The 55,921-nt window shown below is 44.6% G+C and carries 63 protein-coding genes (2 of these 63 cut by a window edge); 23 read left to right on the top strand and 40 right to left on the bottom strand.

The window, feature by feature from the left end; genetic code table 11:
* Together rnpA and rpmH are read right to left on the bottom strand one after the other, a co-directional pair.
* On the bottom strand, positions 1-102 hold the start of the coding sequence (gene rnpA / locus KIH41_RS13440; RefSeq protein ID WP_214162708.1) for a ribonuclease P protein component. 270 nt of this gene lie to the left of the window's left edge; 102 of the gene's 372 nt are visible here — the first part of the coding sequence; it begins with the start codon at positions 100-102; its stop codon lies beyond the left edge, outside the window.
* A 45-nt stretch (positions 103-147) separates the two neighbouring features.
* Positions 148-306, bottom strand: coding sequence for a 50S ribosomal protein L34 (gene rpmH / locus KIH41_RS13435; RefSeq protein WP_143959674.1), 159 nt, complete (start codon positions 304-306; stop codon positions 148-150).
* A 138-nt stretch (positions 307-444) separates the two neighbouring features.
* Here rpmH and KIH41_RS13430 point away from each other — a divergent pair, with 138 nt between their 5' ends.
* The gene (locus KIH41_RS13430) at positions 445-2,115 is read left to right on the top strand and encodes a M61 family metallopeptidase (RefSeq protein ID WP_214162707.1); all 1,671 of its coding nucleotides are present in this window, start codon (positions 445-447) and stop codon (positions 2,113-2,115) included.
* An 84-nt stretch (positions 2,116-2,199) separates the two neighbouring features.
* Positions 2,200-2,643, top strand: coding sequence for a DoxX family protein (locus KIH41_RS13425; protein ID WP_213944639.1), 444 nt, complete (start codon positions 2,200-2,202; stop codon positions 2,641-2,643).
* 121 nt (positions 2,644-2,764) lie between these two features.
* On the opposite strand, the gene KIH41_RS13420 is transcribed toward KIH41_RS13425, so the two are convergent.
* The 10 genes from KIH41_RS13420 to KIH41_RS13370 all read right to left on the bottom strand — a co-directional run bounded on the left by KIH41_RS13420 (position 2,765) and on the right by KIH41_RS13370 (position 12,545).
* Positions 2,765-3,469 carry a LolA-like protein gene (locus KIH41_RS13420; RefSeq protein WP_214162706.1) on the bottom strand — a complete coding sequence of 235 codons (705 nt, stop codon included), beginning with the start codon at positions 3,467-3,469 and terminating at the stop codon, positions 2,765-2,767.
* Positions 3,470-3,552: 83 nt separating this feature from the next.
* The gene (locus KIH41_RS13415) at positions 3,553-5,601 is read right to left on the bottom strand and encodes a M16 family metallopeptidase (RefSeq protein WP_214162705.1); all 2,049 of its coding nucleotides are present in this window, start codon (positions 5,599-5,601) and stop codon (positions 3,553-3,555) included.
* Positions 5,602-5,676: 75 nt separating this feature from the next.
* A complete protein-coding gene (locus tag KIH41_RS13410) occupies positions 5,677-7,002 on the bottom strand; it encodes a M16 family metallopeptidase (RefSeq protein WP_214162704.1) in 1,326 nt (441 codons plus the stop codon).
* Between the two features lie 306 nt (positions 7,003-7,308).
* Positions 7,309-8,187, bottom strand: a complete 879-nt coding sequence (locus KIH41_RS13405; protein ID WP_214162703.1) for a retropepsin-like aspartic protease — start codon at positions 8,185-8,187, stop codon at positions 7,309-7,311.
* Positions 8,171-8,314, bottom strand: a complete 144-nt coding sequence (locus tag KIH41_RS13400; RefSeq protein WP_214162702.1) for a hypothetical protein — start codon at positions 8,312-8,314, stop codon at positions 8,171-8,173. Before KIH41_RS13400 ends, KIH41_RS13405 begins: the two co-directional genes overlap by 17 nt.
* Before the next feature lie 1,054 nt (positions 8,315-9,368).
* Positions 9,369-9,896, bottom strand: a complete 528-nt coding sequence (locus KIH41_RS13390) for a CPBP family intramembrane glutamic endopeptidase (protein WP_214162700.1) — start codon at positions 9,894-9,896, stop codon at positions 9,369-9,371.
* 118 nt (positions 9,897-10,014) lie between these two features.
* Positions 10,015-10,374: a hypothetical protein gene (locus tag KIH41_RS13385; RefSeq protein WP_214162699.1), complete on the bottom strand. Its 360-nt coding sequence runs from the start codon at positions 10,372-10,374 to the stop codon at positions 10,015-10,017.
* Between the two features lie 17 nt (positions 10,375-10,391).
* Entirely contained in the window at positions 10,392-10,964 is a 573-nt protein-coding gene (locus tag KIH41_RS13380) for a hypothetical protein (RefSeq protein WP_214162698.1), read from the bottom strand.
* Between the two features lie 542 nt (positions 10,965-11,506).
* Complete coding sequence (locus KIH41_RS13375; RefSeq protein WP_214162697.1) at positions 11,507-11,707, bottom strand: hypothetical protein; 201 nt, start codon at positions 11,705-11,707, stop codon at positions 11,507-11,509.
* A gap of 145 nt (positions 11,708-11,852) precedes the next feature.
* The gene (locus KIH41_RS13370; RefSeq protein WP_214162696.1) at positions 11,853-12,545 is read right to left on the bottom strand and encodes a CPBP family glutamic-type intramembrane protease; all 693 of its coding nucleotides are present in this window, start codon (positions 12,543-12,545) and stop codon (positions 11,853-11,855) included.
* Positions 12,546-13,306: 761 nt separating this feature from the next.
* On the opposite strand from KIH41_RS13370, the gene KIH41_RS13365 reads away from it, so the two are divergent.
* The 4 genes from KIH41_RS13365 to KIH41_RS13350 all read left to right on the top strand — a co-directional run bounded on the left by KIH41_RS13365 (position 13,307) and on the right by KIH41_RS13350 (position 16,881).
* Positions 13,307-14,440, top strand: a complete 1,134-nt coding sequence (locus KIH41_RS13365; protein ID WP_214162695.1) for a DEAD/DEAH box helicase — start codon at positions 13,307-13,309, stop codon at positions 14,438-14,440.
* Positions 14,441-14,639: 199 nt separating this feature from the next.
* Complete coding sequence (locus KIH41_RS13360) at positions 14,640-16,271, top strand: hypothetical protein (protein ID WP_214162694.1); 1,632 nt, start codon at positions 14,640-14,642, stop codon at positions 16,269-16,271.
* A 177-nt stretch (positions 16,272-16,448) separates the two neighbouring features.
* Positions 16,449-16,607, top strand: coding sequence for a DUF4160 domain-containing protein (locus tag KIH41_RS13355; RefSeq protein ID WP_214162693.1), 159 nt, complete (start codon positions 16,449-16,451; stop codon positions 16,605-16,607).
* A 7-nt stretch (positions 16,608-16,614) separates the two neighbouring features.
* Positions 16,615-16,881, top strand: coding sequence for a DUF2442 domain-containing protein (locus KIH41_RS13350; RefSeq protein ID WP_214162692.1), 267 nt, complete (start codon positions 16,615-16,617; stop codon positions 16,879-16,881).
* 110 nt (positions 16,882-16,991) lie between these two features.
* Here KIH41_RS13350 and KIH41_RS13345 read toward each other — a convergent pair whose 3' ends face one another.
* From KIH41_RS13345 to KIH41_RS13275, 15 genes are all read right to left on the bottom strand, one after another.
* Complete coding sequence (locus KIH41_RS13345; protein WP_214162691.1) at positions 16,992-17,144, bottom strand: hypothetical protein; 153 nt, start codon at positions 17,142-17,144, stop codon at positions 16,992-16,994.
* 720 nt (positions 17,145-17,864) lie between these two features.
* The gene (locus KIH41_RS13340; protein WP_214162690.1) at positions 17,865-18,104 is read right to left on the bottom strand and encodes a hypothetical protein; all 240 of its coding nucleotides are present in this window, start codon (positions 18,102-18,104) and stop codon (positions 17,865-17,867) included.
* On the bottom strand, positions 18,091-18,243 hold the full coding sequence (locus tag KIH41_RS13335) for a hypothetical protein (protein ID WP_214162689.1): 153 nt from the start codon (positions 18,241-18,243) through the stop codon (positions 18,091-18,093). The genes KIH41_RS13340 and KIH41_RS13335 overlap by 14 nt, the downstream gene beginning before the upstream one ends.
* A gap of 209 nt (positions 18,244-18,452) precedes the next feature.
* On the bottom strand, positions 18,453-18,644 hold the full coding sequence (locus tag KIH41_RS13330; protein ID WP_214162688.1) for a hypothetical protein: 192 nt from the start codon (positions 18,642-18,644) through the stop codon (positions 18,453-18,455).
* Positions 18,645-19,187: 543 nt separating this feature from the next.
* On the bottom strand, positions 19,188-20,183 hold the full coding sequence (locus KIH41_RS13325; protein WP_214162687.1) for an adenosine kinase: 996 nt from the start codon (positions 20,181-20,183) through the stop codon (positions 19,188-19,190).
* Positions 20,184-20,484: 301 nt separating this feature from the next.
* Positions 20,485-21,651 carry a hypothetical protein gene (locus KIH41_RS13320; protein WP_214162686.1) on the bottom strand — a complete coding sequence of 389 codons (1,167 nt, stop codon included), beginning with the start codon at positions 21,649-21,651 and terminating at the stop codon, positions 20,485-20,487.
* Positions 21,652-21,684: 33 nt separating this feature from the next.
* On the bottom strand, positions 21,685-22,017 hold the full coding sequence (locus KIH41_RS13315) for a type II toxin-antitoxin system RelE family toxin (protein WP_213944619.1): 333 nt from the start codon (positions 22,015-22,017) through the stop codon (positions 21,685-21,687).
* Positions 22,014-22,229 carry a hypothetical protein gene (locus tag KIH41_RS13310; RefSeq protein WP_213944618.1) on the bottom strand — a complete coding sequence of 72 codons (216 nt, stop codon included), beginning with the start codon at positions 22,227-22,229 and terminating at the stop codon, positions 22,014-22,016. Before KIH41_RS13310 ends, KIH41_RS13315 begins: the two co-directional genes overlap by 4 nt.
* A gap of 191 nt (positions 22,230-22,420) precedes the next feature.
* Positions 22,421-23,737 (bottom strand): 30S ribosomal protein S12 methylthiotransferase RimO, encoded by a 1,317-nt coding sequence (gene rimO, locus KIH41_RS13305; RefSeq protein WP_214162715.1) that lies wholly within the window; start codon positions 23,735-23,737, stop codon positions 22,421-22,423.
* A gap of 543 nt (positions 23,738-24,280) precedes the next feature.
* Entirely contained in the window at positions 24,281-25,237 is a 957-nt protein-coding gene (gene ftsY / locus KIH41_RS13300) for a signal recognition particle-docking protein FtsY (RefSeq protein WP_213944617.1), read from the bottom strand.
* Positions 25,238-25,376: 139 nt separating this feature from the next.
* Positions 25,377-25,529, bottom strand: coding sequence for a DUF4295 domain-containing protein (locus KIH41_RS13295; RefSeq protein ID WP_009185442.1), 153 nt, complete (start codon positions 25,527-25,529; stop codon positions 25,377-25,379).
* 45 nt (positions 25,530-25,574) lie between these two features.
* The gene (gene rpmG, locus KIH41_RS13290; protein WP_035075268.1) at positions 25,575-25,757 is read right to left on the bottom strand and encodes a 50S ribosomal protein L33; all 183 of its coding nucleotides are present in this window, start codon (positions 25,755-25,757) and stop codon (positions 25,575-25,577) included.
* Between the two features lie 30 nt (positions 25,758-25,787).
* The gene (gene rpmB / locus KIH41_RS13285) at positions 25,788-26,030 is read right to left on the bottom strand and encodes a 50S ribosomal protein L28 (protein ID WP_143959649.1); all 243 of its coding nucleotides are present in this window, start codon (positions 26,028-26,030) and stop codon (positions 25,788-25,790) included.
* Between the two features lie 244 nt (positions 26,031-26,274).
* Positions 26,275-26,436 carry a DUF5522 domain-containing protein gene (locus KIH41_RS18220; RefSeq protein ID WP_213944658.1) on the bottom strand — a complete coding sequence of 54 codons (162 nt, stop codon included), beginning with the start codon at positions 26,434-26,436 and terminating at the stop codon, positions 26,275-26,277.
* Between the two features lie 121 nt (positions 26,437-26,557).
* Positions 26,558-26,758, bottom strand: coding sequence for a hypothetical protein (locus KIH41_RS13275; RefSeq protein WP_214162685.1), 201 nt, complete (start codon positions 26,756-26,758; stop codon positions 26,558-26,560).
* A gap of 13 nt (positions 26,759-26,771) precedes the next feature.
* Between KIH41_RS13275 and rocD the strand changes: the two genes are divergently transcribed.
* The 3 genes from rocD (at position 26,772) to KIH41_RS13260 (ending at position 28,802) form a co-directional block, all read left to right on the top strand.
* Positions 26,772-28,052, top strand: a complete 1,281-nt coding sequence (gene rocD, locus KIH41_RS13270; protein ID WP_214162684.1) for an ornithine--oxo-acid transaminase — start codon at positions 26,772-26,774, stop codon at positions 28,050-28,052.
* 215 nt (positions 28,053-28,267) lie between these two features.
* Positions 28,268-28,480 (top strand): hypothetical protein, encoded by a 213-nt coding sequence (locus KIH41_RS13265; protein ID WP_214162683.1) that lies wholly within the window; start codon positions 28,268-28,270, stop codon positions 28,478-28,480.
* A complete protein-coding gene (locus tag KIH41_RS13260; protein WP_214162682.1) occupies positions 28,470-28,802 on the top strand; it encodes a type II toxin-antitoxin system RelE/ParE family toxin in 333 nt (110 codons plus the stop codon). Before KIH41_RS13265 ends, KIH41_RS13260 begins: the two co-directional genes overlap by 11 nt.
* 11 nt (positions 28,803-28,813) lie before the next feature.
* Here the strand turns inward: KIH41_RS13260 and KIH41_RS13255 are convergent, their stop codons facing one another.
* The 4 genes from KIH41_RS13255 to KIH41_RS13240 all read right to left on the bottom strand — a co-directional run bounded on the left by KIH41_RS13255 (position 28,814) and on the right by KIH41_RS13240 (position 31,359).
* On the bottom strand, positions 28,814-29,002 hold the full coding sequence (locus tag KIH41_RS13255; protein ID WP_214162681.1) for a PLDc N-terminal domain-containing protein: 189 nt from the start codon (positions 29,000-29,002) through the stop codon (positions 28,814-28,816).
* A gap of 68 nt (positions 29,003-29,070) precedes the next feature.
* Positions 29,071-29,466, bottom strand: coding sequence for a hypothetical protein (locus tag KIH41_RS13250; RefSeq protein WP_214162680.1), 396 nt, complete (start codon positions 29,464-29,466; stop codon positions 29,071-29,073).
* A 235-nt stretch (positions 29,467-29,701) separates the two neighbouring features.
* Positions 29,702-30,805, bottom strand: coding sequence for a trans-sulfuration enzyme family protein (locus tag KIH41_RS13245; protein WP_214162679.1), 1,104 nt, complete (start codon positions 30,803-30,805; stop codon positions 29,702-29,704).
* A 56-nt stretch (positions 30,806-30,861) separates the two neighbouring features.
* Positions 30,862-31,359 (bottom strand): DUF4293 domain-containing protein, encoded by a 498-nt coding sequence (locus tag KIH41_RS13240; RefSeq protein WP_214162678.1) that lies wholly within the window; start codon positions 31,357-31,359, stop codon positions 30,862-30,864.
* Positions 31,360-31,939: 580 nt separating this feature from the next.
* Between KIH41_RS13240 and KIH41_RS13235 the strand changes: the two genes are divergently transcribed.
* From KIH41_RS13235 to hemE, 7 genes are all read left to right on the top strand, one after another.
* Positions 31,940-32,626, top strand: a complete 687-nt coding sequence (locus tag KIH41_RS13235) for a hypothetical protein (RefSeq protein ID WP_213944609.1) — start codon at positions 31,940-31,942, stop codon at positions 32,624-32,626.
* A gap of 624 nt (positions 32,627-33,250) precedes the next feature.
* On the top strand, positions 33,251-34,006 hold the full coding sequence (gene truA, locus KIH41_RS13230) for a tRNA pseudouridine(38-40) synthase TruA (protein WP_214162677.1): 756 nt from the start codon (positions 33,251-33,253) through the stop codon (positions 34,004-34,006).
* 70 nt (positions 34,007-34,076) lie between these two features.
* Entirely contained in the window at positions 34,077-35,849 is a 1,773-nt protein-coding gene (locus tag KIH41_RS13225; RefSeq protein WP_213944607.1) for an ABC transporter ATP-binding protein, read from the top strand.
* Between the two features lie 280 nt (positions 35,850-36,129).
* On the top strand, positions 36,130-36,711 hold the full coding sequence (locus tag KIH41_RS13220) for a hypothetical protein (RefSeq protein ID WP_214162676.1): 582 nt from the start codon (positions 36,130-36,132) through the stop codon (positions 36,709-36,711).
* A gap of 2 nt (positions 36,712-36,713) precedes the next feature.
* The gene (locus tag KIH41_RS13215; protein ID WP_214162675.1) at positions 36,714-37,211 is read left to right on the top strand and encodes a hypothetical protein; all 498 of its coding nucleotides are present in this window, start codon (positions 36,714-36,716) and stop codon (positions 37,209-37,211) included.
* Positions 37,212-37,303: 92 nt separating this feature from the next.
* The gene (locus KIH41_RS13210; protein WP_214162674.1) at positions 37,304-37,840 is read left to right on the top strand and encodes a hypothetical protein; all 537 of its coding nucleotides are present in this window, start codon (positions 37,304-37,306) and stop codon (positions 37,838-37,840) included.
* A gap of 189 nt (positions 37,841-38,029) precedes the next feature.
* Complete coding sequence (gene hemE / locus KIH41_RS13205; RefSeq protein ID WP_214162673.1) at positions 38,030-39,061, top strand: uroporphyrinogen decarboxylase; 1,032 nt, start codon at positions 38,030-38,032, stop codon at positions 39,059-39,061.
* 95 nt (positions 39,062-39,156) lie between these two features.
* On the opposite strand, the gene KIH41_RS13200 is transcribed toward hemE, so the two are convergent.
* Positions 39,157-39,993, bottom strand: a complete 837-nt coding sequence (locus KIH41_RS13200; protein ID WP_246539117.1) for an MOSC domain-containing protein — start codon at positions 39,991-39,993, stop codon at positions 39,157-39,159.
* A gap of 221 nt (positions 39,994-40,214) precedes the next feature.
* Between KIH41_RS13200 and dnaK the strand changes: the two genes are divergently transcribed.
* Positions 40,215-42,152, top strand: coding sequence for a molecular chaperone DnaK (gene dnaK / locus KIH41_RS13195; protein ID WP_214162672.1), 1,938 nt, complete (start codon positions 40,215-40,217; stop codon positions 42,150-42,152).
* 460 nt (positions 42,153-42,612) lie between these two features.
* Here dnaK and hemB read toward each other — a convergent pair whose 3' ends face one another.
* From hemB to KIH41_RS13155, 8 genes are all read right to left on the bottom strand, one after another.
* On the bottom strand, positions 42,613-43,584 hold the full coding sequence (hemB, locus tag KIH41_RS13190; RefSeq protein ID WP_214162713.1) for a porphobilinogen synthase: 972 nt from the start codon (positions 43,582-43,584) through the stop codon (positions 42,613-42,615).
* A gap of 434 nt (positions 43,585-44,018) precedes the next feature.
* Positions 44,019-44,720 (bottom strand): hypothetical protein, encoded by a 702-nt coding sequence (locus KIH41_RS13185; RefSeq protein WP_213944601.1) that lies wholly within the window; start codon positions 44,718-44,720, stop codon positions 44,019-44,021.
* A gap of 1 nt (position 44,721) precedes the next feature.
* Positions 44,722-45,420, bottom strand: a complete 699-nt coding sequence (locus KIH41_RS13180; protein WP_214162671.1) for an ABC transporter ATP-binding protein — start codon at positions 45,418-45,420, stop codon at positions 44,722-44,724.
* 167 nt (positions 45,421-45,587) lie between these two features.
* On the bottom strand, positions 45,588-45,779 hold the full coding sequence (locus KIH41_RS13175) for a hypothetical protein (protein WP_143959623.1): 192 nt from the start codon (positions 45,777-45,779) through the stop codon (positions 45,588-45,590).
* 81 nt (positions 45,780-45,860) lie between these two features.
* Positions 45,861-47,078 carry a porin gene (locus KIH41_RS13170; RefSeq protein ID WP_214162670.1) on the bottom strand — a complete coding sequence of 406 codons (1,218 nt, stop codon included), beginning with the start codon at positions 47,076-47,078 and terminating at the stop codon, positions 45,861-45,863.
* Positions 47,079-47,290: 212 nt separating this feature from the next.
* Positions 47,291-48,829, bottom strand: a complete 1,539-nt coding sequence (locus KIH41_RS13165) for a YifB family Mg chelatase-like AAA ATPase (RefSeq protein ID WP_213944597.1) — start codon at positions 48,827-48,829, stop codon at positions 47,291-47,293.
* 102 nt (positions 48,830-48,931) lie between these two features.
* Positions 48,932-49,297 carry a hypothetical protein gene (locus KIH41_RS13160; RefSeq protein WP_214162669.1) on the bottom strand — a complete coding sequence of 122 codons (366 nt, stop codon included), beginning with the start codon at positions 49,295-49,297 and terminating at the stop codon, positions 48,932-48,934.
* 103 nt (positions 49,298-49,400) lie between these two features.
* Positions 49,401-51,077 (bottom strand): hypothetical protein, encoded by a 1,677-nt coding sequence (locus tag KIH41_RS13155; RefSeq protein ID WP_214162668.1) that lies wholly within the window; start codon positions 51,075-51,077, stop codon positions 49,401-49,403.
* A gap of 192 nt (positions 51,078-51,269) precedes the next feature.
* On the opposite strand from KIH41_RS13155, the gene KIH41_RS13150 reads away from it, so the two are divergent.
* The 6 genes from KIH41_RS13150 to hemC all read left to right on the top strand — a co-directional run.
* Positions 51,270-51,515, top strand: a complete 246-nt coding sequence (locus KIH41_RS13150; RefSeq protein ID WP_213944594.1) for a type B 50S ribosomal protein L31 — start codon at positions 51,270-51,272, stop codon at positions 51,513-51,515.
* Positions 51,516-51,586: 71 nt separating this feature from the next.
* Positions 51,587-52,786 carry a GlmU family protein gene (locus KIH41_RS13145; protein WP_214162667.1) on the top strand — a complete coding sequence of 400 codons (1,200 nt, stop codon included), beginning with the start codon at positions 51,587-51,589 and terminating at the stop codon, positions 52,784-52,786.
* A gap of 16 nt (positions 52,787-52,802) precedes the next feature.
* Positions 52,803-53,945 carry a DNA polymerase III subunit gene (locus KIH41_RS13140; protein WP_214162666.1) on the top strand — a complete coding sequence of 381 codons (1,143 nt, stop codon included), beginning with the start codon at positions 52,803-52,805 and terminating at the stop codon, positions 53,943-53,945.
* Entirely contained in the window at positions 53,942-54,388 is a 447-nt protein-coding gene (locus tag KIH41_RS13135; protein WP_213944591.1) for an ATP-dependent zinc protease family protein, read from the top strand. Before KIH41_RS13140 ends, KIH41_RS13135 begins: the two co-directional genes overlap by 4 nt.
* Complete coding sequence (gene rimK, locus KIH41_RS13130; RefSeq protein WP_213944590.1) at positions 54,385-55,293, top strand: 30S ribosomal protein S6--L-glutamate ligase; 909 nt, start codon at positions 54,385-54,387, stop codon at positions 55,291-55,293. Before KIH41_RS13135 ends, rimK begins: the two co-directional genes overlap by 4 nt.
* Positions 55,293-55,921 carry the 5' portion of a hydroxymethylbilane synthase gene (hemC, locus tag KIH41_RS13125; protein ID WP_214162665.1) on the top strand. 307 nt of this gene lie beyond the right edge of the window, so the window shows 629 of its 936 coding nt (coding positions 1-629); the start codon lies at positions 55,293-55,295; its stop codon lies off the right edge, out of view. The genes rimK and hemC overlap by 1 nt, the downstream gene beginning before the upstream one ends.

Here is a 55,921-nt window from a genome sequence, read left to right as displayed (position 1 = left end):
CACCTTAAATGGATATAAAAAAAAAGAGGAACCTTTATCAAAAAGTTCCTTTATTGACTTTTTAGAATGGAGTCTCTCATTCTTAGAAAGTTTATAATTCATAGTACATCAGTTACCGTATCAGCTACGAGTACATGCATCAATGAATTACTTCTTCAATGTCTTTTCAGAAGATACGGTTAACTTATGTCTTCCTTTAGCTCTTCTAGATCTCAATACTCTTCTACCGTTAGCAGTAGACATTCTTTCTCTGAAACCGTGCTTGTTTCTTCTTTTTCTGCGGGAAGGCTGAAACGTTCTTTTCATGATATAAAGCTTTTAATATATTTCTTTCCTATAATTTCCTCAGGGGCTTCCCCCTAAAAAGGACTGCAAAGATAGATAGGATTTTTTGATTTACAAATCAGTGGCTTACTTTTGTTTATCACCTAAGCACAAAACCAAATGCAATATTATATAAAAAGAAACAATATCCTTTCCCAGTATTTACAAATTCTTCTGAAACTGGACTGTCTACAGGGAGAAAAGGTTTCGCTTCAATTGCCAGCTTGGCGACCAGGACGCTATGAACTCGCCCATTATGCCCAAAAAATCAAGGGCTTCAAAGTTTCCCAGGAGGGAAAAATCACGCCATCCCTAAAGGAAACCAAAGACCTCTTTACCTTCACAGCAGCCTCAACCGGGATTTGCGAAATCGAATATGAATTCCACGCCAATCAAATGGATGCTGGCGGCAGCTGGTCTGATGACGAGCAGCTTTATTTGAATTTTATCAACTTTGTCTTTGAGGCAAAAGGCCGGGAAAATGAACCCATAAAGGTAACTTTGGACCTCCCCGGAGACTTCAAGACAGCCACCGCACTGCCCAAAATTGATAAACACACCTTTGAGGCTACTGATTTCCAGCATTTGGTGGACAGCCCCTTATTTGCCTCGACTACCTTGAAACATGATAGTTATAATGTTGATGGCAAAACTTTCCATTTATGGTTTCAGGGAGAGGTTCATTTCGATGTGGAAAAACTAAAATCAGACTTCAAAGCCTTCACCACGGCCCAAATGAATGGCTTTGGTGATTTCCCTGCCCGTGAATATCATTTCCTTATCCAATTGCTTCCGTATAAACATTATCATGGTGTGGAGCACCAGTATAGCACCGTGATCACCATAGGTCCGGCTGAGGAGCTTGGCGACAAAAAGCTTTACGATGAACTCATGGGGGTGAGCTCCCATGAGCTTTACCATTTTTGGAATGTCTGTAGAATCAGGCCTAAGGAGATCCTACCCTATGACTTCTCCAAAGAGGCTTACATCAAAACCGGTGTAGTGGCTGAGGGCGTGACCACCTACATGGGCGATTATTACCTGCTACAGTCAGGCTACTTTAGTTTGGAAAACTACCTGGAGATATTGCAGAAACAGCTCGACAGGGAATTTGAAAGCTTTGGCTGGCAGTCCATGTCGATTACGGATTCAAGCTTTGACCTCTGGCTGGACGGGTACAAGGCAGGCATTCCTGACCGCAAGGTCTCTATTTACAATCGGGGCGCCTTGATTTCACTCACCCTAGACTTAATGCTTCTGGACCAACAAAGCTCCCTTCAAGAGGTGATGAATAACATGTGGCAAAAATATGGCGATTTGAAAAAGGGTTACCTTTTGGAGGATTATCAACAGATCATTGCCGGCCACCTTGGGGAAAAAGAAACTGAGCAATTCTTCTCCAAATATATCAAGGGCACCCAGGATATCAGAGAAGTATTGTTTGCCCAGTTAGGAACCTTGGGATTGGAGGTCAAAGCCGTCCCTAGAGCCAACCGACTCGAAGCGGCTTTTGGTATCATTACTAATGAAGAGGGGATAATAACCAAAATCCACCCCCACGGCCCCAATACAGATCATGTAATGCAAATGGACCGGATAGTGGAAATCAACGGACAGCCCTTCACGAGCGATATTTCCTTGGAAGCTGATCGTCTTGATCTTAAAATTAACCGCTATGGCCGCATCCTTAACATCCGCATCCATGCTTCCGCCGAGCCCCTTTATCTTTCTCACAGGATTGACATTTCAGCTGAAAACCCAAAAAGAACCGCATGGGTCAGACAAAGCTAAACCACTGATGAACAGCTCATAACCATGGTTTTGTTGGTAAATTTTCGTATATTAAGTGGTAGGAATTATAAAAACAAGAACGCCATGGGATACGCAAGCAGAATTGAGCATTGGGCGGACACACATCATCCGGTATGGATAGATTATCTCCGCGTGGTTTTGGGGCTGTTCATCTTCTTCAAAGGAGTCATGTTTATCGGCAATACCGAAAGACTCATGGATATGATGACAGGTATTGATATAGGGTTTTTCAACATGGCTTTGGCCCACTATGTGGCTTTTGCCCATTTGGTGGGAGGCTTGCTGATAGCGATGGGGTTACTTACACGGTTTGCGATAGTGTTTCAGCTACCGATCCTCTTTTTCGCAGTGTTCTTTGTCAACATCCAGCAGGGGTTCCTATCGGTATCCAACAACTTGGAGTTTGAACTTTCCCTGATCACTTTCATCCTGTTGATCGTGTACCTTATCTATGGGTCAGGCAAGTTTAGCGTGGATGAGTTTATGAGGAAGCATCCGCATTATTGATGTACTAGGTACTAAGTACTATGTACTATGTGAAAAACCGCGGAGGCGCAGAGGGCACAGAGAAATTAATTAAATCTCTGCGTCTTCTACGCCTCTTTGCGGTTAATTTATTTTTCTGTCCTTATTCAAAATCATCTTCCGACAACTCTGTGTTGAACTCAATGGATTCAACGTTGGCGGTGATGGCTTCTGGGACCATGGGGGATTTTACGCGCATTTCAACGGGGTACATGATGCCGTCGATCTCATCGTAGGTCAGGTATTCCGTATTACCGGAAGTTGGGTTTTCGTTTCTCAACTTCAGACCGCTCTCCACACTGTAGAAGTTGGTTTGGGATACGCCATTCTGGTTTTTCACTACGATTTTGTAAGCCTCCTCATCGTTTACCGTTTCCTTGCCTTCATAAGACAATTCGTACCCATTGGTGCCATACCTGAGTTCAGGGAAAGCGCTCATGTTCATTTTGGCCTCCTGGTATTGCTCATCGGTAAGTTCTTGGGTTTGCCCCATCATGAGCACCTTGGCCTTGCCGTCTTTGAGGGTGATGTTACTGGCTTCGTTGCCCATCACCAAGACGCGCTGGTTCATGCGCTCATTTTCCTCATCATGGATGAAGTACATATTCATCACCATTCCCTGAAATTCCGTTACCATTTCGATTTTGGCATTTCGGATTTCCTCCAGCTTGGCTTTTCCGCCTATAGCTTCCAGGTAGTTTTCGATCACCTCTTCAGCAGTTGGATCATTGTCCTGCTGCCCGGCGAAAGCAAGGTTGCTGGCCAAAAAAGCCAGCATCACAAGCATGTTTGTTGTTAGTTTTTTCATGTTTTCTTTTTTGGACGGAAGACGGGAGACGGGAGACGGAAAGTTCTCGCGTTCGGTCTTCCGTCTCCGGTCTTCCGTCTTCTTTAATTAAAATCCGCTTCTGAAATTTCAGTATTTATTTCCAAAGATTCTACAACTGTTTTCAACGGTACCGGAATCTGTGGGGATTTCATGGTGGAAACGGTCGGGAAAAACACGCCTTCATATTCCTCATACTCCTCATAAGTGGTGTCTCCGGCCATTGGATTTTCATTTCTAAGCTTCAAACCATCCTCCACAGAGTAGTAGTTTACAATTTCAGAGCCAGTTGGGTTTCTGATGATCACTTTATAGGCATCCTTGCCTTCGACGTCAGCCACTCCGTCCACTTCCATGGTGTAGCCCATTTCTTCATAGTGAAGCTCTGGGAAGATAAACATGCTCATCTTTACCGCTTCAAACTGCTCGTCGTTTAGCTCCTGGCTTTGGCCCATGGCCGTCACCTTGGCTTTGCCGTCTTTGATCACCGTACGGGAAGCCACGTTACCCATCATTTCCACGCTTTGGGCAAACTGACGGTTTGGCTCATCATGGATAGAGGTCAGGTTCAATTTCATGCCCTGCACTTCTGCTGAGCTTGTAATTTTGGCAGTTTCCACTTTCTCCACATTCTCACGACCACCGATCGCCTCAATATATTTCTCGAAAATCTCCTCAACGGTAATATCTTCATTAGCCATTTCTACTTCTCTAGCCGGATCGCCCATGTTGTTGTACATCTTGATCTCGCCAAACTGGCTCAACCCGTCTTTGATGCCAGAACCATTACCCACTACCGTGATATATAATCCTTCAGGGTTCAAATATTTTTTGGCAGCCTGATTCACATCCTCAACCGTGATGTCATTCAATCTTTGCAAATAAGTGGCATAGAAGTCGGCAGGCAAGCCATAGCGCTCTGTATTGATGGCGAAATTGGCAATCGTAGAAGGGCTCTCCAGCGAACGACCGAAGCTTCCGCTCAAGTTGGCCTTGGCAGACTCAAGCTCTTCTTCGGTCACGCCCTTGTCCACGATATTGCGGATTTCGTAAAGCATCTCGTATACTGCACTGTCAGTAACTTCTGACCTTACGGAAGCCCTAGCAGAAAACCTGGTAATTAATTTATCGGATCCTATTGAGGAGTAAGCCCCATAGGTATAGCCTTTGTCTTCACGAAGGTTCATAAACAACCTTGAAGAAGCACCCCCGCCCAGGATATAATCCAAAACCTGTGTACTCAAATAGTCATCATTAGTGATATGCATTTTAACTGGGTGCGTGATATTGATGACAGACTGTACGGATGCAGAACGGTCCACTAAGGCTACATTTATTCCTTCAGGCTTGGAAGGATTTTCGTAATCAAAGGAAGGCACCTCTTTTTTCTCCCATTTGCTGAAGTATTGCTTCACCAGTTTTTCGGCTTCAGCCTTGTCGATATCACCTACGATAGCCAAGTAAGCAATATTTGGCCTAAAGAAGGTTTCATGATAGGCCTTGATATCGGCTAACTGGATATTCTTTGTACTTTCTTCAGTTTGGACCTGTCCATAAGGGTGGTTTTTACCGAAATTAACTGCGCCAACTAGTCTGCCAGAGATAGCATCGGGATCGTCCTTGTTGGTAGCCAGGCCGGTCAAAGCCTGCTTTTTCTGCTTTTCCAGCTCTTCGGCTGGGAACACCGGATTGTATAGCACGTCGGTCATCAACTCCAACACCTTCTCCTGGTGCTGCTTAAGCGAAGAACCAAAAATCGAGGTAGAGGAAGCTCTCAAGCTAGCGCCGATAAAGTCCACCTCTTCGTCCAGCTGATCCTTGGTCCTGTTTTTTGTACCGGCAGTCATCATTTCTCCAACAAAACCAGTTAAACCAGCCTTGTCTCCCTCAAATATGGGATCCCTGTCCAAAACTAGCGAAAATGCAACCCTAGGCAGCTTCCTGTTTTCTACTACAAATACCTTCAAGCCATTGGCTAGGGTAAAGGTTTCAGCCTCGCCAATCTTAATCTCCGGCGCAGGACCCGGTTCCGGATATTTACTCCTGTCCACCTGAGCAAATCCTGCCTGAACTACAAGCAGGCTAAAAACGAAATATATAAAGATTTTTTTCATAACTGTATCTTCTGTCGCTCCCTTAGCCAGCAGCAAAATGACCTGCATTTGGATTTGGAAAGCATGTGTTGTTGATTATTCTCCTTGTTGGGCAGATTTAGGAAGGTAATGAAGTACCACTCGGCCATCCAAGGTCAGGTAGTTATTGGCAACCCGCTGGATATCATCCCTGGTCACGGCTCTATACTTATCCAACTCCCGGTTGATATAATCCGTGTCGCCATAGAAAACCTTAGCTTCAGCCAAGTTCTGAGCGATTCCTGCCATGGAGGAATTCTTGCTTACCAAATTGTTTTCAATGATGTTCTGCAGTTTCTGAAAATCCCTTTCGGAGATACCTTCTGCTTTTACCTGCGTGAGTATATTATCTATCTCACGTTCCAAGTCATCGGCTGCTACACCCATGTTGGTGATGCCATACATGATGAAGATACCGCCATCCTCAAGATCCAAAGGCATTGCCGCCACAGCCAAAGCCTTTTGCTGCTTATCCACCAACTCCTTTGTCATCAGGGAGGATTTGCCACCTGTCAAGTAAGTAGATAACATATCCAAGGCATAAGAATCGTTATTGGTTTTCTTAGGCAAATTGTAGGCCTGGATCACCGCTGGGATTTGGATGTTGTCATAGATCACATCCCTGGTCTCAGTAGTTTTTCTTGGCTCGTTCACATTCGGCCTTCTCACTTCTCCGCCTTTTGGCACTTCAGAGAAATACATCCTCACCCACTCCTCAGCTTGATCGTATTCGATGTCACCGGCGATGGTCAAGGTTGCATTGTTGGGAACATAGAAGTCTTTGTAAAACTGCAGGAACTCATCCAAGGAGGCTGCATTCAAATGGTCCAATGAACCTATTGGTGCCCATTGGTAAGGGTGCTCGGAATAAGCCCTAGCCAAGGTTTCCAGAAGGATGGTACCGTATGGCCGATTATCATAACTTTGTCTTTTTTCCTCTTTGACCACTTCCCTTTGGGTCTCTACCCCTACCTCATCGATTTTTGCATGCAACATCCTTTCACTTTCCATGTACAAGGCCAACTCAAGTTTATTCGAGGGCAAGGTTTGGTAATAATAGGTAATGTCACTTGATGTAAAAGCATTGAATGTTCCTCCTGAGGACTGGATTTTGTTCATGTACTCACCACGGCCCATGTTTTCGGAACCTTCAAAAAGCAGGTGCTCGAAGAAGTGGGCAAAACCGGTCCGCTCCGGATCCTCGTTTTTGGAACCTACATGGTAAAGCACCGATGCAGTTACAATAGGCGTACTGTTGTCCTGATGCATGATGACATGCAGGCCATTGTCCAAGGTAAATTCCTTGAACTCGATCTTGTTCTGTGCCATCGTGGAAACGCATAGCAATCCACTGAGTAGCGTCAAAAGCGTGAACTTTCTCATAAAATATAAATTGATTTGAAATTTGCTCTTTGAGACGGTATGTAAAACATTAATCTATTCATACGAAATTTTTGTTCCCCATGTGCAGGAACCGTTAAAAATTGGGCGGAAAAGTAAGGCAATTCCCCCATATGGACAAATTTTGAAATGGTTTTGACTTAAAAAAATTAAGCCATTAGTTCGACATGTGCCATAACTGGACACTCCATGTGCCAATGCGTACATTTTCGGACAGGAGATTTTAATGGGAATAAGAGAATCCCTCCTTGGGTTATTATTAAGTTGGTGAGCCAATCCCGATTCCATTCATTTACGGAGATAAATATTCGACGAAAATGGATCAAATACAAAACTGTGGAAATGGTGGATGAACCCTACTCCCAAAAATTCCATGGGCAATAGGGGCTCCGGAGCATAACGGATTGGCACATGCTCAAAGGGTTGCCCAAACAAGAATAACTCATCGGCCATGTAATGATAGATGAGCTGATTCTCTTCTCCAAAAACTGACTTCTGCCTATTCGTCTCCTTTTCCAGCTTAAGCTTCTTGCTTACCGGCTCTTGATTCACGAAAAGAAAGCCACTGAAGCCGGTATCAAAAAACAGGGAATCCGATTCAAACAGATCCGTGCTTATGGTCAAATATGGATATCCCGAAGATTTTCGCTTTTTGAAAGGTATTTGAATCGAATTAACTTCCGGCTCAATAGGGCCATCATAAAGATGGAACTGTTTCCTTTTTAGGTCAAAGTCCCAAGCCAACAGGTTAATTAAATTTAACCCGAGGATGCCATCAAGATTGGAATCTACAAAAGTGGCATTTTCCATGTCTATCACCACTGCCTCCACATTGTTGACAGTCCATTTTCCAACCTGTAGTTTGGGTATATTGACGGTTGTCGATGACCGGCCATTTACCTTTATAGCCTTAAGCGTATCCAAAGCTAACTCGTCTGCCAATTCCTTTGAAATTACGGTAGCCTCCGCTCCTGTATCGAAAACAAAGTTTGCTCCCCTTCCCTCAAGCACGCTTACAGGAACTATAATTAACCCATCCTCATCTATTTCAAAAGAAGAGGCCTCGTTGCCCGAACAGGAAACAAGGAAAAAGACAAAAAGCAGCAATACCGAAAAGAAGTTCTTTCTTGAACTTACTGCCCTATCTACTTTAATCCTTCTGAGCATTATTTTCAATATGCGCCCTTAATTTCCCTATCATATACCCTCCATTGTAGGCCACCACAAAGGCAATTAACAGGATCACTACGATGCTCGCAATGATTCCGGTTTTGGATTTTGCTTTTTCTTTCATAACTGATTTCATTAGGCTTCTTTTCTACTCTTTAGCAAAGCTGCACCGGCTATTGCGACCCAAACTGCAGCATGTAGTATTTTTCCGTTATATAGAAGGATTACGATTAAAAACGAAAAGGCTGTAATGAGAAGCTGATTTGTTTTGGATTTTGGATTCATAAACCGCTCTGCTCTCTTTTTCGACTATACCGCCAGAATGCATTCAGACAAACAATCGTAAGGGCTAAGTTATACAAAATGTAAACCGTCATACTGACTTCCACCGACCCTAGAATCCTAAGCGAATCTGATTCCTCCCATACACAAAAGAAGAGGACGTTGATTAAATTATATAAGTAACCAAGACCGAACAATAACATTAGATATCCAATAAATTTCATACTTTAAACATTAAATATTTTTACTCTAAATTTAAGTCAATACAGTGGACTTAAAAAATATTGCTAAAAAAGCCAATAGGTTGTTACTCGAATGAAGCAGTAATCCATACCTGAACCCATGTCGAATTCTGATAATGCCAAATATTAAACCTGAAAAAAAGTGTTTAATCAAAGGTATGAATGAAAACAACACTATATGAGAGCTGAAATAGACACCATAATGCACAAGAGCAAAACCCACACTAGAAGCTATTAATAAATACTTACTATTTATCCTGGATTGCCATTGAGAGCTAACATTCAATTTTTTGTTGAGCAAAATGAAAAGGGAAACTGACAGCAGTATAGTCAAACTGGTGTAAATAAACCTTTGGGAATCTAAATCAATATAATGGCTGGATATTAAATAAACGATTAAAGTGCTCAGGAAAGAAACTCCAAAAAGCAATCTATTCTTAGTAGGCTTTAAGAATAGCCTGAATGATGTTTCTTCAAAAAATGGAAAAAAGATTACTAGATAATAAAATATTCCGACCGTATAAATATCCCATCCCAATTTTAAATGACTGTTATTTATTCCTTCCTGCAACAATCCAAGACTAACCAAATGCTGAATTGGAAAATGCATTAACAGATGGCTCAGAAAGAGAATAGATAAATACTTTAGAATCTTCATACTCCACCTGTCACAATTACCTGTTGAAGAAAGGCCAATAATACCACAATCAAATTATTCCCAAAATGAAAACCCATCGCAGCCCATAAACTGTACTTGACGGCGGCATATCCAAAAAACAGCCCCCCGGTCAACCTTGGCAATAAGCCCAAGTAACTATTCAAGTCCCAGGTCTCGTAATTATGGATATGCCCAACAGAGAACAGCAAGGCCATCAGGACAATCATTAGCAGGCTGTTCATCCTGATAAAAGATTTTATGCTTGAATAGAACAAAAAGCTTGACATCCCTACTAATAAACTTATCACCATAATCATATTCGTCCCGAGGGGAAGTTTGAAAAGGGTAATGCCTACGAAAACCACCACAGGTATATAAACCATGCTCCAATACCTGTTTTTCCCAAACATAAAAACTCCTCGAAATACAAATTCCTCTATTACCGGAACCAGGACCAACAAGACGAAAACCCCATTCAAGGTCAACATTGCATAATCAGACTCTTCACCCAAGGGTTTATTCAAAAGCCACAGTTTTGACAAAATGAACCCAATATTAAATAGGACTATAGAGATAAAAACCTTCACATCAAACGCAAAAGGTTTTTCAAATCCTCTCTCCAATAGATTTAAGGTAGCCTTCTTAACTGTTACTACCATACCTAGGAAAAAGACAAAATACTCGCTCCAATAGCCACATTTCCACCTTGATTAATATTACTCCCAAAAGAGATCCTGCTACAAGATGGTAAATATGTACTTGTTCATTGGCTGACAATGAAAATACATGAAACAGAACCAAGGCAGAAAGCGGATATACATACTGAACCAATTCATGCTTGGTTTTCAAAGCATTGGGCCTAAAAGTAAACATGATCGCAAACATCAACCCGTACCCCATATAAAACCAGTAACTACCCATTAGATTGGATAGCCAATCATGATAAATAATACCTATAAGAACAAGGCCAATATTGATGATTACTAAAACCCTCTCTTTCATACAGATTAACTATTAACTCAACAATTATTTAAACTTCCAACCTGGGGCTGAAAGGCTTTCCCATGCTCTAAATACACCTTAGCCTCTCTAGCGGGGATTTTCCGAAGACCCGCCTCGTCCTCTAGGAAATAGCTTTCGGAATTGACCACATCATTCATGAATACAATTCCCAAAGGCAAACCGATAGGGATGCCGTATTCAAATCCGACAAGGGCACTGAGGGCCACCGTCATCCCGGTTATAAACCCGAATTTGGGCAGGAAATTAAACCTTTTGCGCTCGTACAGCTTTTCCTCCCCATCGGTAAGCTGTCGAAGCCACACCTGCCGGTTGCCAACCTTTTTCTGCTCCAGCATGAGGGTATCTCCCTCACTGATAAATGCCAGGTAATCATAATCCATTACGTTCATCCTTTCCCGCTCCCCCTCCTGCTCAATCCGCAGGTTTCGGATGTTGGAGTAGTATTTGGGAACCGATCGTACTGATGATACCTGTTCCTCCCCGTTCACCGTCAGGTACAACACTTTGCATTGGGAGTAGCCGGGGACAGCCAGGCAAAAAAGAAGGAGAAAGTAAATTAGTTTTTGCACAAATCCGAACCTAATCATTAATCCTGCTCCTTTGAAAATTAACCCTCTGTTGGAGGACGCTAATTACCATTGACACCAGAGCCCTGATAGCAGTTGATACCACCCCTTGGCTTTCCACCCATTCATTCCAAGAGCGGTTTCGCAATACAATTTCAATGAATGCATCAATTATATGGAAGCCAACAAAAATTACTAAAGCCCCAAAAGCAATTTTGGGAAGCATATTGAACAATTTATTTTTCATAAATTTCTTCCTTTAGTTAAAACATTCATTAGCCCAACCATACGCCAAGGAAAATCCCAAAGCGCTTACCTAAACTGAAAATAAAATAGGTAGACACCATAATTAAAATCCCTTTCAATAAGACGAGTCTGAATCTGTTCTTAAGCTGCACATTCATAAAATCCAAATCAATTATAATCTCGCTTTATACCAAACCAAACCCCAATAAAAACCCCAAGAAGAAATGCCGCAAGCCATACCATATGCATAACCCTCATCACCTTAGACGGAAAAACTTTCATCAGAAACCTTTGTACCATCATGCTTGCTCGATGTTAATATTGTAATATTGAATACCGTGGTAAATTATATACATAGCCACTACAGTGGAAATAATCAACATGGGGTAGTATATCATCCTAAACCAGGTTTTCTTCTTGATTTCCCAATTGGAAAACATTATTATCATGACTATCAGGTTTAGTGGAGCCCATATCATCATAATGTGTACTGCACTCATACTTGTTATGGTTTCCATTCCCTTTTAAGAAGCAAATACGTAATAAATCATTGCGGCAATTGCTCCTACGGTCACTCCATAGGCCATATCATTATAAAAGCTTTTCCTTACTTCCATTATTTCAAGCGTATTAAATTTCATATCATTACTCAAACCCAAACACCACCGCGGGTATTACAAGAACCGCATTGTATGCTGCATGGAAATAAATTGCCTTCCACATTCCGTAATGAAGCCTAATGAAGCCCAGCAGCAGGCCCAAAGCAAACTGTATCCCCACTAGAAAGGGGACCCAGTAGAAATTGCTGACCCAATCGAATTCGCGGAAATTATCCATATGCACAAGACCAAACAAAATGGCTGACACATAAACCACCAGGTGAAGGGGCACATCTTTCTTCAAAGAAACCATGACAAACAGGCTGATAAAATAAAGGGCCAAAATCGCCGCAAGCCACCATATCTCGGCAGCCAGCATTAAGGACAATACCAGTCCCCATACAAAAGCCCCCCTTTTCAAACTCAAATGGTAGCGGAAGGCAGTCTCCTCCAGCAATGGGGCGAGGATTATCACCGCAACCATTACCAGTACCTTATGATCCCTAAGCATTTCTTCAATCACATGGTCAAACTGCCCCGCCCCGGCCAGTTCCAAGACCAGACCATATGGCACCACGGCTACCAGAGCCGCGCCAAGCAGGAGCAGAAAATTGAAAGGGGAAAGCGGTGGCACCGTATCTAGTATCCTAGGTTTTTTCAGGAAAGATTGGAAGCTGACAAATATGGGCGCAACCTTACTCCTTGATCCCTTTGGCTCTTTTTGGACAGATAAACTCATAATTAATATTTTAAAACGCCGCTGTTAAAACGAGCTATATCCATCTTGGAACCCCCTTTGAAACCGTTCATAAACTGCTCCCAGTAAATGATTAAATACATTACAAACAAAAGCGTCGCCCCCAGTAGGGAATACCATACTCTCTTTTTCATTTTTTTCTTTTGGTGAATCACTGATACCAGTGGGTTTTTACTTCGTTTTCATAATGGCCCTATTGAATCAATTGCCATCTCCAATATTATCAAACCAAACTAAAACATCCTAACATCACCTATTTCAACCCTATTGAAATCACCTAAAATATACGCTGACAAAAACCTTTTATAACCCACTCAATATATTTCAAATGCAGTTAAATGCTTTTGAAGCAATGGCGAAAAATTATTGGAAATATTTAACCACTTAAAACCGCAAAATAATATTTGGTGCAAAAATACCCCAATCGCGGTATTGCAACTAATTTCAAAAATGTTAGGCTTGAAGTTAAGATTTAAATGGCTTTCGGAAAGAAAGGGGACACCCGCCACGGCGGCCAGGCGGAGTTTAAAAGGGAGTTTCACAGAGTTTTTCTCCTTCGCGGCAGATCGTTTTCTTTTTCTCCGTGAAGGAGCCTTTCCCGATCCGCTACGCTACTCGGGACAAGTAGTGCAACTTGGTGGAAGCTTTGTGTCCTTTGTGACCCATTTGCTTCCGTGATGAAGCCAGTTCTTAAAGCTCTTCTCTTATTTTTTTACGTTATCTTTGTTCCAAACACACATTCCATGACATTCTCTTCCCTGGGGCTATCCCCGCAGATACTTGAGGCTATTCAGAAGGCCCAATACGAAAAACCTTACCCCATACAGCAGCAGGCCATTCCTGCGATTCTAAATGGGAAAGACGTACTCGGGCTGGCGCCCACAGGTTCGGGTAAGACGGCCTCCTATGTGCTGCCTATTCTGCACAAGCTTCAAAAAAGGGACTCCGCACAGGGGAGGGATATCCCGGTGTTGGTGATTGTCCCCACCCGGGAGCTGGCCGCACAGGTGCAGGAAGTGGTCAAAACCTTTTCAGCCCACCTGCCTCGCAAGGTAAAAAGCATGGCGGTGTTTGGCGGGGTGTCCATCAATCCCCAAATGATGAAACTACATGGCACGGATATCCTGGTAGCCACCCCCGGCAGGCTCCTCGACCTGTTGTCCAAAAAAGCCATCCACCTGGACCAACTGGATACCCTTGTCCTTGATGAGGCCGATAAGGTCCTCAATTTGGGATTCAAACTGGAGGTGGATGAGATCCTTTCCCGCCTGCCTAGGAAGCGTCAAAACATACTTTTCTCGGCGACCATGGATGAGGCCGTGGAGAAGCTGATTGACAAACTACTGCACAAGCCGGTCAAAATTGAAGCGGAACCGGAGACGGTGTCACCGGACCAGATCACCCAAACGGCCTACCTGGTGAGCCAAGAAAAGAAAGGTCCCCTGCTAAGACACCTAATCGCTACCGGGGACTGGAAGCAGGTGCTGGTTTTTGCCTCCTCCAAAAGAACCGCCGACAACCTGGCGGCAAAACTCAGCAAGCACGGTATTCATGCCATGGCTTTTCATGGGGACAAAAGTCAGGGAGGCCGAACCGAGGCCCTCAAGCAATTTAAAGCCGGAGCCTTACAGGTACTGGTGGCCACAGATCTGGCCGCTCGGGGTATCGACATCAAGGACTTGCCCTATGTGGTAAACTACGAACTCCCCCGCTCCCCCAAGGACTACATTCACCGGATAGGCCGCACGGGCCGTGCCGGTGCTGAAGGGGAGGCAATTTCCCTTATCACCGAAGAGGACCGCCACCATTTTAAGGTTATTCAGAAAAAGATGGGGAGAATGGTGGAGCTGGTTGATGCGGAGAACCTGGGGATTTGAATATTGGGTTAGGGGTTTATGTCCCGATTGGCGCTGGCGCGCATCGGGACGGGTTAGAGGTTTAGGTAATTCCGCGCATCGCGACTAAACGCCTAAACCTCCCGCAACGCGAAGCGTCAAGAAATAAACTTCTAAACCTTCGTAAACCCAACTATTTTTAGTTTACATCCGTAAACAATATGAATCCTTCCTTTTTTACATGAAAAGATTTCTTTCACTCCTATTGCTTCTCTTATTTTCCGGAGCATCTTTTGGGCAGACACAGTTGACAGAGCAGACCAATGTTGCCATTCGAAACAACGAACCCAACTTTCAGCTTCTCACCACCAAAAGTAAAGTTATCGGGTTCAGGATGATATCGGAACAACAGTTGATGAGTCAGCAACGCACGGTTCAGGTGCTGGTGGCTGATAAAAACCTGGAATTGGAGTCCACGGTGACTTTTGATCTACATCCACTCGAAAACCTCAAAGCGGTTGATCTGGACGGGGACAATCTTTATTTCCTTTCCTTCTATCTTCAAAAAGATTACCTGATTAGAGAAAGGCATATTTACCAGTTTAACATTCGCACCCAGCAACTGGCCAAGCATGAGATAAAAGGCCTCTCACCGGTGTACTACCCCAACTTCCGCCTCGACAAATCCCCTGCCGGTGGCCGGATCAATCAGGTCGGGGAAATGGGTTTTAATGCTTTTCAGGTGATGGACGGCAAGGTTTTAATGGCCGGCATGGCTGACAATATTCTATTGCTCCAGGTTTTTGACTTAGAAACCCAAAAAGTGGCAAAAGAAAAGTTTGTTCAGGCAGACCTTCAACTACAATATTTCCAGAAAAACGCCAGCTCCAAAACGCTCTTTGTGGGTGTGCAGCACAATGATCCCAAAGGGATTAATATGCTGACACATTTTGAATTTGACACCGATGGGCAATTGATTCAGGACTTTTCTGTGACACCCTGGCAGGATAAGGCTACAGTGACCCGCAACATGCAGTTTATCGGCAATCCCTATGAAAAGCATTTTTTAGGTCTATATGGACCGAGGAGGAATGAGGTTTTTGAAGGCTTGTACCTCTACCGAAAGGAGTCTGTAGGCAGTGAGGAGCTGTTCGATTACAATTTCACCAGTTTGACTAGCTTCCATGACCACTTGGCATCAGATGCCAAGACAATCAAAACCCGGCAGGTACAGAGAAACCAAAAGCGCAGCCGCCCCACGCCTGTCAGAAACAATATTTTGATCAACAGTTTTGAGCATCAGGATGCGGGATATCTGGTGTACCTCAACCAATACCGCCACAACAACAACCCGGTGATCAATTACAACATCAACCAATACCTGAGGTTTTATAGCAACAGCCAGGTGGACAACTTTGACAGGTACAGCCCGATCTTACCACCCAACCTGCAGACACCCCACACCCCTTCCTTTTCGCGGGTTCCTAGGGAGTTTACTTACTTGAGCGGGCAATTTGTACACTTGGATGAAGATGCCAACCTGTTGTGGCACGTTTCCGTCCCTTTTCCCCAAACCAACCAATACAGATCCTTGCCACTGGCAAGCTACCACTGGAATGCCCATAGCTTAAGCTACCTGATGCTGAGCGAGGACAAGCTGTTTGCCAGCAGATTTACCGAGGGAACGCCCGCGTATGTCAACAAGGCAGTAGAGCTTTCGGAAATCATCGAAGAATCAGGCAATATTTCTAAAAGGACCTTGGCCCTGCAGCATCTCGAAGACCACAGTTACATCCTTTCTGGCCAAAAGAGAATCAGCGAAAACGGCGAAAGCAAACAGGTTTTCTTTATGAAGAGGATTGAAGTGGAGTAAGGGTTGGTTGGCCACAAAGGCCTGAGTGGCTAATTTTAGCAGATTGGGAAGTTACTTTTTACGAAGACTTACTATGCAATCTCATGTTTAGAAGTTTTTTTAGACTTCATTTTTTTTTTAATCATTACCAAAACTTTTATGCCAGAACTCAGCCGATTCTATGAAGTAGTAATTTAAATGTTTATTAAAGATCACAACCCACCACATTTTCATGCAAAATATGGAGATTCTAAAGGAATTTTTGGAATTGAGACAGGTGAAATCTTAGAAGGCGAACTACCCAAGAAAACTGTTCGTTTAAATCCAAATTTACACAAAATCAAACCATTAACTTAAAGTAACCATGCATTCAGTAAAGGAAATTATCGAAATCCAAGACTTTACCATTACATTAAAATTTGAAAATGATGAACTACGTCAAAAGGATCTTTATGACAGCATTCACCGTTGGGGAAAAGAGCCCGGTTCCAAATTATCAGAACTCAAGGATCCAACAGTTTTCAAAAAGGCCAACATTGATCCAGAATTAGAAACTCTGATATGGGATAACGGATTGGACCTTTGCCTCGATGTTCTTTTTGATATGAGTGAGAAAATGGTGGAAAATTAAGATTAATACCAAATAGAAAACCTCTCTCTAAGTTCAATTCTTGAACTTTCAGACTTGTCCATAAAATAAGCTATGTCTAGGCCTACTAAAAACCCGATTCCCAAGTAAGTTTAAAAATCGGAAAAAAACTTCAAGTTAGTCCAGGCCGCTCCCCAGTCACTATTGTAATAGATCCCTTCCAAATACCTGAAGATTTGATGCCCAATGGCATATATCACTGAAATGTAAATAGCCAGTCGGTAATCGGATTTATTGAACTTCATTTAGATAAACTCTTTTTCGCTTTAGAAGACCTAAATACAAAAATGGAATACTTCATTAAGACAATAAAAGTTAGCGCATATGTTAAAAAATACACATACTTGTTGACTTTAAAGTTGAATATTTCAAATGTTTTCGTTGGGTCATTTAAGGCTACCTCAAAAGCTCGATAACCAAATTGAAGTGCAAGTAAAGCATAAACTGTCGCTTTCAAATATTTCATATCCCATTAATAGTTTTTCCTAAAAAGCAGCTCTTCAGCGCCTCCAGCGTTGTCAAATATCACTCTCTTATTATCCATGGGATCCACCCAAGGTTACTCAAATTGAAGCCCTCCAGGCTTCTTAACTAGTGAAACTTACCACCCAACCCCAGCGGGGTGGAATATAAATAACCTCCGGTGCAACCGGGGGACCGCCACATCTTTATTACCACCAACAACTCTGAAAGGGTTGAATATCGCCTAGTATAGGCAATACCAGATTCCTAAAGAGCCGCTGTTCAACGCCTCCAGCATTGCCAAATAAAAGTCTCTTGCTATCCATGGGTTCCACCCATGGTTACTCAAATTGAAGCCCTTCAGGCTTCTTCACTAGTGGAAGTTATAGTCCAACCCCAGCGGGGTTGAATGTGAATAACCCCCGGTGCAACCGGGGGATCGCTATATCTTCACCTCCCCAACAACCCAGAAAGGGTTGAACATCTTACGAATATGCTTCATGCTATCTTTCGTCCGATTTCAACCTTTTTACAAAAGCTACCCCAGCCAATCCAACGCCTATGACAGAAAAAGCAGGCCCCAGAAGCCCAAGCGTTGACATTACCTCGCCCATCGGCTCAGCTTTCAGTTCATAAAACCTTATCCCAAAGAAAACTAATTGGACTGCACAAAGCAGAAAACAAATGGCAGCCATTCCTTTGTTAAATCCTATGCTCATTCTTAAACTATCATCTTTTATCATTTTGCTGCTCTTTTTGGGCCGGAGGCTCACCCTTAAGCCCCCTTTTAAAATCTCCCCAACTCCCGGTAATGGTCAATCCAACAATTATCGTTATGGCAATAATCAGCACGTTGACCCATGTCAATTGTTTCTTTTTCATATTTAACAAACCTCTATCTTTTCCTTCAGATATTTTCTTCGGAAGGGTATATCAAATTTCCATAGCAGCAACCCAACCAGTCCCAAGTATGCAAACCTCCAATAATCAAGGGGCGCATTCTTAAAGATCAATGGATAAATTTCAATTAGAAAATACATGCAAAGCACCGTACAAAATTTCATCACAGGATTTCCCTTTCGGTCCATCAGTCATATCATAAAATACACCGCCGCCATTCTGATACCTGCTATCCCAGCACGGGAAAAATGAAGGTCAAAAATGTTGGTTTCAGTGATATAATCACCAAAAGAATGATTGAGCTTAAAACCTATAAACAGCAACAGAACCGTCCAAAACAGATGAACCCTCGTATAATAATCCACGTTCAAAATATTCTTCATACCCGAGCAAACAAAAACTAAAAGCCCTGTAAAATAGACCAACTAAAGTTTAGATGCAAATCATTTTTCCTAATTTGATCCGCAATGATACCAAAGGCCAATTTTCCCTTGATTGGCAGGACGGAAGACGGAAGAAAGATGTGAAAAAAAATGGCCACAAAGTCCACAAAGTTTTCACGAAGTTTCACAAAGGCCACTTCGCGGAGAAAAATTAAAGTCTTGAGAAAAAAGTGTCAAGTGAAATTAGGACGTGACAAAGTCCATCAAAGCGTTCACCCTTGTTTTTGGCTGTTTCTATTGCACATGTACATGTGCAGTAAAAACGGCTTTTGCACATCTACTTGTGCAGTCTGTGTAAAAGCAAAAAATCACCGGCCAAAAGACCGGTGATTTTTAAATTCTACTTTCATCTAAGGTGTCCAAAAACCCAACTAAAGCGTTGCGCCCGTTGCGTTTTCCGTTGCGCCCTCCCGATTCGCTTCGCTGCTCGGGACAGGTTTGCGAGAAATTATTCTCTAGATCAAAATGCGCCCTGTTTCCAATTTAAGGATTCAGCCTTGCCAAGATCTCCTTCGCCTCGTGCCACTTCAACCTTGGCCCAAACTGGCTCACAATCTTTGAGCTGGCCATGGAAGCCAACTTGCCGCTGGAAGCATAGCTGTGGCCGTTGGTGATGCCGTACATGAAGGCACCGGCAAACATATCACCCGCGCCATTGCTGTCAATTGCCTCGGTTTTGTAGGGCTCGATGTCGATGAAGGTGTCGCCATCCCAGATAATCGCACCATTTTTCCCTTGGGTGATGCAGAAGTGCTTGGCGGCTTTCTTCAGCTCCTCACGGGCATCCATCAGGTTGTCCTTACCGGTATAGATCATCGCCTCTTCCTCATTGGCAAAAAGCATGTCTACGCTATGGCCAATCACGTCGTCAAACCCTTCCTTGAAGTATTTCACCATAGCCGGATCGGAAAAGGTCATGGCCACTTTCACACCGTTGTTTTCTGCGATTTTCTTCGCCTGAAGCATGGCTGCCTTTCCATTTTCGGAAGTTACCAGGTAACCTTCGATATAGAGGTATTTGGAATCCTTGATTGCCGCTTCATTGACATCGGCCACTGAATAGTTTTGCGTTATCCCCAAAAAAGTATTCATGGTCCTTTCGGCATCCTCGGTTACCATCACCAGACATTTGCCGGTAATGCCTTCCTCCAACTTCTCAGGATTAAGGTTGTGGTCAACGCCTGATTCCTTCATGTCATCCATGAAGAAATGGCCCAGTTCATCATCGGCCACCTTGCAGCAGTAATAGGAATTACCACCAAACTGGCTCACGGCAATCACGGTGTTGGCGGCAGATCCACCGCACTGTTTTTTGGCCTCGGCCGTGTTAATTACGCGCATCAGGGCATTCTGGCGATCCTCATCCACCAGGGTCATCACTCCTTTTTCCACCCCGTTGTCAAGGAAAAACTTATCGGTAACTTTAAATTCAATATCCACAAGGGCATTCCCAATGCCGGTAACGTCGTATTTTTTCATTTTTGTTTTTTATAGTTAATGGGGTTAACCCAACAGAATAATCTCTAGTCTGTACTTTATTGTTCGTCTTTTCCTCACCTCGAGGCTCCATGTTTTAAAACACACCCTAAGCTATGACGAATGATTTCTCGCGGCGGCGCTGCGAAAATCGCTGCGACCGCTGCGAGAACTTTTATTCGTCATTAGTACCGGAACGGAGTGGAGAGGTCCCTTTACATTACAAGACCTCTCCACTGAGCTAGCGCTACGGTCGAGGTGACTACGATAATCACTTCTGGCATCGGTCATCCGACATCCCGCATCACTCAAAGATCCTATGCCTTTCAAAGGGCTTCTCCCTATCGAAGAGATACCTATAGGTATGATGCGTCTTATAAATCTCCGCATTCAACTGCTCGCATACCCGCATCATCTTGGGGTTAAAGTCCCCTATCCAGTTCATCTCAATAGTTTCATAACTGAAATTAGATTTACTAGCATATTGTTCGTTATACTCCATGATCATGGCGCTCTCCACACCTTTGCCCTGAAACTCGGGCACCACCCCAAACACCAATCCAAGCATTTTATTGGGCGGGTTAAAGGTTTTGTGCCACAAAAACTTTAGCTTTCCGATCAGATCCATCTTGCCATTTACATGCTTGAAAAGCTGATTCAGTTCGGGAATATTGATGAAGAAAGATATCGGCTCGCCTTTGTGAAACCCAAAATATATCAGGCGAACATCAATGATGGGTTTCATTTTGGTAAACATCAACTTGGTCTCCTTCAAGGTCAGGGATTTGCCCATATGCCTTGCCCAAGCTTTGTTGTAGACCTCCATAAAAAACTCCGGAGCTTTGGTCAAAATCTCGTCCTTGGTGATAGACCTAAACTCAAAGTCGGGACTACCGATAATTTTGTTGGCCCTTTCAATCATTTTGGGATCAAAATCTACCCCCCGGGTGGGCCTCATGTAGGTAAACTGTTTGAAGTAAACCTGGAAACCATAGGCCTCAAAGAACTCCCGGTAGTAGGCAAAATTCCAGGGCATGTTGTAGTTGGCCGGTGAGTATCCATCCACCAGTAGCCCCCACCACTTGTCTCTTTCGCCAAAATTGATCGGACCGTCCATGGCCTCCATGCCTTCCGATTGCAACCAATCCTTGGCAACGTCAAAGAGCATAAAAGCGGCTTTTTGGTCATTAGTAGATTCAAAGAAACCAATACCTCCAGTAGGTTGCTTCTCCTTCATTTTGGGATTGATAAAGGCTGCTATCCGGCCTATTGTCTCCCCCTGTTCATTGAGGAGCAGCCATCGCTTTGCTTTGGCGCCCTGCCTAAAAAGCTTGTTGGCATCCGGGTGGAATAGATTTTCTATATCCTTGTTAAGCGGACGAATCCAATTCTTTTCGTTTTTATAAAGCCTCACGGCCATTTCTATGAATTCTTTTTGAAGAGCGGGGCTGTTGACCTCTTTAAGGTTCATGAATAAATTGGGTTAAATAAAATTGAAAAGAAATTACTCAGGTTTTATTTTACTTAAGAGAGAAGTAATGAATGAGTCAGTTACTGATTCTTGCCCTGATTTGTCATAAATGGAAAGCAAATACACAGAATTTTCAGAGAGGGCTACGTGGGTTATCACCCGACCCCCTCCAGATTTCCCTTTACTCTTGCTCTTTATAGCTATTCGGATCTTGTAACAGTTTTTAAAAAGTGGTGCTCCTAGGTGAGGATTTTTCTCCAGGTTATCTATCAAATCATGAAATTCAGATTTGAGGGAGGGATACTTCTTGACCAACTTTTTAAGTTGCTTATCAAACTCTGGTAAAGTCTTTACCGAAATGCTCATAGTTCATCAAACAAATCCCTAGCATCTCGAGCTTTGATTTTCCCAGCCTTTGCATCCAGCATTTCTTTATAACCCTGAGCTACACTTTCGGCTATTATTTTGGATTCGGAAATATCTTCTGTCGCTGTAAACCTCACTTTCAAAGCTTTCAGGATTGCTTTTACAGTTTCAGACTGCTCCTCATTTATCGTTTCAATTACAATTACTCCCATAATATAAATTTAACGTTTTTCTTCAGAGTTTGTACAGGTATCACTAATGAACTCAAAAACCTGACAGGCTTCTGGATTCAACAAAAAAACCTACCAGGTTTAATCTATTTCACGAAAGCCTGGCAGGTTTCATAAATTTTTACACGCAGAAACTACAGAACAATCTGTGCAATTCGTTTAATCTGTGTTTTTTATTTTTCCACTACATCCCCATAAAGGTCAAACTCCGTCGCCTCAGTGATCTTCACATCCACAAAATCACCCACACGGCAATAATGCTTGGAAGCATCAATCAGCACTTCATTGTCTACCTCCACAGAATCATATTCAGTTCTTCCGACCCATTGGCCGTTTTCTTTTTTGTCCACCAATACCTTAAAGGTTTTCCCGATCTTTTCCTGGTTGAGGTCATAGCTGATCTGCTCCTGGATTTCCATCAGGTGGTTGGCACGTTCCTGCTTCACTTCTTCAGGGGTGCTGTCTTCCATGCTGTGTGCATGGGTATTTTCCTCATGGCTGTAGGTGAAGACTCCAAGCCTTTCAAATTTCATCCTTTCCACAAAATCCACCATTTCCTGATATTCCTTCTCCCCTTCACCAGGGTGTCCGGCGATCAAAGTAGTACGGATAGCAATGTCCGGCAAAATGTCACGGATGCTGTGGATCAAATCTTCCTGCTTTTCACGGCTGGTGCCCCTTCTCATAGCTTTTAGCACATCTGAGGAACCATGCTGCAACGGAATATCCAAATAGTTACAGATATTCGGTCTTTCCTTCATCACCTCGATGACATCCATCGGGAAGCCAGTTGGATAGGCATAATGCAAGCGGATCCAGTCGATGCCATCCACATCGGAAAGGGCTCTCATCAGGTCGGCCAGTCTTCTTTTCTTGTAAAGGTCCAACCCATAATAGGTGGAGTCCTGCGCAATAAGCAACAACTCTCTTGTTCCGTTGGCCGCTTTGTGCTCGGCTTCCTTCACCAGCTCCTCAATGGAACGGGACACGTGTCCGCCTCTCATCAAAGGAATAGCACAGAAGGAGCAGGGTCTGTCGCAGCCTTCGGATATCTTCATATAAGCGTAGTGGGAAGAATGCGTAAGCAGACGCTCCCCTACCAGCTCATGCTTGTAATCGGCCTTGAATTTTTTGAGTATGGCAGGAAGGTCACGGGTGCCGAAGAAGGCATCCACCTGTGGGATTTCCTTTTCCAGGTCATCCTTGTAGCGCTGAGATAGGCAGCCGGTCACATAGACCTTATCTACCAGCCCGCGCTCCTTGGCATCGGCATACTGCAGGATGGTGTCGATGGACTCCTGTTTGGCATTGTCGATAAACCCACAGGTATTAATAATGATGATATTGTTGTCTTGGGCACTCGACTCGTGGTTGGCATCGATGCCGTTGCCCTTGAGCTGGGTCAACAACACTTCGGAATCCACCAAATTTTTGGAGCATCCCATGGTGATGATGTTGACCTTATCTTTCTTTAATGTTCTCGCCTTCAAATCGTTCTTTCTAAATTTCATGCAAAAGTACAAAAAATAAAGCAATTCTCCCGTCTTCAGCCTTCCGGTCTTCGCTCTTCGCTCTTACATCCGACATCCGACATCTGACACCCAACATTAAACCAATATTACCCCAGTCACTTTAAACCTATTTAACTTAAATATTACTTAACGGTAAGTTTGCACAGGCCAATTTGGAAATAGCTACTTTTGAATACGTACAGCAAACGGACATTTTTTCAACTCCTTGCATTATTTTTTAGGCGTCGATGTGAATCGACGCTTTTTTTATTTGGGGCCACGAAGGCGCGAAGGCGCAAAGAAAAACAATTGAAGCTAATTAGCCACTAAGCCCCAAAGTCTCGAAGAAAATCCTTCGCGTCTCAGTGGCAGAAAAACAAAAAACCACCAAACCTGCTTCAAGCCTGGTGGTCTATATAAAATTAAAAGAAAACTCTGAGCATCTCTGTGGAAAAAATCCGCGAAGAGGGATTCTGTGAAACTCCATTTTTTTGAACTCCGCGAAACTCTGTGTCCCCTTGTTTACTTCTTCTTAAACAACGAATCCACGAATTCCTTCCTGTTAAACACCTGCAGGTCGCTCATTTTTTCACCTACGCCGATGTATTTCACGGGGATTTTGAACTGATCGGAGATGCCGATGACCACGCCACCCTTGGCAGTACCGTCAAGTTTGGTGATGGCAAGGGAAGTGATTTCGGTTACACGGGTAAATTCCTTGGCCTGGATAAAGGCATTCTGTCCGGTGGAGCCATCCAGCACCAAGAGGATCTCATGGGGTGCGGTTTCTATGAATTTTTGCATCACCCTTTTGATCTTACCCAATTCATTCATCAGGTTGACTTTGGTGTGAAGCCTACCGGCGGTATCTATGATCACCACGTCGGCCTGCATATCCACGGCTTTTTTCACCGCGTCGAAAGCCACTGATGCCGGGTCGGTATTCATGCCATGGGAAATCACCGGGACGCCTACCCGCTCGCCCCAAAGGATAAGCTGATCCACGGCCGCCGCTCTGAAAGTATCTGCCGCGCCAAGGACCACGGACTTGCCCGCCTGCTTGAATTGGTGGGCAAGTTTGCCGATGGTGGTGGTTTTACCCACACCGTTGACGCCGACCACCATGATCACGTATGGTTTTTTGTCTTTGGGAAGGTCAAAATCGGTAAGGTCTTCGGTGTTGTTTTCTTCCAACAGTCCCATGATTTCCTCACGCAGGATCTGATCAAGTTCGGCGGTGCTGACGTACTTGTCACGCGCCACCCGCTCCTCGATTCTGCGGATCACCTTGATGGTCGTGTCCACGCCTACATCGGAGGTGATCAGGATTTCTTCCAGTTCATCGAGGATTTCCTCGTCCACTTTGGACTTGCCGACCATGGCTTTGCCCAATTTGGAAAAAAGATTCTCGTTGGATTTTTCTAGGCCTTTGTCTAGGCTTTCCTTTTTATCTTTCGAAAAGAAACCAAAAATTCCCATAGCTTTTACACAAATAAACACCTGAATTTAAGCAGGTGATTTCTTAAAACGGACATTACGCCCTTGAATATAACAAAAAAGTCCCAGTTCCGATAGATTACCGAAAGGGACTTTCAAATGCTTTGCAAAAAAGGCAAAATTATTTTTTCAATGTTTCCTGAACCATTGGGGTTGGAACCATCTCTTCTCTGAAGGTATAGGCACCAGTCTTTTCAGACTTTACCGCTTTGATCACTTTAGCATAAGTGACGCCGCCTTCTTTTTTTAGGGTTGCTACTACTTTCTTAGCCATATCTTAACTATTTAAAGGAGGTATCAAGCAAGGATACCCGCCTAATTATTTGATTTCTTTATGAACAGTCACTTTCTTCATGATTGGGTTGAACTTCTTCAATTCCAATCTTTCGGTAGTGTTTTTTCTGTTTTTGGTCGTGATATATCTGGAAGTACCTGGAAGACCGCTAGTCTTATGCTCGGTGCACTCCATGATCACTTGTACTCTGTTACCTTTCTTAGCCATCGCTCTATATCTTTAAAAGAGTAATTCTATTTATTTAATGATAATGTTACCGTTCTGCTGAGCTTCTTTCAACACTGCAGAGATACCCTTCTTGTTGATGGTTCTCAAAGCCTTTGAAGAAACCTTCAACGTGATCCAAGCATCTTCTTCTGGTACATAGAAAGATTTCTTGTGCAAGTTTGGATAAAACTTACGCTTGGTCTTGTTGTTGGCGTGCGATACATTGTTACCTACTCGAGGTCTTTTACCGGTGATGTCACAAACTTTTGCCATGATATATGATCGTAATATTTAAGACGTTTTCTAAATTGAGTTTGCAAATATCGGAACTTTTCGGGAATTACCAAAAGAGCAGCAAAAATTTATTACCTAATCTGTTGGATGTCATTAACGTGGAAATGGGAAGTTATGAATTAGGAATTAAGAATTAGGAATTAAGAATTAAGGTTTTTGAATGACCGATATTTCTGATTCTCCATTCCCAATTCCTCATTTCTAATTCTCTATTCCCAATTCCTTATTTCCCATTCCGGTACGGGCAATGCTTGCACCCACTCCCACAACAAAAGCCTCTCCTGAGGTGGTACTGCTCCGTAAACACCATCAGCCCCGCCTCGTTGAAATAGTAGTCACCGGGTTGGACTTGCTGGGGCTTGATGGGTTCTTTTTTCTTTTTCATCATATTATATAAACCGTCTTTTCGACTGAGCGACCCTTTTCGGGAGCGAATGGAGAAATCTAGATCGAGAACAATATTTATTAGACCTCTCCACTCCACTCCGTTCCGGTCGAGGTGACGCTTAATGTTCTGCATTCATAACCTTTGTGCCCGCAGTGACCTCTTCCCTTTCCCGATCCACTTCGTCACTCGGGACAGGTGTGCGACTTTTTTTTACTTTGGAGAACTTAGTGGCCTCTTTTGTTCCGTCTTCCGTCTTCCGTCTTTTATCCCTATATTTGTTTTTACCCAAAACAAACCTCAGCCCGATAAGTGCGGGCAAAACTACAGATTTTATGATTGAAAAAATAACCTCCAGCCAGCAGGCCATTGCTTTAGAAGACAAATACGGCGCCCACAACTACCACCCGCTGCCGGTGGTGCTTTCAAAAGGCGAAGGCGTATTTTTATGGGATGTGGAAGGTAAGAAATATTTCGACTTCCTTTCCGCCTACTCGGCCGTCAACCAGGGCCACTGCCACCCTAGGATCAAGGACGCGCTGATTGAGCAGGCGGGAACCCTGACTTTGACCTCAAGGGCTTTTCACAATGACGTGCTGGGGCCATTCGAGAAATACATCACCGAATACTTCGGCTTCGACAAAGTGCTTCCTATGAACACCGGCGCCGAGGGGGTGGAGACCGCCATCAAGATCGCCCGTAAATGGGGTTACGAGAAAAAAGGAATTGAGGAAAATCAGGCAACAATCATCGTGGCCGACAACAATTTCCACGGCAGGACGACGACCGTCATCTCCTTTTCAAATGACGAAAATGCCCGTAAAAACTTCGGGCCCTACACAGCAGGCTTTGTCAAAGTGCCATATAACGATGTAGATGCCTTGAAAACCATCATGGCCGAAAATAAAAACGTGGTTGCCTTCCTGGTGGAGCCTATCCAGGGTGAAGCAGGCGTTTATACCCCGGACGATACTTATATTAAAGAAGTAGCCGCTGTCTGCAAGGAAAACAATGTGCTTTTCATCGCCGATGAGATCCAGACGGGTATTGCAAGGACGGGTTCACTTTTGGCCGTGTGCGGCAACTGCAGCTGTGAAGGCCACTGCGAAAAGCAGGAAACCTACACCCAGCCGGACATGCTCATTTTGGGCAAGGCCATTTCGGGTGGCTTCTTCCCGGTTTCTGCTGTATTGGCCAATGACGAGATCATGGGCGTGATCAGGCCCGGTCAGCACGGTTCCACCTTCGGGGGAAACCCACTTGGCGCCAAGGTTGCGATGGCTGCTCTTGATGTGGTAAAGGACGAAAAGCTTGCCCAAAATGCCAGAAAGCTCGGCAATATCTTCAGAGAGCGGATGCAGAAATTGGTGGACAAATACAACATCGTGAAGCTGGTCAGGGGCAAAGGCCTCTTGAACGCCGTGGTGATCAACGACAGCGAGGACAGCAGCACCGCCTGGGACATCTGCGTGGCCCTAAAAGACAACGGCCTACTGGCCAAACCCACCCACGGCAACATCATCCGCTTCGCGCCTCCGTTGGTCATCACCGAAGAGCAGCTACATGAGTGCTGCGACATCATTGAGCGGACGATTGAGGGGTTTGAGAGGAAGTAGAGTTTAAAAAGGGACACGGAGTTTCGCAGAGTTCAAAAATGAGTTTCGCGGAGTTTTTAAGGAAGTTTCACCGAGTCTCTCTACCGACAAAAGCAAGCCCCTTCGCGGACAAAAAAAAATAGCCACGGATTCATTAGTGAATTCGTGGCTATTTTTTTTCAGCAACTTTTTTCAATCAACAAAGGTTGTTAAATTGGGTTTTATACCTTCTTAATATGAAAAGAGTTACATTACAAATACCTGATGATCAATATCACTTCTTTTTGGAACTTGTTCAAAAGCTAGGACTGGAGAGGGTGGATGAAGAGGCTATTGAGACCAAAGAAGAAACCCTACAAGGCATTGAGCAGGGCCTTCGACAAGTGAAGCTCATAAAGGAAGGCAAAATGAAAGGCAGCACTCTTAAAGACTTTTTGAATGAGCTTTAGCCTAATCTTAACTGAACTATTCCAAAAACAGGCTAAGAAGCTAAGTAAAAAATACATTTCCCTGAAAGATGATCTGGAGAGATTAGGAGAAGAACTTTTACAGAATCCCACAAAAGGAATTTCTCTTGGACAAAACATTTATAAAGTAAGGCTACCAATATCCTCAAAAGGGAAAGGCAAATCCGGAGGGGCAAGAGTAATAACTTTGGTAAAAATTACGGAGGAACAGGTCTTTCTTGTATGTATTTATGACAAAGGCAAGATAGACAATCTAACTAAAGAAGAAATAATTCAAATCCTGAAAAGGGTAGGAGAAATTTAGGCCATTTTCTTTTACACCCTATCTCTCAGTTGAAAATAAAGGAGTGGGCCAAGAATGGGAAAGAAAAACACCAGCCATATCCAATAAATGCTTCGCTTTTTGCCTCGATAAACCCGCACATTGATATCAATCACGGCCATAAGGCAGAGAAGGATCACAGCACAAAGCCCAACTATATTAATCACATCGTAGGAATCCATTTAATTGCTTTTTGATTTAAAAATCGCGTTGAGCTAAAAGTCCTTATAAAAATTTGGCTTCGTTCCGGCTATTCTCCATTCTCTTTTTTTGGATCAAAAACAAAAGCTCCGGGCTCCAGTAACTTCAACGCTTCATTTATCTCCCCCTTCGGCACCAGTTCACCAAAACGGTCTTGCCCATAACTGCCGGTGGGACTGTATTCTCTGAGCCTCGGCATTTCTCTCACCTCAGGCCTGTCGTTGTAAATCGGCATCTTGGCCTGCTCAACCGGAGTTAACGCGGCAATTTCCATATTGGAATTGAATCCAGGGGACGGCTTTATGATGGACATCCGGTCGACTTTTTCCGGGGAAAATATGCCATGAACCTTGATTTCGACACCATCGATATCCAAAGTCTCCTGACCCCAAGATGTAAAAACAACCAACATCAACCCCGCACTGAATAAAATCTTCTGAAACATAGCCTTTAAAGTTTTGAGTCCGCCCCTATAAATTTAGTGAAAAATTAATCTCTATAAAAATGTTTAACCACAGATTACTTAGATTAACACAGATTAACTAATCACCTCTACCTCATTGGATATAATCAGCAGAATCAAATGTGCCCCTTCATTTACTCCCCGCCCAGCATTTTCCGCGACGCAGCTCAGTGAGACTCTGTGCTCGAACTCTGAGTTACTCTGTGACAATTTTTTCTCAACCCAGCGCCCCATCCAGATCGCTCAGCAGATCATCCAGGTGTTCCAAACCAACCGACACCCTGACCAGGTTCTGGGGCGTGGTGGTATCAGGCCCCTCCACGGCGGCCCTTCTTTCGATGAGACTTTCCACTCCGCCGAGACTTGTGGCGTTGGTGATGAATTTTAGCTTGGCTATAGCCTTATCCGTTTCCTCCGCAGTACCCTTGAAAAGGAATGAGAGCATGCCACCGAAGCCAGTCATCTGCGCAGAGGCTACCTCAAAGCCCTCTTGCGATTTCAATCCTGGGTAGAATACTTTTTCCACGTTGGGGTGGTTTTCCAAATAGGTAGCGATAATCCCTGCGTGTTCTGCATGTCCCTTCATTCTATAGGCCAGGGTCTTGATGCTGCGGGTAAGGTAATAACAGTCAAACGGCGAAGGCACTGCTCCACCAACCTGCTGTACCAGCCTGATTTGCTCCCAGAAGGCATCCTCCTCTTTGGTGATCAATGCCCCTCCGAGGATATCGGAATGGCCGCCGAGGTATTTGGTGCTGCTGTGCATGACGATATCTGCCCCCAGATCCAAGGGATTCTGGAAAACGGGAGTGGCAAAAGTGTTGTCGCAGACAATTTTGATGTCCTGCACATCCTTCACCTGCTCACAGGCAGCTTTGATATCCGTGATTTTGAGCAGCGGATTGGAGGGAGTTTCGATCCAAAGCAGTTTGGTGTTATCCCGAATAGCCGACCCAATATTGGCAGTCTTACCCATATCCACAAAAGTGACGGCCAGTTTCCCTTTGAACACTTCCAACAACTGCTTTTTCAGCCCATGATACATATCCTCCGGGGCGATGATGTGGCTGTGGGCAGGCAGGGCCTGGAACACGGCCATTCCTGCTGCATTTCCGGAGGAGAAGGCTGCGGCGTCCTTTCCTTTTTCCAGCTTGGCAAGCAGATTTTCCAGTGCCAGGCGGTTGGGATTGGCCGCCCGGGTATAGATCAGGGAATCCTCTTGGTGTTCAAAAATGGTGGAAAGCGTGATGGGTTGGGTCACGGGTCTGCGGCTGTCTGTCACTTGCGTGCCCGCATGGATGGCTACGGTTTCGAATCTCATAGGGGAAAGTTAAAAAAAAACCTGCCAGGTTTCCAAAACCTGGCAGGTTTAAATCCTTACCTAATCCGATCAACCGACCTTACCAGCATTTCATCCTTTCGGATAAAACGGTTGGCGAGCAGATTCATTAGCATGGCCAGGACAATGGCATAAAACCCAAGCATAAAGGCTCCGGTATCCCTGCCTCCTATGGCGTCATTTGCAGTAATGGAGAGGTAAACGGTAGCACCCAGAATAATCACCATGATAAGGGAATTGATCATATTGAGCATCATCTGCCGCTTTCTGTCTTTGAATTGGCTGAGGCTATAAAGGGCAAGTAAGCCAGAAACTACGGCCAGAAAACCCAAATATGCGGTAGTTGTCTGGCTCACCACTCCGGCGGATTCGGAAATCTCGGAAACCCCGATAGTGGTCACTGTCAGTGTCCATGCCGTGAGCATCACCTGCTCGGTCTGGCTAGGGTTGACCTGGGACCAAAGTGGGAAAAGTGCTACCAACACCATACAGAGGGCCAGTAAAAAAAGAAAGATTGTTTGAACGCGTTGTATCATTTTTTTTAAGTTTTGACAAAATAACAGCCTTCTGCTTATAATCGCAAGTTAAGGCAATGGGGAATTGGAAATTAGGAATGGGGAATAAGGAAAATAACAAAATAACCACTGAGAATCGGAGGCTAAGTAAAATCAGTTCTGGAGCCTCACAATCCCACAGAGGGGTTCATTCCCTGAAGCAATCTCAATGTAAGAGGAGAAGTTTCTCGCAAACCTGTCCCGAGCAGAAGCGAATCGGGAGGGAGCAAAGGGCGCAATAGGATCAGACTGCAGGCGGGTCACTCCTTTTCCCTCTCCATCATAGCGGTAAGCATGGTACGGATGAGGTATGGATTAGGTATGGACAAGCTCCATATTTGGGCTAACGGGAACTGGGAAGAAACCTAGCTCAGCTCTAACTCAATATCCCTATAAGGTCTCTATAATGTCCCTATAAATTCCCTGTAAGGTCCCTATAACCTTCTTCACCTCGTTAGCCATTTTTTTACACTCTGATAAACATTTCCCTGTAACCCATTGCATAAATGGGTGATTTTTACCAATTTAACCAAACAAAACACTTTTTATATTGTAGTAAGACATGGCAAAAATCAAACACAAACTAGGGGCTATTTCTGGCACTATTGATAACAAAACATACGTAAATAGTGATACCTATGGAGAGCATGTGCGCGCTGCTAGAGGAACACATAAAGAGGCGGTGCTAAATGATGTAATGCAAGCCTGGACGAAAGCGCCTGCTGTAAAAAACAAAATGGCTGGCTTGCTGAACACGGTGGTCAAGAATAATTCCGGCATCCTTTTCAGTACCAAGAATTACCAACCCATGTTGGCTAAGTTGGACCAGCATTACAAACTACATGGGGAGTATGCCTGGAAAGCTTTGGTGGGAATGGATCTGGTAAATAAAAATCCATTTGACAGATTTGGACTGTCTTTTGGTCGGGAATGGGTAAACAGGCGAGGAAACGTACTTAAGTTTGATTGGTCCGCCATTCAAGATTGGTCTTTGGAATCCTCGGGGTTGATTGGCTTTGACCTTCACCTGTATTTCTTGGGCTACATACCGGAAATCGAAAACTTTGAAATTGCCAGCCTGCAATTGAGCGCAAATGGCAAGCAACTGGAACCGGTCAGTACCCAGCGACTGAAGTTCTCAAAAGACGTGAAGGATATCATCATAGTAGCCAAATTCCTGGGCTATTCAGATAGGTTTCACCTTGAAATGGTGGGGAATTCCGGCATGAAGGTCCTTCAGGTGATTTAATTGGAATTCGGGTATGTGTGGTTTCTCGCAAACCTGTCCCGAGCAGCGAAGCGAATCGGGAGGGCGCAAAGTGTGCCGCAAAGAGCGCGGCGCTTTATTTCCCCCAAACTTCCCTCTAAGTAATCCGTGAAACCTGTGTTTTTTCTCCTTCACCAACTGCCTATTTGTTGAAGGGTTTAAGGTCCTGAAGGGAATAGCTGCGCTTTATTCCCTTCAGGACTGATGAATGGATTAATGAGCCACTAGTGCCCTTCTTCGTGGCCGCTTTGTTTACGTTCAGCAATCGTGCTAGACCTCTCCACTCCCTTCGGTCGGTACTAATGACGGGTTAAAATAACCGCAGAGCCACAGAGAAAAAAATGGAAACCGCAAAGAGGTTAAGTTTCGCAAAGAAGAAATAAGTGTAATACAACCCATTGTACGTGGCGACCCTGCCTTTGCCTGGCAGGCAGGCGCTGCGATTTTCGCAGCGCCGCCGCGAGAAATCAAAACGTCATAGCACTTGGTGGGTTTGCATGCCTGCGCAGGCAGGTCTGCATCCCTTTGCCTTCCGCGAAGCCATTTTTTCATTCCTAATTCTCCATTCCCAATTTTTCCCCCACGAATTCCTATCTTTGCCCCCTCATGAACGAGCAACATCGATACTTTCTGGAGCTGGCCTACAAGGGTACTGCCTACCATGGCTGGCAGGTGCAGGAAAATGCCCATACCGTGCAGGCCGAACTCAACAAGGCCCTTTCCACGCTGCTGAGAAGGGATGTGGAAACCATGGGGAGCGGCCGCACCGACACGGGCGTACACGCAATGCAACAGTTTGTTCATTTTGACCATCATGAAAAACTGGAACCCCAAAACTTTCTAAAAAGAGTCAATGCCCTGCTGCCTTCTGATATCGCTTGCTACAGGCTTTTGCCTGTCAAAAATGAGGCACATACCCGATTCGATGCCTTGTGGAGAAGCTATGAATACCATGTTACCTTGCGCAAGAATCCTTTTTCTGAGGAGCAGGCCTGGTATTGTTTTTACAAACTCGATGTGGATAAAATGAACCGGGCTGCTGAGCTGCTCCTGAGCCACACCGATTTTGAATGCTTCAGCAAGGTGAAAACCAGCGTCAATAATTTCCGCTGTGAAATTAAAACTGCCCGCTGGGAACAAAATTCTGAAAGTTTGATTTTTCATATTACGGCAAATCGCTTTCTTAGGGGAATGGTAAGGGCCATAGTGGGCACTTTGGTAAAAGTGGGCACCGGCAAAATGGACATGGAGGGCTTCAGACAAGTATTGCTCAGCCAGGACCGACGGATAGCTGGGTCTTCCGCCCCTGCCCATGGCTTGTTTTTAAGTCGAATCACATATCCTGAGGACATATTTATTTAAAAAAGAGACCGAAGACCGAAGACGGAAGACGAAAAACGGGTCAAAAAAATCATATAAAACTAATTAACCATTGAGTTTAGAAAAGGAAAATGTAAAAAGTGGGGAGATCATTGACACCAAGGTCCTCAAGAAACTGTACCAGTTTGTGCAGCCCTACAAAGGCCGGTTCTTCTTCCTTATATTTCTTACATTAGCCTTGGCGATCTTGGCTCCTACCAGGCCCCTATTTATTCAGATAGCAATCGATGACTATGTGGCTATGGGTGACCGGGATGGGCTGGTCCGAATCATCTACCTGCTTGTGGGCCTAATGATTTTGCAGTCCATCGTGCAGTTTGCCCACACCTACCTTTCGGGCTGGATCGGCCAGGTCATCATCCGGGACATCAGGATAAAGCTTTATCGGCACCTGCTGAAAATGAAGCTCAAGTTTTTTGACAACACCCCTATCGGCAGGCTGGTGACCCGAAACATTTCAGACATTGAAACCCTGGCGGATGTATTTAGCGAAGGGTTGGCAGCCATAATAGGTGATCTTTTGCAGCTGATCACCATCCTAGGGGTGATGTTCTACATTGACTGGAAGCTTACCTTGGTCAGTTTGTGTACCCTGCCCTTGTTGATCATTTCCACGTATGTGTTTAAGGAAAAGATCAAGGTGGCCTTTAATGATGTCCGAAATGCGGTATCCAATCTCAACTCTTTCCTTCAGGAGCATATCACGGGGATGAATATTGTGCAGATCTTTAACAGGGAAGAAAGGGAGTACAAGAAATTTGAAACGATCAACAAAGAGCACAGAAGGGCACACCTCAAGTCTGTATTGTACTATTCCATCTATTTCCCTGTTGCGGAGATCATTCAGGCTATTGGGATAGGCTTAGTGGTATGGTACGGGGCCACGGGGGTGTTTGACATGGAGCTCAAAGTAGGTGTACTGATTTCCTTTATCATGTACCTGCAGCTTTTCTTCCGTCCCATCCGAATGATTGCTGACCGATACAATACCCTGCAGCTGGGAGTGGTGAGTTCCTCGAGGATTTTCAAGCTGCTTGACAGTGAAGAACACATCCCCAATAATGGCACTTATGCACCTGAAAAGATCAAGGGGGACATACAGCTGAAAAACGTCTGGTTTGCCTACAATGATGAGGAATATGTGCTCAAGGACATCAACTTTGATGTGAAGCATGGGGAGACCATCGCCCTAGTGGGAGCCACTGGAGCGGGAAAATCCAGTATTATCAACCTGATCAGCCGTTTTTATGAAATCAACAAAGGCAGCATCCTGGTTGACGGCACTGATATCCGAGATTTCGAGCTCAACACCCTTAGAAAGCATATCGGGGTAGTATTGCAGGATGTATTCCTTTTCTCTGACACCATTTTGAACAACATCACCCTAGGAAATCCAAAAATAACGCGAGAGCAGGTCATGGAGGCCGCCGAACTAGTGGGAGCGAGAAAGTTTATCGAAAGGCTTCCTGGCGGGCTGGACTACAACGTGATGGAAAGGGGCGCCACGCTTTCGGTGGGGCAAAGGCAGATGATATCCTTTGTAAGGGCCATGGTGTACAATCCGGAGATCATCATATTGGATGAGGCCACCTCCTCAGTGGACACCGAAACCGAGGAGCTGATTCAGGGAGCCATCGAAAAGATGATGAAAGGCCGGACCTCCATCGTGATTGCGCACCGCCTGTCTACTATCATCAAAGCTGACAAGATCATCGTGATGCACAAAGGCGAGATCAAGGAAATCGGCAACCATGAGAAGCTTTTGGCAGAAGGTGGGCTGTATGCGCAGCTGCACCAAATGCAGTTGAAGTCTATGGTTAGCTAGTAGGGGAAATGAGTCACGAACTTGCCTTGCGACAGACAGGGTCACAGGAAGTTCAAAAGAAGTCGCGCAAAGAATTGAAAATTAGGAATGAGGAATGGGGGAGCACGGATTTCTTAATTCCTAATTCTACATTCAAACTTCAAGTGGGCACGAGGGCTGAATTATACAATGGTCCTAGAAGTACTTTGTACTTGGTACATGGTACTTTGTACTAAGAATTTTTCCGCAAAATAATCCTAAATTCGCACCGTTGACTGTTAAACCTTACCTAAAACATTTTATGAAGAAAGTATTATTGCTGGCTTTTTTACTCTTGCCGGCTTTGGCGTATTCACAGGAGCATCAAGTGGGGATCAGACTGGGGGAGCCGTTGGGGATTACTTATAAAACTTTTATCGATGAGCGCATTTCCATAGAGGGGATATTTGGAGCCGCGGGAGCCAACCATGCAGGTTACTACCGCCGGGCATTCAACAATAACAGACCTACTGGAGATGCCGTTTATGCCAGTCATAGCACCTACTCCGCTTTTTCCTTGAATGCAAGAGCAGCCTATCATGAAGATATTACCAACCAGTTTAACATCACCGAAGGCATGCTTTGGGCTTATGGAGGTGTCGGTGCACAGTTGAGGTCCGTACAAGTGGATTATCTATATTCCAGACCTATGTCACCAACATTCTTCAACAGTGAAAACAGAACAAACATCGATTTTGGCCCTGAGGCATTTGTAGGTACTGAATATTATTTTCAGGATCTGCCAATCAGTGTGTTTGTGGAAGCAGGCTTGTTTCTCGAACTGATTGACCGTCCAGGACACCTAAGGTTACAGGGGGCAATCGGGGCACGATATATTTTCTAATTATGAAAAATGCATTAATTCTCATCCCGGCAGTACTTTTTGTCGGTTTGGTTGGCTATTTCTTACTGGGCGGGTTCAATGATCTCGAACTGGAGGTGGTGCAAACTGACAACATTCACCTGATGGGATACCAGTACCGCGGCACCCCGCAAGATGAGGCTTTGCCCCAAACCTTCCAAAAAGCTGAAGGACTGTTGGGAGATGGCAAAACTCTGCATACCCTTTACCAAGTAGAACCAGCGGGTAAACTCGACACCATGGAAGTTTTCATAGGAGTAGAGTTCAGCGGGGAAATGGGTGACGCGCAGGAATTGCTTATCGAAAGCCAAAATGCCATTGTGGCCACGATGCGGTCCAGCAGATATGTGATGCCAGGCCCCAATAAAGTCAAAAAACGCATTGAGGAATTTGCCGAGCTAAATGGGCTGGAGACCCAGGGAATATATATTGACAGGATTGTGGAATCCGATCATGTGGAGGTTTGGGCTCCCTTGAAATAGCTGGTAGAATTTACCATTGTAATGATTTTCACAACCATTTCCTTTGGCTTTGCGTCTAAATAAAACGTATATTTCAACCAAAACAATATTCTATGAAAAAGCTGCTGTTGTCTTTATCTGTACTGGGTGCTATTTTAATTCAGGCCTGCCAGGGCCCTATGGGACCTCCAGGTTTGGATGGTCTTGATGGTCTTGATGGAGTTACAGTGGAGGCGGATGTGTTTGAAGTAGTGGGGGATTTTGATCCAGAGGCCAATTTTACAATACAAGGAGATTTTAATGAACTTGGATTAACCTTTCTTGAATCCGATAAGCTCTTGATTTATCATCTTTGGGAAACAGATGAGGGAAGAGATGTATGGAGAATGCTCCCTCAGACAATTTATCTTGACCAGGGGCAATTTGCCTATCAATATGATTTTACGAATACCGACTTTAGGATATTTATGCAGGGCAATTTCGATCTCAACATTCTGGGGCCAGAATGGAAAAACGAACAATTTTTCCGCTTGGTGGTGGTGCCGACAAGGGCAGTTAACTTCAGAGTGGATTTCAACGACTTTGACGCAGTAGTCAATCATTACAATTTGGACGTGAGCAATATTCCAAGAATCCGATTGGAAAAATAAAATTTGCGTTCGCTATTAAAAACACAAAACCACCTTTCTTCCAGAGAGCGTGGTTTTTTTTTACCCTTCAATGAATTTGTGGTAAATATCTTCCCGCAATTTTAAATTATACCTAACTATGTAAAAACCTGCACCGGCTTTTTTCTGGTTTGGAATGGCTAATCCAAAATCCTGAATTATCTTTGCCCCATGCAATTACAAAACGACTTATTACTTAGAGCGGCACGCGGGGAAAAGACCGAAAGGACTCCCGTGTGGTTGATGAGACAGGCCGGAAGGATTTTGCCAGAATACAGGGCAGTAAGAAACAGTGTGAGTGGATTCATTGAATTGGCCCAGACCCCTGAACTAGCCGCAGAGGTGACCATACAGCCGGTAGATCTGCTGGGTGTGGATGCCGCCATTATTTTTTCCGACATCCTGGTCATCCCCGAAGCAATGGGATTGCCCTATGAGATGGTGGAAAAGAGAGGCCCATGGTTTCCTGACACCGTATCTTCCCCATCGGATCTGAAAAAGTTGAGAATTGCAGATGGGCACAACGATCTCAAATATGTGATCGATGCCATCAAGATTACTAAAAAGGAATTGAATGGCCGGGTGCCTTTGATCGGTTTTGCTGGTGCACCCTGGACTATTTTTGCCTATATGGTGGAAGGCAGCGGATCGAAGACTTTCTCGAAAGCCAGAGCCATGCTGTACACCCAGCCTGAATTCAGCCATCAGCTGCTGCAGATGATCACCGATTCCACCATCAATTACCTCAGAGCACAAATCGAGGCTGGGGCCGACTTGATCCAGATTTTTGACAGCTGGGCGGGGATCCTGCCTCCTTACCATTATGAGGAATTCTCCCTCAGGTACATTCAGCAGATCTGTGATGCCATCAATGAGGTGCCTAAGACGGTGTTTGCCAAAGGAGCATTCTTTGCCAGAGAACAAATGGCCAAGCTAAACTGTGAGACTATCGGACTGGACTGGAACATGGGCATTGCCGAATCAAGAAGAATGATCGGGGATAATAAAACCCTGCAAGGCAACCTTGACCCGGCAGCCCTTTACGGCACCGCCAAGGAAGTGGAGGCCGCTACCAAGCAAATGCTTGATCAATTTGGAACCAGCAGGCACATTGCCAATTTGGGTCACGGGGTGTATCCTGACATTGATCCGGAGAAGGTGAAGGTGTTTATTGAGACGGTGAAGGCTTATAGTATAAGGTAGGTGTAGGAAGAATTGAGAATTAGGAATGGAGAATTAGGAATTAGGAATTGGATATCTTTGCTAATTCTCCATTCCTAATTCCTAATTATTAATTATTAACTCCTCATTCCTAGCTCCAATCTTTCTACGGCGTCGCCTACTTCGATTTCGCCTAGGGATACTGCGATCATGTTTTGACCGAAGAGTATTTTTTGGCCTTCCAATCGATAGGATGAGAGGGTTTTTAAAGGCTCTTTGCCCTTCTCGGCCGTTTGTTGGTCAATCGTCACCATCACGCATCGGGCGCAGGGTTTGGTGACCTGAAACATGCACTCTCCTATCTGCACCACCTGCCAGGTATCCTCTTCAAAGGCAGCACCGCCTTCGAATACCAGATTAGGCCTAAAACGGTCCATCTCCACTTTTTCTTCCAATCGGCCGTTGAGATCATCCAAGGAACTTTGACCGATGACCATATATGGCATACTGTCAGCAAAACTGACGGTCTCATCGTTGATGGCGTATTTCTCGCTGATAGGCCTGTCAGCCTTTTCGTCCATTTTAACCAAATGGCAATTGATGTCCAGTATTTCGCTCAACCATTTGTCGACCTCTGGGCATACAATCTCGGCCGTCAGGGAATCATCCCAAACGGTGACTTGGATCTTTTTGCCGGTGACCGGCGAAAAAGGTACCTCCACATATTTGTTCAAGGCCTTTTTGTGGTAGATCCGAAGCCCGCTTTGGGTAAATTCCGGCTGCAGCAAAGCCATGTGGGGGAACCTCCTTTGGGTGATGAACTGCCCATTGTCGTCCACCACCATCCACCTTCTGTCGTTTTCAAAACCTTTGATATCCACGGTGGCTTTATGAAGCCGGATGCCGCCCAAGGATTTGACCGGATATATGTATATGTCTTTAAGCCGCATGAGTACTTGCACCAATTGATGCATTTGTATACAGCTAACATACTGATTTGTTTCTAAAAGTGTTCATGAGGTGACAGAAAGAACTAAAAAAAATCGCAATTGTCAGGCTTTAAGGGGGAGTTAGCCAGCAATTCTGACAATCTGACGCAAAATTTGGCTGGAAATGCCTTGGCACATGACTTGATAATTATGACTTCGAACGAATTTACTTACTGAATCAATAAAATAGAAATCATATATCAATTATGGGAAAAATTATAGGAATTGACTTGGGTACTACTAACTCTTGCGTTGCCGTAATGGAAGGTAACGAGCCTGTAGTAATCCAAAACAGCGAAGGGAGAAGAACTACCCCATCCATTGTGGCCTTTTTGGACAATGGAAACGGCGAGAGAAAAGTAGGGGATCCTGCCAAAAGACAGGCCATCACCAACCCGGCAAACACTATCTCCTCTGTGAAGAGATTTATGGGCAAGAAGTTCTCTGAGGTTTCTGAAGAGAAAAAACATGCTTCCTATAAAGTAGAGCAAGGCTCAAACGATACCATCGTAGTGAAAATCGGTGACAGATCTTACACTCCTCAGGAGCTTTCAGCCATGATTCTTCAGAAGATGAAATCAACCGCTGAGGACTTTTTGGGCCAAGAGGTAACTGAAGCTGTCATCACTGTACCGGCCTACTTCAATGACGCAGAAAGACAAGCCACAAAAGAAGCTGGTCAGATTGCAGGTCTTGAAGTGAAAAGAATCATCAATGAGCCTACTGCAGCCGCTTTGGCCTATGGTATGGACAAAAAGAACCAGGACATGAAAATCGCTGTGTATGACCTTGGTGGTGGTACATTCGATATTTCAATTTTGGAGCTTGGTGACGGAGTTTTTGAAGTGAAGTCTACCAACGGTGATGTTCACCTAGGTGGTGATGACTTTGACCAAGTGATCATCGACTGGTTGGCTGATGAATTTAAGGCTGAGGAAGACTTGGATCTTAGAAAAGACCCAATGGCCCTTCAGAGATTGAAAGAAGCTGCTGAAAAAGCGAAGATTGAGCTTTCTAGCTCCTCTTCTACTGACATCAACTTGCCATATGTGACAGCGACCGCATCAGGTCCTAAGCACTTGAACAAAACGCTTTCTAGAGCCAAGTTTGAGCAGTTGTCTGAAAGCTTGGTAAGAAGATCAATGGATCCGGTTAAGAAAGCCATGCAGGATGCAGGACTTTCTCCATCTGACATTGACGAAGTAATCTTGGTGGGTGGTTCTACTAGAATCCCTAAAATCCAGGAAGAAGTGGAGAAATTCTTCGGCAAGAAGCCTTCCAAGGGTGTAAACCCAGATGAGGTAGTAGCTATCGGTGCGGCCATCCAAGGTGGTGTATTGACCGGTGAGGTGAAGGATGTATTGCTTCTTGACGTTACCCCGCTTTCTTTGGGTATCGAAACTATGGGCGGTGTGTTTACCAAATTGATCGAGGCTAACACGACTATCCCTTCCAAGAAATCTGAGACCTTCTCTACTGCTGCCGACAATCAGCCGGCTGTGGATATCCACGTATTGCAAGGTGAGAGACCTTTGGCTAAGGACAACAGAAGCATCGGTAGATTCCAGCTTTCTGACATTCCGCCAGCCCCAAGAGGCGTACCTCAAATCGAAGTGACCTTTGATATTGATGCCAACGGTATCCTTAACGTGTCTGCAAAAGACAAAGGAACCGGCAAAGAGCAGAAAATCAAGATTGAGGCATCTTCCGGACTTTCTGAAGAGGAAATCGAAAGAATGAAGAAGGAAGCTGAAGCTAATGCTGCTACTGATAAAGCTGAAAAAGAGAAAATCGAGAAGCTGAATCAGGCTGACAGCTTGGTGTTCCAGACCGAGAAGCAGTTGAAAGAGTTTGGTGACAAACTTTCCGACAGCAACAAGGCCAATATCAACGGAGCGCTTGAGAAGTTGAAAACCGCTCATCAGAGCCAAGACGTAGCGGCAATCGAGCCTGCCATGGAAGAGCTTAACAAGGCTTGGGAAGCTGCTTCCCAAGAAATGTATGCAGCTGGTCAAGGTGCTGAAGGCGCTGCCCAAGGTGGCCCAGGTGCTGACGCAGGAGCGCAGTCTTCGGGTGCTGCAGGAAGCGGAGACGGTGTATCCGATGTGGATTACGAAGAAGTAAACGAGGACAAGAACAAATAAGTCCTTCGGTTAAAATAAGTAAAAAGGCATCTGTATTCGTTATGGATGCCTTTTTTGATTAACCACAGAGGATATAAAATCAACCGCAAAGACAGTAAGGGGCGCAAAGATTAATGGGTAGCCTATGCGCTTTTTTTAATCAATACTTACACACTTATTGGGATAGTGTCAATTTTTTCTATGTGACTCTGCGTTTCTGCGGTTTATTTTAATAGTTGCTTTTTTTTCTTTGCGACCATCAGCGTCCTTTGCGTTTATTTTTTTTGTCAGTTGTTATTTCTCTGGGTCCTCTGACCCTCTGTGGTTTATTTTATTAGTTGCTATTTTTTTTCTTCGCGACCCTCAGCGTCCTTTGCGGTTATTTTTTTTATCAGTTGTTTTTTCTCTGGGTCCTCTGCGGCTCTGCGGTTTATTTTATTAGGTGCTTTTTTTTCTTTACGAACCTTCGCGTCCTTTGCGGTTATTTTTTCTGCAGCTCGGCGAATTCCTTCGCAAAGTAACTCAATATCACGTTCGCCCCTGCTCTTTTGATGCTGATCAGGGATTCGAGCATGGCACGTTCACCGTCCAGCCAGCCTCTTTCGGCTGAGGCCTTGATCATGGAATATTCGCCGCTGACATTATAGGCTGCGATGGGCACGTTGTAGTTTTCTTTCAATAATCTGATCACATCTAGATAGGCCAAGGCAGGCTTCACCATCAGGAAGTCCGCACCCTCTTCGGTATCCAGATCGGCTTCGATCAGGGCTTCGTGGAGATTTGCCGGGTCCATCTGGTAGGTTTTCTTGTCTCCCCATTTAGGGGCAGAATCCAAAGCATCCCGGAACGGACCATAGAAAGCGCTGGCATACTTGGCTGTATAGGACATGATTGAGACATCCGTAAAACCGTTGTCATCCAGTTGCTCGCGTAGATAGCCAACCCTGCCGTCCATCATGTCGGATGGCCCGATGATATCCGCACCTGCCTGCGCCTGTGCCACGGTCATTTTGCCCAAAATCTCCAAAGTCTCATCGTTTAGGATTTTGCCGTTTTCAACGATTCCGTCATGGCCATCGGAGCTATAAGGATCCATGGCCACATCGGTCATGATGCAGGCTTCCGGGAAGGTTTCCTTTATTTTTTGGATGGCTTTGAGGTAAAAAGTCTCAGGATTATGGCTTTCGGTGGCGTATTTGTCCTTTTTGCTTTCCGGATAGGCAGGAAAGATGTCAAAGGCCACAATACCCAAATTCAAACAGGACTCGATTTCCTTGATCATCAGATCCAAGGAGTAACGGAAAATCCCGGGCATGGAGGCCACCTCTACCTTTTGGTTTTGTCCCTCAATGAGGAACATCGGGAAGATAAAGTCTTTAACCGAAAGGCGGGTTTCCTCCACCATTCCTCTGATAGCACTGGATTTTCTGTTTCTGCGTGGTCTTCTGTACATCATGGCTTTTGCGATTTGGTCACAAAGGTAAGAAACTAGCAGGTAAGTAAAAAAACATGCTTTAAATGGAGATTCTATCCCCATGTTGTACCAGGGGCAGAACCGTATAAGAAGGTTCGGCCAACCGTGTAACGAAAAGTCAGCGTATGATATAAAGTATCTCTGGCGAGAAAATGTAGATTATGAGGTTTACAGGAACAGGAAAATACAGAGATTCTTTATAGATTATGCAGGCACTACGGATACGCTGTATTTTACCATTGAGGATAGAGGAGCCTTCCAAATAATCCCAAATAGGCTAAACGATAAGCCTTTCGAAATTTACAGGGATTGTTTTGAACCCGGTTTCCTATTATTGCACCTGACTGCTGCTGTAGAATAAAGTAAGGATTAACTTTACAGCAGGGAGGAAAATCGAGTCATATTGGTGAGCCTCAGAAGTCTGCTCTTTTAAACTTAAGGAATGAACCTCCTAGAAGTCCTGCCAGAAAAAGTCCCAAAATGATGTAATGCCAAGTATAAAGATGTTCGGGACTGGTAAAATTCCCAATGCTGACCAATGGCCTGAAGAATTGGGCAAAGGGATGTGTAAGCGATAAAATGTTGAGAGCCATTTCCAGAAAACCTATGCCCCAAAATATTAAAATGGCCCGGTGGGCTTTCGTGGTAACGGCTCCCAAAGATGCGCCAATCAGCCCATAGCAGATAATTGCAGCTAAAACTGCCATCAATTTTTGTATGGGAAAGGAATTTATAAAAACCTCACTTCCTTTAAAAGCAACCAAAGCAAGCAGTGTAAAGGCTGTCAATACTACCACAGTAGACACATAATAAAAGACAATTACCAGCTTTGAAATGAATAAATCTGTGCGGGAATACCCGTTGACGATTCTTTTTCGGTTGGTGCCATTTGTAAATTCACGCGTGATGGCAACAATTGCCCCATATACCACGGCGAGAGTTCCTACTTGGTTGACAATAGAGAAAAACTCATTAAGGGTAAATAAGGGTGAAAGTTTGATCATTCCGTAAATTGGAAAGGCTACTAAACTGATCACCAAAATGGTAAAAAATATAAAATAATCAGGCCTATTGAGTTTATAAAACTCTATATCCAAATGTTGTCTTAAAGTCATGTTAGTAGATTGTAGATGTAAAAGCTTTTTCTATAGAGAAATGGTCTCTCAAGAGGTTTTCAGTGGTATCTTGTAAGGCAACCGCTCCATCCTTGAGAAAGATTATCCCTGTGCAAAGTTTTTCGAGTTCCTCCATATAATGACTGGCGATGATTACCGTCTTACCTTCCTCTTTAAACTGACGGATCAGGTTTCGGACAAAAATGATCCCCTGGGGATCCAAGCCATTCGTAGGCTCATCCATGATGATCAATTTTGGATCGGTCAACAAGGCATCTGCGATCTCCAATCTTTTCCTCATGCCATATGAAAAATCCTGAAAGCGCTTGGCCCCTGTGTGGTCCAAACCTACCAGTTTCAGCAACTCTTCAACCCTTTCTTCCCCAACCCCTTTGGTTTTGGCAGAAATGACCAGGTTGGCTTTTGCCGACACCCGCAAATAAAAACAGGATTGGTCCATCACCACGCCAATCTGACTTTGAATGGTATCCGGCGAAGTGGATCCCAGGATAGTGAAATTCCCTGAACTTGGCTTGCGTAGCCCAAGCAGTATGTTGATCAAGGTACTTTTGCCGCTTCCGTTAGGGCCAACAATGCCTATAATCTCACCTTTATTGATTTCAATGGAAACATTATCCAAGGCTTTTTCTGAGCCATAAAACTTGGATAACCTTTCTGTTTTGATTACTGTAGAATCCATAAATTATAATTTCAAAAAACAACAGGAAAGCAATAAACTAAAAAAAAATCAGATCCCCTTTCATTTTTTCGGATTTCGAGAAGTATAAAAAACTCTGGCGATTCCTTGCTCATCTTTTATATAAAGAATTGCCTTTTCAAGCTGTGTAGAAGCTTTTTTGGTCCAAATTATTTGAGCCATTCTTTACTCTTTTTCTCTAAATCATCTTGAGAAATAACATTTCCTAACGCTTCATCATTCTCCGATTCATCGATATCAGCTAGGAGACTCAATTGCTCTATTACATCCTCTAAAGTTGATTCAGGAGTAAGCTGATCAGCTACCTGAATTAAGTATTTTTTTAATGCGGCGGATTCCATAGTAAATCGTTTAGATCTCAATATAACAAAAAAAAAGGCTGGAATAATCCAGCCTCCGTTCTAATATCCGATCCTAATTTTTTAGAAATTCACCTGCGCCTGCAACCTAAGCAAGCTACCCACTTGTCTATTGTTGGGATTAAGCGAGTTTTCAAAGGTCCTGTCGGAAATGGTGTACATAGTCACCAGTTCAAAGTTTTTGTTTGGTTGCCATTCCACCCCTATTTCCAATTCCTTTACCCTGTGTCTGGTGGCATCTAGCTCATGCTTTTTACCCCCTTGGTAAAAGTGATATCTAGTAAAAGGAATAAATAAATCCTTGCCTTTTTTCAGGTAATAATTAGCCATCACATAGCCACCTTCCAGCGGGGCATCCTCCACATCCATGGTTTCCGGATTGAACTCGGGGCCTCGGCCTCTGTTGTACTCCGCCTGAATACCGAAAGGCTGGGGATACATGACAAATGAAGCTCCATAACGGTACTCTTTGAATTCTGTCTGGTCCATATCCGTCAGCTGGTTACGCTGGATGACAAAATCACCGGTATAGCCCTGAAGGGAACCCTCAATAAACTGTCCGGATTTGAGCAGAAAAGGATATGTCAATCGGGTAACCACGTGCATGTTATCGTTGAGTTCAGGCATATTTGCTGTCTGCCCATTGTACACACCGAAGCCAAAAACACCATAGTCGCCTGAACCTTTGAGTCCGCTTGAAACCAAATAATTAAATCTTTTTCTGATTTCAGATGGGGCATAGTAAAACATCACCCCAATGTCTCGCTCATTGGCCACTGCTGAGTTAAGTCCATCATGGCGGTCAAGGGGGATCCTGTTTTGGGAACTTTGAAGGTTCTCAAAGCCAAAAGGCACTTTGGACTGTCCGATCCTTAACCTGAACTCCTGCTTGTCATCCAGACCAAGGTCAAAGTAGGCATCTCTGATTTGTGCCAAATTACTTCCTCCAGAAGCCAAGTCCGGCTGAATGTAGAAATACACCTTCTCGTGAACCTGTCCGTAAAATATCAAACGTATCCGTCTGAAGAAGAAACCGTTGGTCTCCCCACCCCAAGAGCGGTCGCACTGGGCACACTGAAGATCCGGATTGGTCTCAAAAAGCCCGTTATACCTCAACTGGGCATAGCCACGAATCTGAATGGACTCAAACCATTGGTTCTTTTTAACATCAATCTTTTCCTCGCTTGTGGTATTAATTGTATCCGACTGAATGTCCCTTGCAAAAACATCCGCGAATCCCATGACCAAGCCAATCATGAGTAAGGCGATTTTTCCTCGCATCCCTGAATAGGTTAAGTAAGAATAATTGTACAGCGATGCAAAATTGTAAAAGCAATGTATCCTGGTGATGAATTGCCGGTTATCAAAAAATTATGAAAACAAACATTATTTGGTTTTACCTACATAAAAAATTAACAGTGCAGGAAACATATAAAAAAAATTACGCTCTTAAGCTATTTAAAGACTGTTATTCACTTAACTATTCCTTAACATTACCCTGCCCAGCCTTCTCGGTCAAGACTACGGTATTGTATGGCTTCAGCGAGGTGCTCCACTTTTATCTGCTCGCTTTCGGCGAGGTCGGCTATGGTTCTTGCCACTTTCAAAATCCTGTCATAAGCCCTCGCCGATAGGCCAAGCCTTTCCATAGCCGTTTTTAGCAGGGCCTTTCCCGCTTCGTTGATCTGGCAGACCTCTTTAACCATGTGGGAGGGCATCATGGAGTTGTTGTAAACCTGCGGATTATCCTTGAACCTATCAATCTGCCGCTGCCTGCCGATGATTACCCTGTCGCGAATGCTTTTGCTTGATTCAGCTTTGCGCATGGAGGTCATTTCTTCAAATTTCACTGGGGTTACCTCCACGTGAAGGTCTATTCTATCCAAGAGGGGGCCGCTGATTTTATTCAGGTAGCGTTGGACAATCCCCGGCCCGCACACACATTCCTTTTCAGGATGGTTGTAATACCCGCAAGGGCAGGGGTTCATACTGGCTACCAACATGAAATTAGCCGGAAAATCCACGGAAATCTTCGCTCTGGAAATAGTCACTTTCCTTTCCTCCAAAGGCTGCCTCAAGACCTCCAGCACAGTCCTTTTAAATTCAGGCAGCTCATCTAAGAAAAGTACACCGTTATGCGAAAGAGAAATCTCTCCAGGCTGGGGATTGCCACCCCCACCTACCAAGGCCACGTCGCTAATCGTATGGTGCGGGGAGCGGAATGGCCGCTGGGCGATCAGTGAGGCATGTCTTTCCAGTTTGCCGGCTACCGAGTGGATCTTGGTTGCCTCCAATGCTTCCTGCAAAGTCAGCGGGGGCAAAATAGAGGGCAGTCTCTTGGCCAGCATGGTTTTTCCTGCGCCTGGAGGACCTATCATGATGACATTGTGCCCGCCGGCAGCGGCGATTTCCATAGCCCTTTTGATATTGTCTTGCCCCTGCACATCGGCAAAGTCAAACTCATAGCTATCCAAGGAGTTGTAAAAGATGTCGCGGGTGTCCGTTACCAGGGGCTCAATTTCAACCGTACCTTCCAAGAAACCGATGGCTTCCTCCAAATTTTCCACCCCGATTACGTCCAGGTTATTCACGATTGAAGCTTCTGATGCATTTTCGGAAGGCACAATAAAACCTTTATACCCCCTTTTCCGAGCCTCAATTGCGATGGGCAATACGCCTTTGACTGGACGCAATTTCCCATCAAGGGCCAATTCTCCCATGATTACATATTCAGACAAGTTTGGAAAGGCGACCTGCTCGGAGCTCTGCAGAATTCCAAGGGCAATGGGCAGGTCATAGCAAGATCCTTCTTTTCGGATATCGGCAGGTGCCAAATTGACCACCATGCGTTGCCGCGGCATGCGGAAACCGTAGTATTTCAAGGCCGACTCTACCCGCTGCTGGCTTTCCTTTACGGCGGAATCAGGCAAGCCTACCATGTAAAAGCCAGTTCCCTGACCCACATTTACTTCTATGGTGATGGTTTTGGCATCCACCCCAGCTACAGCACTCCCGAAAGTTTTGGCAACCATGATTGAAAAAGATAAGTTGTTTAAAAAGTCAAAATAAGTGCATTAAATCAAAAAAAGGAAACCTGATGCAGGTTCCCTAACAATTCAAATGTAATAGTCGAACTACTTAAAGTTCTGCCTTGGGCGTATTTTGGAGGGCTCTTTATCTTCATCGATGGTTTCGATTTTTTTCTCCACCCTGCTGATTTTCACATCCTGCTCCATATCATACATCCTGGCTTTCAGTTCGTTTTTCTCCAGCTCCAATTTCCGGATGTCTTTGTGAAGTCCGTTGACATACACATTGTCCAGTAGCCAAGACACGATAAACAACCCCGCTCCCACCAGCAGCCAGATAACCACCTTGCCGGCGGTCAACTCTTGGATATTGAAGGCATTGCGCATGCTATCAAAAGCCAAAAAGAATATCAAAGCCACCGCAAAATATAAGGCTACCAGCAATTGAAATATGGTATTAATCTGTTTCATAAGGTTTAATTAGATTATCTGTACCTAATATATCAAACAATCGGCAGTGCAGAAAGTTTTTCAAGGATTATTTGCTGATTACAGGTAATTTTTAGCATTTGGCCTATAAAAATTGGTCTCGCAGCCCAAAGTTTAACCTTATACCCATTTGGGTGAAACTTGTACTCAAATTGGACTGGCCTTCTATCTGCTGCTGCCGGAAAGTCTGGCTCAAATCGACAAACAAATTGTGTTTCCACATATAGCTGGCCCTCATGGTCCCCATATAGATTTCGTTCTTCACCCCTTGTCCAATGGTGTGGCCAAAAAGGCCGAGCTCCACATTGGTGATGTTGTGGTTCTTATTCACATCCCCTCCATAATTGACCTCCGGACTCGGGTCTGAACCGTGTAGTTGATACATGCCTGTCAGATTCAAAAACAGCCTGTTCATGGGCTGATATCTCACAATAGCCAATCCTTCCCGAAAATTAGCCCCGCGGGGGTGGGTAAGGGGTGTACGGTAATTGGTGAAAGACCCGTATTCAAATTTTTCCTGGTAAGTGTAGGGCCTCACCTGATTGTACTCCACCTGAAAATCCAAGTTGGAAATTTTGAAGGCATCCACATATTTGTAGCCTAACTGTACGCCATGTTTATTCCTGCGGCTGTTTTCACCATCAATTCCAAAAAACTCCCCGAATACAAACTCGTCCAGCGCAAATTGACCATACAGCTGCATGGCTGGGTAGAAGTTCCACTTGAAATCTGTCCCCAACATGACCTTATCCGGCGTGCCCAACATATGCTCTACCCAGCGGTAAAAGATAACGGGATTGGCATAACTCCAATCCCATGAATTGGCCATCACGGACTCAAATACGCCTACATTAAATTTATTGCCTATGTTGATACCCAGCCGGTGGTGGGAAAACCATTTCTGCGGAAAACGCGCATCCGTTGGCCGCCCCCTTCCGTCATAAACCAAATCTGCGGTCATCTGCCCCCACATGTTGGTGAAATCCAGCTTCCAGATTTTGGTATTTATTTTGAAAAACATGAAGGGATTCGAGAAATCAGAGAGAATCAAAGAACGGTTGCCTTCCCCCACAAAATTTCTATCGTGCCCGACTTGGGCTTGAACATGCTTGGTAATGTTAAAACTCAGATGCCCCAGTGCAGAAAAGTAGCTGAAACCGTTTTGCTCATAAAACTTCCAAAAACCCTCTCCGGGCACAGCCCCATTTTCACGGGTGTAGGCATCCATCCAGGTGGGAAACACCACCTCGTTCATGGTCATGAAGGTGTAAAAACCAATTTTTCGATCTACACTCCCCCGCAACTCGATCCCCCGGCTATTGATGAATCGCAAGTCTTCTTGTCCCCTCTCCACTCCCCCACCAAGACTGATCACCGGATTGACATGCAAGTCAAAAAAGCGGTCGCGGTAATGGTAAAAGTCCGAAGGCTTTCTGTAGATTCCCCACAGGGGTTTTTCGCTTTCCGTGGTGGGTAGGCCGGAAAACTCCCAGCTGTCATCCCTCAAGTACTGGAGATTGAAGGCATCGACTTTTCCCAAGGATTGGTTTTGAACGGTGAGGCTATCCAGATACTTTACCACCCGGTCCCTGCGGTAAGGCTTGAATCCGGTGTTGAAATCTGGGCTAAATTCCCCGTTTCGGATTTCATAGCGTTCGATTAGATGATATTTGTCTCTATCAAAGGGTAAATAAGCGCTCTGGGCGGAAACAACTTGAGAAATCAGCACAAAACCAATGAGGAAAAATAAAAACCTGTCCATAATGCCTGTAAAGAAAATAATTCCAAAATAAAAAGTCCTGAAATGTAGGCAAAATTCTTAATTTCACCACCGAATTAGGGCTTTAAATCATTGGTGATAAATAATTCATTGATAAAGATTTGGACAGGTTTATAAAAAAGGATAACTTTGTGCCTCAATTTGAAAAAGAGCGATTTATAAATAGGTAATACAATGAAAAAAGACATTCATCCTAACTACAGAGACGTAGTATTTTACGATACCTCTAGCGAATATATGTTTTTGACTAAGTCTACTATCGAGACTAGCGAAACAATCACTTACGAGGACGGCAACGAATACCCAGTTTACAAGATTGAAGTGAGCTCTAACTCACACCCTTTCTACACTGGTAAGAAAATGCTTTTGGATACTGCTGGTAGAGTTGAGAAATTCAACAGAAGATACAAGAAGCAGTAATTTCTGCTATTCAAAGAGTTTAAAAGTCTCCCGGAACTTGTTTTCCGGGAGACTTTTTTATTTTTGTGCTTATGGAAAACATTATTTTATTTGATGACCCTGCCTTCCGAGGCACTTTGTTACCTTTTACCTTCACCAGGCCCATTGCCGACATCCGGGTGGGCATATTGACCATCGCCGAAAAGTGGGAAAAGCACCTCAATGCTACCACCGGCTTCATCACTCAGGACTACCTTCAGGAAAAATTCAATCATAATGATAAGCCTGCCCTTATCATCAACGGCATTCTTTGCCCAAACCCCAATCTCCTCGAGGCCATCAAAGGCCTCGGACCAGGTCAGGCTCTTTGGAAAGAGCAGACACTTTTAGCCACTCATGAGGTAAATCCCAAGGACTTCCAATTGGAGGCCGCCAAAAACAAGGACCGAGTAGAATATGAGGGTGAATTTACCGCCATTCACAAGCCCTGGCACATCTTTCAATACAATGGCTCCGAAATCAGGAATGATTTTGAAGTAGTGACCAAAGGGAAAATATCCGCTGACATTAATGACCCACACACCAAAACGTACGAGGCAGATAATATCTTCATTGAGGAAGGTGCCAATATCAAGGCTGCCATCCTAAATGCTGAGGACGGTCCCATCTATATAGGCAGAAATGCCGTGGTCCAGGAAGGCTCCATCATCAAGGGGCCATTTGCACTTTGTGAGCACGCCACGGTAAATATGGGCGCAAAAATGCGCGGGGACACCACCATTGGCCCCTATAGCAAGGTAGGCGGGGAAGTTTCTAACTCGGTAATCTTCGGCTTCAGCAACAAAGGCCACGACGGTTTTATGGGCAACAGCGTGCTTGGCGAATGGGTAAATCTGGGCGCCGACACCAATACTTCCAATCTTAAAAATAACTACGCCACCGTCAAACTTTGGGATTACACCCGGGGGGGGTTCAGCAACACCGGGCAGCAGTTTTGCGGCCTGATGATGGCCGACCACTCCAAATGCGGCATCAACACCATGTTCAATACCGGCACGGTGGTCGGCGTAGGCGCCAACATTTTCGGAGATGGCTTTCCTAGAAACTTCATCCCATCCTTCTCTTGGGGAGGGGCGGCGGGATTCACCACATTCCAGTTCCGCAAATTCGAGGAAGTGGCCACCAAGGTGATGGAAAGAAGAAAACTTGAGTTTGATGCCACAGAAAAGGCTATATTGCAAAAGGTATTTGAACTGACCAAGGCATACCGCATTTGGGACAAAGAAGCCTAGAATTTAAACCTCAATCATGTTATTTGCATCCATTCCCGGCTTGGAAGAAACCAAGCAAAGGTTAATCACAGCGATCAAAAACAACCATTTAGCCCACGCCCTGTTGTTTCACGGGCCAGAGGGTTCAGCCAACCTGGGCATGGCCCTGGCCTTGGCCACCTATGTCAACTGCGAAAACAGGGGCGAGGAGGATGCCTGTGGGGAATGCGGCTCGTGCCAAAAAATGGCCAAGCTCATCCATCCGGATGTAGGTTTCACTTTCCCCGTACCCGGAAACCTCATCAGCGAGGGGGATGACGGCAATAAAAAGAAAGTGGACATCCTGTCACCATGGAGGACTTTTGCCCTAAACCAGCCCTATGGAAACATCCAGGACTGGAATTACCATAGTGCATTTGAAAACAAGCAGCTCAACATTTCCAAAGCCGCTGCCAAGCAGATCATCAAGACCCTTTCGCTGAAATCCTTTGAGGGCGGGTACAAGATCATGCTGATCTGGGCTCCGGAATACATGCACGTGACAGCGGCCAATGCTATTTTGAAAATACTGGAGGAACCAGCCGAAAAAACGCTATTCCTGATGGTGACCAGTCATCCGGAAAAACTTTTGACGACTATCCTTTCCCGCACCCAAAAGATATTGGTTAGGGCATTTAGGGATGAGGAGATAAAGGCCCACCTGACCAATTCAGGCATTGCCTCTTCGGAGGCAGCTGCACAGATTGCCCCTTTGGCAGATGGCAGCATGAGGGAGGCCTTCCTCCTGGCCGATCAAGTAGCCGATGAAAACACCTCCAAGTTCAGAAACTGGATGCGGAATTGTTTTTCGGTGGACATCAATGAGATCCTTTCCCAATCTGACATTTATGCAGCCTCGGATAAGGAGGCACAAAAGGCCTTATTGCTGACCGGGCTAAACGTATTGCGGGAAAGCTTGTTAAAAAGAAGTCAGCTGGACGATCTGATGAGAACGCCCCCGTCTGACCAGGATTTTATTGAGAATTTTTCATTAAAGGCCATGACGGAAAATAAAATCTTGGCCATCTACCAGCTTTTGAATGATGCACATTACCATTTGGAAAGAAATGCCAGTCCAAAAATCCTGATGACTGACCTTTCATTTTCTATTGCGAAGGTGCTGCGAAACAAAAATCTATGAAGCAAAAAAGAATCATCGGCAGAAGAGAAAAGATCACATTACCCAAATGGGGGCTAAACCTAATTTCGGCAAAAGTAGATACAGGAGCCTACACCAGTAGCATCCATAGTGAATATGCGGAGGAGAAAACCGTCAAAGGAAAAAAGGTGCTGGAATTCAGACTTTTGTCGCCAGGCCACATCAAATACACCGGGGAAACTTTCCAAACCAGCAACTACACCCAAAAGAAAGTAAAAAACTCTTTTGGACAAGCCGAGATTAGGTATAAAATCATCACAAAAGTGCTTATGTTTGGCGAAGAATTTGAAGCTGAATTCACCCTATCCGACCGGTCCAAAATGCGAAACGCAATCCTTATTGGGAGAAAAACCCTGAAGGGCCGGTTTTTGGTAGACGTAGATCAGGTCAACCTTTCTCATCATTTCAAAAAAACAACCCGATGAAAGTCGCCATATTATCCAGAAACAGTCACCTATATTCCACCAAGCGTCTTCAACAAGCCATTGTAGCAGCCGGACATGAAGCAGTTATTGTGGACCACTCCCTATGCGATCTTATCATCGAGCAGGAAGGTCCTTCCATTATTTACAAAGGCGAAAAACTTCACGGGATTGATGCCATTATTCCACGTATCGGGGCTTCTGTTACCTTTTATGGTACGGCGGTAGTGCGCCAGTTTGAGCTCATGGGGGTATTCTCAGCCGTAGAATCCCAGGCCATCGTGCGCAGCCGCGACAAGCTGAGAAGCTTACAGATCCTTTCCAAGGCAGGCCTGGGCATGCCCAAAACCGCTTTCACCAACTTTTCTAAAGGAGGCGAAAAACAGCTTATCGAGCACGTGGGCGGCGCTCCACTCATCATCAAACTTTTGGAAGGAACCCAAGGGCTGGGAGTTGTTCTTGCCGAAACAAAAAAAGCCGGACAGTCGGTAATTGAGGCTTTCCATGGACTAAAAGCAAGAATAATAGTCCAGGAATTCATTAAAGAAGCGAAGGGGGCAGATATTAGGGCATTCATTGTGAATGGCAAAGTGGTTGGCGCCATGAAGCGACAAGGGGCTGAGGGAGAATTCCGCTCAAACCTCCACCGTGGCGGAAAAGCAGAGGTGATCAAACTGTCCAAAGCAGAAAGACTAGCTGCGCTAGGTGCAGCCAAAGCCTTGGGACTTGACATTGCAGGTGTGGACATGCTGCAGTCAGCTCGAGGCCCTCTTATATTGGAGGTAAACAGCTCTCCGGGACTTGAGGGCATCGAGAAGGCCACCGGGATCAACATTGCAGGAAAAATCGTGGAATATATCGAGGATTCGGTGGGTAAAAAAAACAACAAAAGGAAAATCAAAGAATAATGCGAGCCGTAAGAATCGGAACCAGAGGCAGCAAATTGGCCCTATATCAGGCCTACCACATTGCTGACTTACTGAAAAACACTGGACTTGAGAGTGAAATTGTCATCATTGACACCAAAGGTGATCAGATCTTGGATGTTTCTATCGCCAAAATCGGCAGCAAAGGCGTTTTCACGGAAGAATTGGAAGACCAGCTTTCCAGCGGAAAAATCGACATCGCCGTTCACAGTGCCAAAGATATGCAGTCCTCATTGCCTGAAGGATTTGAGATTATCGCTTTTACCGAAAGGGAAAAAGTTAACGACATCATTTTAAGTCACAGTGCTGACATTGACTACAAGGACAGCTCCAAGCCACTGCTTTTGGGCACCAGTTCAACCAGACGGGTGGCGACATTGAAACATTATTATCCCCATATCAAAACTGTAGAAGTCAGAGGAAATCTTCAGACTAGAATCGCCAAAATGGAATCGGGAGTCTGTGATGCTTTGTTGTTGGCCTATGCCGGGGCACACCGTATGGAATATGACCACCTGATCCGCCATGAATTATCCTTGGATGAGTTTACCCCAGCAGTGGGCCAGGGAAGTATCGCGGTGGAAGCTGCCAACACCCTGGATAAGGAGAT

Origin of the sequence: Litoribacter ruber (assembly GCF_018500185.1) — a bacterium.
GTDB lineage: Bacteria > Bacteroidota > Bacteroidia > Cytophagales > Cyclobacteriaceae > Litoribacter > Litoribacter ruber.
Note: the sequence above shows the minus strand (reverse complement) of the source record. Positions and strands in the feature narration are given on the sequence as shown.

What these genes read in the sequence shown, in the direction of transcription:
- rpmH (WP_143959674.1), bottom strand. Translation starts at nt 306, where the DNA reads ATGAAAAGAACGTTTCAGCCTTCCCGCAGAAAAAGAAGAAACAAGCAC.
- KIH41_RS13430 (WP_214162707.1), top strand. Translation starts at nt 445, where the DNA reads ATGCAATATTATATAAAAAGAAACAATATCCTTTCCCAGTATTTACAA.
- KIH41_RS13425 (WP_213944639.1), top strand. Translation starts at nt 2,200, where the DNA reads ATGGGATACGCAAGCAGAATTGAGCATTGGGCGGACACACATCATCCG.
- KIH41_RS13420 (WP_214162706.1), bottom strand. Translation starts at nt 3,469, where the DNA reads ATGAAAAAACTAACAACAAACATGCTTGTGATGCTGGCTTTTTTGGCC.
- KIH41_RS13415 (WP_214162705.1), bottom strand. Translation starts at nt 5,601, where the DNA reads ATGAAAAAAATCTTTATATATTTCGTTTTTAGCCTGCTTGTAGTTCAG.
- KIH41_RS13410 (WP_214162704.1), bottom strand. Translation starts at nt 7,002, where the DNA reads ATGAGAAAGTTCACGCTTTTGACGCTACTCAGTGGATTGCTATGCGTT.
- KIH41_RS13405 (WP_214162703.1), bottom strand. Translation starts at nt 8,187, where the DNA reads ATGCTCAGAAGGATTAAAGTAGATAGGGCAGTAAGTTCAAGAAAGAAC.
- KIH41_RS13400 (WP_214162702.1), bottom strand. Translation starts at nt 8,314, where the DNA reads ATGAAAGAAAAAGCAAAATCCAAAACCGGAATCATTGCGAGCATCGTA.
- KIH41_RS13385 (WP_214162699.1), bottom strand. Translation starts at nt 10,374, where the DNA reads ATGAAAGAGAGGGTTTTAGTAATCATCAATATTGGCCTTGTTCTTATA.
- KIH41_RS13375 (WP_214162697.1), bottom strand. Translation starts at nt 11,707, where the DNA reads ATGAGTGCAGTACACATTATGATGATATGGGCTCCACTAAACCTGATA.
- KIH41_RS13370 (WP_214162696.1), bottom strand. Translation starts at nt 12,545, where the DNA reads ATGAGTTTATCTGTCCAAAAAGAGCCAAAGGGATCAAGGAGTAAGGTT.
- KIH41_RS13365 (WP_214162695.1), top strand. Translation starts at nt 13,307, where the DNA reads ATGACATTCTCTTCCCTGGGGCTATCCCCGCAGATACTTGAGGCTATT.
- KIH41_RS13360 (WP_214162694.1), top strand. Translation starts at nt 14,640, where the DNA reads ATGAAAAGATTTCTTTCACTCCTATTGCTTCTCTTATTTTCCGGAGCA.
- KIH41_RS13355 (WP_214162693.1), top strand. Translation starts at nt 16,449, where the DNA reads ATGTTTATTAAAGATCACAACCCACCACATTTTCATGCAAAATATGGA.
- KIH41_RS13350 (WP_214162692.1), top strand. Translation starts at nt 16,615, where the DNA reads ATGCATTCAGTAAAGGAAATTATCGAAATCCAAGACTTTACCATTACA.
- KIH41_RS13345 (WP_214162691.1), bottom strand. Translation starts at nt 17,144, where the DNA reads ATGAAGTTCAATAAATCCGATTACCGACTGGCTATTTACATTTCAGTG.
- KIH41_RS13340 (WP_214162690.1), bottom strand. Translation starts at nt 18,104, where the DNA reads ATGATAAAAGATGATAGTTTAAGAATGAGCATAGGATTTAACAAAGGA.
- KIH41_RS13335 (WP_214162689.1), bottom strand. Translation starts at nt 18,243, where the DNA reads ATGAAAAAGAAACAATTGACATGGGTCAACGTGCTGATTATTGCCATA.
- KIH41_RS13330 (WP_214162688.1), bottom strand. Translation starts at nt 18,644, where the DNA reads ATGAAGAATATTTTGAACGTGGATTATTATACGAGGGTTCATCTGTTT.
- KIH41_RS13325 (WP_214162687.1), bottom strand. Translation starts at nt 20,183, where the DNA reads ATGAAAAAATACGACGTTACCGGCATTGGGAATGCCCTTGTGGATATT.
- KIH41_RS13320 (WP_214162686.1), bottom strand. Translation starts at nt 21,651, where the DNA reads ATGAACCTTAAAGAGGTCAACAGCCCCGCTCTTCAAAAAGAATTCATA.
- KIH41_RS13315 (WP_213944619.1), bottom strand. Translation starts at nt 22,017, where the DNA reads ATGAGCATTTCGGTAAAGACTTTACCAGAGTTTGATAAGCAACTTAAA.
- KIH41_RS13310 (WP_213944618.1), bottom strand. Translation starts at nt 22,229, where the DNA reads ATGGGAGTAATTGTAATTGAAACGATAAATGAGGAGCAGTCTGAAACT.
- ftsY (WP_213944617.1), bottom strand. Translation starts at nt 25,237, where the DNA reads ATGGGAATTTTTGGTTTCTTTTCGAAAGATAAAAAGGAAAGCCTAGAC.
- KIH41_RS13295 (WP_009185442.1), bottom strand. Translation starts at nt 25,529, where the DNA reads ATGGCTAAGAAAGTAGTAGCAACCCTAAAAAAAGAAGGCGGCGTCACT.
- rpmG (WP_035075268.1), bottom strand. Translation starts at nt 25,757, where the DNA reads ATGGCTAAGAAAGGTAACAGAGTACAAGTGATCATGGAGTGCACCGAG.
- rpmB (WP_143959649.1), bottom strand. Translation starts at nt 26,030, where the DNA reads ATGGCAAAAGTTTGTGACATCACCGGTAAAAGACCTCGAGTAGGTAAC.
- KIH41_RS18220 (WP_213944658.1), bottom strand. Translation starts at nt 26,436, where the DNA reads ATGAAAAAGAAAAAAGAACCCATCAAGCCCCAGCAAGTCCAACCCGGT.
- rocD (WP_214162684.1), top strand. Translation starts at nt 26,772, where the DNA reads ATGATTGAAAAAATAACCTCCAGCCAGCAGGCCATTGCTTTAGAAGAC.
- KIH41_RS13265 (WP_214162683.1), top strand. Translation starts at nt 28,268, where the DNA reads ATGAAAAGAGTTACATTACAAATACCTGATGATCAATATCACTTCTTT.
- KIH41_RS13260 (WP_214162682.1), top strand. Translation starts at nt 28,470, where the DNA reads ATGAGCTTTAGCCTAATCTTAACTGAACTATTCCAAAAACAGGCTAAG.
- KIH41_RS13255 (WP_214162681.1), bottom strand. Translation starts at nt 29,002, where the DNA reads ATGGATTCCTACGATGTGATTAATATAGTTGGGCTTTGTGCTGTGATC.
- KIH41_RS13250 (WP_214162680.1), bottom strand. Translation starts at nt 29,466, where the DNA reads ATGTTTCAGAAGATTTTATTCAGTGCGGGGTTGATGTTGGTTGTTTTT.
- KIH41_RS13245 (WP_214162679.1), bottom strand. Translation starts at nt 30,805, where the DNA reads ATGAGATTCGAAACCGTAGCCATCCATGCGGGCACGCAAGTGACAGAC.
- KIH41_RS13240 (WP_214162678.1), bottom strand. Translation starts at nt 31,359, where the DNA reads ATGATACAACGCGTTCAAACAATCTTTCTTTTTTTACTGGCCCTCTGT.
- KIH41_RS13235 (WP_213944609.1), top strand. Translation starts at nt 31,940, where the DNA reads ATGGCAAAAATCAAACACAAACTAGGGGCTATTTCTGGCACTATTGAT.
- truA (WP_214162677.1), top strand. Translation starts at nt 33,251, where the DNA reads ATGAACGAGCAACATCGATACTTTCTGGAGCTGGCCTACAAGGGTACT.
- KIH41_RS13220 (WP_214162676.1), top strand. Translation starts at nt 36,130, where the DNA reads ATGAAGAAAGTATTATTGCTGGCTTTTTTACTCTTGCCGGCTTTGGCG.
- KIH41_RS13215 (WP_214162675.1), top strand. Translation starts at nt 36,714, where the DNA reads ATGAAAAATGCATTAATTCTCATCCCGGCAGTACTTTTTGTCGGTTTG.
- KIH41_RS13210 (WP_214162674.1), top strand. Translation starts at nt 37,304, where the DNA reads ATGAAAAAGCTGCTGTTGTCTTTATCTGTACTGGGTGCTATTTTAATT.
- hemE (WP_214162673.1), top strand. Translation starts at nt 38,030, where the DNA reads ATGCAATTACAAAACGACTTATTACTTAGAGCGGCACGCGGGGAAAAG.
- KIH41_RS13200 (WP_246539117.1), bottom strand. Translation starts at nt 39,993, where the DNA reads ATGCATCAATTGGTGCAAGTACTCATGCGGCTTAAAGACATATACATA.
- dnaK (WP_214162672.1), top strand. Translation starts at nt 40,215, where the DNA reads ATGGGAAAAATTATAGGAATTGACTTGGGTACTACTAACTCTTGCGTT.
- hemB (WP_214162713.1), bottom strand. Translation starts at nt 43,584, where the DNA reads ATGTACAGAAGACCACGCAGAAACAGAAAATCCAGTGCTATCAGAGGA.
- KIH41_RS13185 (WP_213944601.1), bottom strand. Translation starts at nt 44,720, where the DNA reads ATGACTTTAAGACAACATTTGGATATAGAGTTTTATAAACTCAATAGG.
- KIH41_RS13180 (WP_214162671.1), bottom strand. Translation starts at nt 45,420, where the DNA reads ATGGATTCTACAGTAATCAAAACAGAAAGGTTATCCAAGTTTTATGGC.
- KIH41_RS13175 (WP_143959623.1), bottom strand. Translation starts at nt 45,779, where the DNA reads ATGGAATCCGCCGCATTAAAAAAATACTTAATTCAGGTAGCTGATCAG.
- KIH41_RS13170 (WP_214162670.1), bottom strand. Translation starts at nt 47,078, where the DNA reads ATGCGAGGAAAAATCGCCTTACTCATGATTGGCTTGGTCATGGGATTC.
- KIH41_RS13165 (WP_213944597.1), bottom strand. Translation starts at nt 48,829, where the DNA reads ATGGTTGCCAAAACTTTCGGGAGTGCTGTAGCTGGGGTGGATGCCAAA.
- KIH41_RS13160 (WP_214162669.1), bottom strand. Translation starts at nt 49,297, where the DNA reads ATGAAACAGATTAATACCATATTTCAATTGCTGGTAGCCTTATATTTT.
- KIH41_RS13155 (WP_214162668.1), bottom strand. Translation starts at nt 51,077, where the DNA reads ATGGACAGGTTTTTATTTTTCCTCATTGGTTTTGTGCTGATTTCTCAA.
- KIH41_RS13150 (WP_213944594.1), top strand. Translation starts at nt 51,270, where the DNA reads ATGAAAAAAGACATTCATCCTAACTACAGAGACGTAGTATTTTACGAT.
- KIH41_RS13145 (WP_214162667.1), top strand. Translation starts at nt 51,587, where the DNA reads ATGGAAAACATTATTTTATTTGATGACCCTGCCTTCCGAGGCACTTTG.
- KIH41_RS13140 (WP_214162666.1), top strand. Translation starts at nt 52,803, where the DNA reads ATGTTATTTGCATCCATTCCCGGCTTGGAAGAAACCAAGCAAAGGTTA.
- KIH41_RS13135 (WP_213944591.1), top strand. Translation starts at nt 53,942, where the DNA reads ATGAAGCAAAAAAGAATCATCGGCAGAAGAGAAAAGATCACATTACCC.
- rimK (WP_213944590.1), top strand. Translation starts at nt 54,385, where the DNA reads ATGAAAGTCGCCATATTATCCAGAAACAGTCACCTATATTCCACCAAG.